This is a genomic window from Calidifontibacter indicus (assembly GCF_003386865.1).
Classification (GTDB): domain Bacteria; phylum Actinomycetota; class Actinomycetes; order Actinomycetales; family Dermatophilaceae; genus Yimella; species Yimella indica.
This window is the reverse complement of sequence record NZ_QTUA01000001.1, coordinates 1703362-1758266: the sequence shown is the minus strand read 5'-3', so window position 1 is coordinate 1758266 and position 54905 is coordinate 1703362. Positions and strand designations below refer to the sequence as shown.

61 protein-coding genes and 1 pseudogene (2 of these 62 only partly in view) are annotated in these 54905 nt (G+C 68.8%); 16 read left to right on the top strand and 46 right to left on the bottom strand.

What is annotated here, in order from left to right:
• On the top strand, positions 1-503 hold the 3' end of the coding sequence (locus DFJ65_RS08380; RefSeq protein ID WP_115922635.1) for an LGFP repeat-containing protein. The gene continues 517 nt to the left of window position 1, outside the view; 503 of the gene's 1020 nt are visible here — the last part of the coding sequence; its start codon lies off the left edge, out of view; it ends in the stop codon at positions 501-503.
• On the opposite strand, the gene DFJ65_RS08375 is transcribed toward DFJ65_RS08380, so the two are convergent.
• From DFJ65_RS08375 to rpsB, 3 genes are all read right to left on the bottom strand, one after another.
• Positions 500-1657 (bottom strand): aminotransferase class V-fold PLP-dependent enzyme, encoded by a 1158-nt coding sequence (locus DFJ65_RS08375; RefSeq protein WP_115924200.1) that lies wholly within the window; start codon positions 1655-1657, stop codon positions 500-502. The two genes, DFJ65_RS08380 and DFJ65_RS08375, sit on opposite strands and share 4 nt — an antisense overlap.
• Positions 1658-1784: 127 nt before the next feature.
• A complete protein-coding gene (gene tsf, locus DFJ65_RS08370; protein WP_115922634.1) occupies positions 1785-2609 on the bottom strand; it encodes a translation elongation factor Ts in 825 nt (274 codons plus the stop codon).
• Positions 2610-2665: 56 nt separating this feature from the next.
• Complete coding sequence (gene rpsB / locus DFJ65_RS08365; RefSeq protein WP_115922633.1) at positions 2666-3568, bottom strand: 30S ribosomal protein S2; 903 nt, start codon at positions 3566-3568, stop codon at positions 2666-2668.
• 272 nt (positions 3569-3840) lie between these two features.
• Here rpsB and DFJ65_RS08360 point away from each other — a divergent pair, with 272 nt between their 5' ends.
• Entirely contained in the window at positions 3841-5001 is a 1161-nt protein-coding gene (locus DFJ65_RS08360; RefSeq protein WP_115922632.1) for a pyridoxal phosphate-dependent aminotransferase, read from the top strand.
• A gap of 76 nt (positions 5002-5077) precedes the next feature.
• Positions 5078-5671: a M23 family metallopeptidase gene (locus tag DFJ65_RS08355; RefSeq protein WP_115924199.1), complete on the top strand. Its 594-nt coding sequence runs from the start codon at positions 5078-5080 to the stop codon at positions 5669-5671.
• 1078 nt (positions 5672-6749) lie between these two features.
• On the opposite strand, the gene DFJ65_RS08350 is transcribed toward DFJ65_RS08355, so the two are convergent.
• A complete protein-coding gene (locus tag DFJ65_RS08350; protein ID WP_115922631.1) occupies positions 6750-7664 on the bottom strand; it encodes a tyrosine recombinase XerC in 915 nt (304 codons plus the stop codon).
• Between the two features lie 70 nt (positions 7665-7734).
• On the opposite strand from DFJ65_RS08350, the gene DFJ65_RS08345 reads away from it, so the two are divergent.
• Together DFJ65_RS08345 and DFJ65_RS08340 are read left to right on the top strand one after the other, a co-directional pair.
• A complete protein-coding gene (locus DFJ65_RS08345; protein WP_115922630.1) occupies positions 7735-8160 on the top strand; it encodes a hypothetical protein in 426 nt (141 codons plus the stop codon).
• The gene (locus tag DFJ65_RS08340; protein ID WP_115922629.1) at positions 8141-8620 is read left to right on the top strand and encodes a helix-turn-helix domain-containing protein; all 480 of its coding nucleotides are present in this window, start codon (positions 8141-8143) and stop codon (positions 8618-8620) included. The genes DFJ65_RS08345 and DFJ65_RS08340 overlap by 20 nt, the downstream gene beginning before the upstream one ends.
• Here the strand turns inward: DFJ65_RS08340 and dprA are convergent.
• From dprA to DFJ65_RS08325, 3 genes are read right to left on the bottom strand one after another with little or no spacing between them, the layout of a single operon-like run.
• Positions 8601-9761, bottom strand: a complete 1161-nt coding sequence (gene dprA / locus DFJ65_RS08335) for a DNA-processing protein DprA (RefSeq protein WP_115922628.1) — start codon at positions 9759-9761, stop codon at positions 8601-8603. The two genes, DFJ65_RS08340 and dprA, sit on opposite strands and share 20 nt — an antisense overlap.
• A complete protein-coding gene (locus tag DFJ65_RS08330; RefSeq protein ID WP_115922627.1) occupies positions 9758-11284 on the bottom strand; it encodes a YifB family Mg chelatase-like AAA ATPase in 1527 nt (508 codons plus the stop codon). The genes dprA and DFJ65_RS08330 overlap by 4 nt, the downstream gene beginning before the upstream one ends.
• Positions 11281-11658: a YraN family protein gene (locus tag DFJ65_RS08325; RefSeq protein WP_115922626.1), complete on the bottom strand. Its 378-nt coding sequence runs from the start codon at positions 11656-11658 to the stop codon at positions 11281-11283. The genes DFJ65_RS08330 and DFJ65_RS08325 overlap by 4 nt, the downstream gene beginning before the upstream one ends.
• A gap of 458 nt (positions 11659-12116) precedes the next feature.
• Between DFJ65_RS08325 and DFJ65_RS08320 the strand changes: the two genes are divergently transcribed.
• Positions 12117-13430 (top strand): DUF2079 domain-containing protein, encoded by a 1314-nt coding sequence (locus DFJ65_RS08320; protein ID WP_115922625.1) that lies wholly within the window; start codon positions 12117-12119, stop codon positions 13428-13430.
• Positions 13431-13572: 142 nt separating this feature from the next.
• On the opposite strand, the gene DFJ65_RS08315 is transcribed toward DFJ65_RS08320, so the two are convergent.
• Genes DFJ65_RS08315 through rplS form a run of 6 tightly spaced genes read right to left on the bottom strand, consistent with a single transcriptional unit; the run spans position 13573 to position 17363 of the window.
• On the bottom strand, positions 13573-13878 hold the full coding sequence (locus DFJ65_RS08315; RefSeq protein ID WP_115922624.1) for a DUF2469 domain-containing protein: 306 nt from the start codon (positions 13876-13878) through the stop codon (positions 13573-13575).
• Positions 13875-14606: a ribonuclease HII gene (locus tag DFJ65_RS08310; protein WP_425452973.1), complete on the bottom strand. Its 732-nt coding sequence runs from the start codon at positions 14604-14606 to the stop codon at positions 13875-13877. Before DFJ65_RS08310 ends, DFJ65_RS08315 begins: the two co-directional genes overlap by 4 nt.
• Entirely contained in the window at positions 14603-15421 is an 819-nt protein-coding gene (gene lepB, locus DFJ65_RS08305) for a signal peptidase I (protein WP_115922623.1), read from the bottom strand. Before lepB (DFJ65_RS08305) ends, DFJ65_RS08310 begins: the two co-directional genes overlap by 4 nt.
• Positions 15418-16341 (bottom strand): signal peptidase I, encoded by a 924-nt coding sequence (gene lepB / locus DFJ65_RS08300; RefSeq protein ID WP_115922622.1) that lies wholly within the window; start codon positions 16339-16341, stop codon positions 15418-15420. The genes lepB (DFJ65_RS08305) and lepB (DFJ65_RS08300) overlap by 4 nt, the downstream gene beginning before the upstream one ends.
• Complete coding sequence (gene lepB / locus DFJ65_RS08295) at positions 16334-16975, bottom strand: signal peptidase I (protein ID WP_281269863.1); 642 nt, start codon at positions 16973-16975, stop codon at positions 16334-16336. The genes lepB (DFJ65_RS08300) and lepB (DFJ65_RS08295) overlap by 8 nt, the downstream gene beginning before the upstream one ends.
• A 25-nt stretch (positions 16976-17000) precedes the next feature.
• Positions 17001-17363 carry a 50S ribosomal protein L19 gene (gene rplS / locus DFJ65_RS08290; RefSeq protein ID WP_115922620.1) on the bottom strand — a complete coding sequence of 121 codons (363 nt, stop codon included), beginning with the start codon at positions 17361-17363 and terminating at the stop codon, positions 17001-17003.
• Between the two features lie 258 nt (positions 17364-17621).
• Here rplS and DFJ65_RS08285 point away from each other — a divergent pair, with 258 nt between their 5' ends.
• Positions 17622-18629 carry a type IV toxin-antitoxin system AbiEi family antitoxin domain-containing protein gene (locus DFJ65_RS08285; protein ID WP_147301357.1) on the top strand — a complete coding sequence of 336 codons (1008 nt, stop codon included), beginning with the start codon at positions 17622-17624 and terminating at the stop codon, positions 18627-18629.
• 104 nt (positions 18630-18733) lie between these two features.
• On the opposite strand, the pseudogene trmD reads toward DFJ65_RS08285, so the two are convergent.
• From trmD to DFJ65_RS08255, 6 genes and pseudogenes are all read right to left on the bottom strand, one after another.
• Positions 18734-19429 (bottom strand): annotated as a pseudogene (gene trmD / locus DFJ65_RS08280) (tRNA (guanosine(37)-N1)-methyltransferase TrmD); the annotation flags it as partial.
• Between the two features lie 2 nt (positions 19430-19431).
• Positions 19432-19944 carry a ribosome maturation factor RimM gene (gene rimM, locus DFJ65_RS08275; RefSeq protein ID WP_115924197.1) on the bottom strand — a complete coding sequence of 171 codons (513 nt, stop codon included), beginning with the start codon at positions 19942-19944 and terminating at the stop codon, positions 19432-19434.
• A gap of 47 nt (positions 19945-19991) precedes the next feature.
• On the bottom strand, positions 19992-21164 hold the full coding sequence (locus DFJ65_RS08270) for an MFS transporter (protein ID WP_147301356.1): 1173 nt from the start codon (positions 21162-21164) through the stop codon (positions 19992-19994).
• A gap of 106 nt (positions 21165-21270) precedes the next feature.
• The gene (locus DFJ65_RS08265; RefSeq protein WP_115922617.1) at positions 21271-21513 is read right to left on the bottom strand and encodes an RNA-binding protein; all 243 of its coding nucleotides are present in this window, start codon (positions 21511-21513) and stop codon (positions 21271-21273) included.
• A gap of 5 nt (positions 21514-21518) precedes the next feature.
• A complete protein-coding gene (gene rpsP, locus DFJ65_RS08260; protein WP_115922616.1) occupies positions 21519-22034 on the bottom strand; it encodes a 30S ribosomal protein S16 in 516 nt (171 codons plus the stop codon).
• 208 nt (positions 22035-22242) lie between these two features.
• A complete protein-coding gene (locus tag DFJ65_RS08255) occupies positions 22243-23748 on the bottom strand; it encodes a helix-turn-helix domain-containing protein (protein ID WP_245950115.1) in 1506 nt (501 codons plus the stop codon).
• 180 nt (positions 23749-23928) lie between these two features.
• On the opposite strand from DFJ65_RS08255, the gene aceA reads away from it, so the two are divergent.
• On the top strand, positions 23929-25212 hold the full coding sequence (gene aceA / locus DFJ65_RS08250; protein WP_115922614.1) for an isocitrate lyase: 1284 nt from the start codon (positions 23929-23931) through the stop codon (positions 25210-25212).
• A 188-nt stretch (positions 25213-25400) separates the two neighbouring features.
• Positions 25401-27089, top strand: coding sequence for a malate synthase A (gene aceB, locus DFJ65_RS08245; RefSeq protein WP_115922613.1), 1689 nt, complete (start codon positions 25401-25403; stop codon positions 27087-27089).
• 109 nt (positions 27090-27198) lie between these two features.
• On the opposite strand, the gene DFJ65_RS08240 is transcribed toward aceB, so the two are convergent.
• On the bottom strand, positions 27199-28104 hold the full coding sequence (locus DFJ65_RS08240; RefSeq protein ID WP_170144038.1) for a GNAT family N-acetyltransferase: 906 nt from the start codon (positions 28102-28104) through the stop codon (positions 27199-27201).
• Between the two features lie 77 nt (positions 28105-28181).
• Between DFJ65_RS08240 and DFJ65_RS08235 the strand changes: the two genes are divergently transcribed.
• Positions 28182-28769, top strand: coding sequence for a T6SS immunity protein Tdi1 domain-containing protein (locus DFJ65_RS08235; RefSeq protein WP_115922611.1), 588 nt, complete (start codon positions 28182-28184; stop codon positions 28767-28769).
• A 35-nt stretch (positions 28770-28804) separates the two neighbouring features.
• On the opposite strand, the gene DFJ65_RS08230 is transcribed toward DFJ65_RS08235, so the two are convergent.
• The 3 genes from DFJ65_RS08230 to DFJ65_RS18050 all read right to left on the bottom strand — a co-directional run bounded on the left by DFJ65_RS08230 (position 28805) and on the right by DFJ65_RS18050 (position 31462).
• The gene (locus tag DFJ65_RS08230; protein WP_115922610.1) at positions 28805-29908 is read right to left on the bottom strand and encodes an amidohydrolase family protein; all 1104 of its coding nucleotides are present in this window, start codon (positions 29906-29908) and stop codon (positions 28805-28807) included.
• Between the two features lie 96 nt (positions 29909-30004).
• Entirely contained in the window at positions 30005-30658 is a 654-nt protein-coding gene (locus DFJ65_RS08225; RefSeq protein ID WP_115922609.1) for a hypothetical protein, read from the bottom strand.
• Positions 30659-30661: 3 nt separating this feature from the next.
• Positions 30662-31462 (bottom strand): alpha/beta fold hydrolase, encoded by an 801-nt coding sequence (locus tag DFJ65_RS18050; protein WP_245950113.1) that lies wholly within the window; start codon positions 31460-31462, stop codon positions 30662-30664.
• A gap of 97 nt (positions 31463-31559) precedes the next feature.
• On the opposite strand from DFJ65_RS18050, the gene DFJ65_RS18045 reads away from it, so the two are divergent.
• From DFJ65_RS18045 to DFJ65_RS08200, 4 genes are all read left to right on the top strand, one after another.
• Complete coding sequence (locus tag DFJ65_RS18045; protein WP_245950112.1) at positions 31560-33200, top strand: RNA polymerase sigma factor; 1641 nt, start codon at positions 31560-31562, stop codon at positions 33198-33200.
• 241 nt (positions 33201-33441) lie between these two features.
• The gene (locus DFJ65_RS08210; protein ID WP_147301355.1) at positions 33442-33651 is read left to right on the top strand and encodes a hypothetical protein; all 210 of its coding nucleotides are present in this window, start codon (positions 33442-33444) and stop codon (positions 33649-33651) included.
• Complete coding sequence (locus DFJ65_RS08205; protein WP_115922606.1) at positions 33648-33851, top strand: hypothetical protein; 204 nt, start codon at positions 33648-33650, stop codon at positions 33849-33851. Before DFJ65_RS08210 ends, DFJ65_RS08205 begins: the two co-directional genes overlap by 4 nt.
• Positions 33852-34135: 284 nt before the next feature.
• A complete protein-coding gene (locus tag DFJ65_RS08200) occupies positions 34136-34423 on the top strand; it encodes a DUF6907 domain-containing protein (protein WP_115922605.1) in 288 nt (95 codons plus the stop codon).
• A gap of 310 nt (positions 34424-34733) precedes the next feature.
• Here DFJ65_RS08200 and DFJ65_RS08195 read toward each other — a convergent pair whose 3' ends face one another.
• From DFJ65_RS08195 to DFJ65_RS08115, 19 genes are all read right to left on the bottom strand, one after another.
• On the bottom strand, positions 34734-35456 hold the full coding sequence (locus DFJ65_RS08195; RefSeq protein WP_115922604.1) for a potassium channel family protein: 723 nt from the start codon (positions 35454-35456) through the stop codon (positions 34734-34736).
• Positions 35457-35524: 68 nt separating this feature from the next.
• Entirely contained in the window at positions 35525-35821 is a 297-nt protein-coding gene (locus DFJ65_RS08190; protein WP_115922603.1) for a hypothetical protein, read from the bottom strand.
• Positions 35822-36113: 292 nt separating this feature from the next.
• Positions 36114-36434 carry a terminase gene (locus tag DFJ65_RS08185; RefSeq protein ID WP_115922602.1) on the bottom strand — a complete coding sequence of 107 codons (321 nt, stop codon included), beginning with the start codon at positions 36432-36434 and terminating at the stop codon, positions 36114-36116.
• A gap of 29 nt (positions 36435-36463) precedes the next feature.
• Positions 36464-36634, bottom strand: coding sequence for a hypothetical protein (locus tag DFJ65_RS17440; protein ID WP_170144037.1), 171 nt, complete (start codon positions 36632-36634; stop codon positions 36464-36466).
• 85 nt (positions 36635-36719) lie between these two features.
• Positions 36720-37508: a hypothetical protein gene (locus DFJ65_RS08180; RefSeq protein WP_115922601.1), complete on the bottom strand. Its 789-nt coding sequence runs from the start codon at positions 37506-37508 to the stop codon at positions 36720-36722.
• Complete coding sequence (locus DFJ65_RS08175; protein ID WP_115922600.1) at positions 37505-37747, bottom strand: hypothetical protein; 243 nt, start codon at positions 37745-37747, stop codon at positions 37505-37507. The genes DFJ65_RS08180 and DFJ65_RS08175 overlap by 4 nt, the downstream gene beginning before the upstream one ends.
• Positions 37747-37932, bottom strand: coding sequence for a hypothetical protein (locus DFJ65_RS08170; protein WP_115922599.1), 186 nt, complete (start codon positions 37930-37932; stop codon positions 37747-37749). Before DFJ65_RS08170 ends, DFJ65_RS08175 begins: the two co-directional genes overlap by 1 nt.
• Entirely contained in the window at positions 37929-38222 is a 294-nt protein-coding gene (locus DFJ65_RS08165; protein ID WP_115922598.1) for a WhiB family transcriptional regulator, read from the bottom strand. The genes DFJ65_RS08170 and DFJ65_RS08165 overlap by 4 nt, the downstream gene beginning before the upstream one ends.
• A complete protein-coding gene (locus DFJ65_RS17435; protein ID WP_170144036.1) occupies positions 38219-38365 on the bottom strand; it encodes a hypothetical protein in 147 nt (48 codons plus the stop codon). The genes DFJ65_RS08165 and DFJ65_RS17435 overlap by 4 nt, the downstream gene beginning before the upstream one ends.
• Positions 38362-38601, bottom strand: coding sequence for a hypothetical protein (locus tag DFJ65_RS08160; RefSeq protein ID WP_115922597.1), 240 nt, complete (start codon positions 38599-38601; stop codon positions 38362-38364). Before DFJ65_RS08160 ends, DFJ65_RS17435 begins: the two co-directional genes overlap by 4 nt.
• Positions 38598-40892 (bottom strand): hypothetical protein, encoded by a 2295-nt coding sequence (locus DFJ65_RS17780; RefSeq protein ID WP_211308396.1) that lies wholly within the window; start codon positions 40890-40892, stop codon positions 38598-38600. Before DFJ65_RS17780 ends, DFJ65_RS08160 begins: the two co-directional genes overlap by 4 nt.
• Positions 40889-41215, bottom strand: coding sequence for a hypothetical protein (locus DFJ65_RS08150; RefSeq protein WP_147301354.1), 327 nt, complete (start codon positions 41213-41215; stop codon positions 40889-40891). The genes DFJ65_RS17780 and DFJ65_RS08150 overlap by 4 nt, the downstream gene beginning before the upstream one ends.
• A complete protein-coding gene (locus DFJ65_RS08145) occupies positions 41212-41496 on the bottom strand; it encodes a hypothetical protein (RefSeq protein ID WP_115922595.1) in 285 nt (94 codons plus the stop codon). The genes DFJ65_RS08150 and DFJ65_RS08145 overlap by 4 nt, the downstream gene beginning before the upstream one ends.
• Before the next feature lie 87 nt (positions 41497-41583).
• A complete protein-coding gene (locus DFJ65_RS08140; protein WP_115922594.1) occupies positions 41584-42012 on the bottom strand; it encodes a hypothetical protein in 429 nt (142 codons plus the stop codon).
• Positions 42009-42956 carry a tyrosine-type recombinase/integrase gene (locus DFJ65_RS08135; RefSeq protein ID WP_245950111.1) on the bottom strand — a complete coding sequence of 316 codons (948 nt, stop codon included), beginning with the start codon at positions 42954-42956 and terminating at the stop codon, positions 42009-42011. Before DFJ65_RS08135 ends, DFJ65_RS08140 begins: the two co-directional genes overlap by 4 nt.
• 95 nt (positions 42957-43051) lie before the next feature.
• Positions 43052-44671: a signal recognition particle protein gene (gene ffh / locus DFJ65_RS08130; protein ID WP_115922593.1), complete on the bottom strand. Its 1620-nt coding sequence runs from the start codon at positions 44669-44671 to the stop codon at positions 43052-43054.
• A 9-nt stretch (positions 44672-44680) separates the two neighbouring features.
• Positions 44681-47044 carry a [protein-PII] uridylyltransferase gene (locus DFJ65_RS08125; protein ID WP_115922592.1) on the bottom strand — a complete coding sequence of 788 codons (2364 nt, stop codon included), beginning with the start codon at positions 47042-47044 and terminating at the stop codon, positions 44681-44683.
• Between the two features lie 149 nt (positions 47045-47193).
• Positions 47194-47532, bottom strand: a complete 339-nt coding sequence (locus tag DFJ65_RS08120; protein ID WP_115922591.1) for a P-II family nitrogen regulator — start codon at positions 47530-47532, stop codon at positions 47194-47196.
• The gene (locus DFJ65_RS08115) at positions 47529-48932 is read right to left on the bottom strand and encodes an ammonium transporter (protein ID WP_245950109.1); all 1404 of its coding nucleotides are present in this window, start codon (positions 48930-48932) and stop codon (positions 47529-47531) included. Before DFJ65_RS08115 ends, DFJ65_RS08120 begins: the two co-directional genes overlap by 4 nt.
• 115 nt (positions 48933-49047) lie before the next feature.
• On the opposite strand from DFJ65_RS08115, the gene DFJ65_RS08110 reads away from it, so the two are divergent.
• Entirely contained in the window at positions 49048-49968 is a 921-nt protein-coding gene (locus DFJ65_RS08110; protein ID WP_170144035.1) for an oxygenase MpaB family protein, read from the top strand.
• Positions 49969-50070: 102 nt separating this feature from the next.
• Here the strand turns inward: DFJ65_RS08110 and DFJ65_RS08105 are convergent, their stop codons facing one another.
• From DFJ65_RS08105 to DFJ65_RS08095, 3 genes are read right to left on the bottom strand one after another with little or no spacing between them, the layout of a single operon-like run.
• Complete coding sequence (locus DFJ65_RS08105) at positions 50071-51759, bottom strand: HNH endonuclease signature motif containing protein (protein WP_115922589.1); 1689 nt, start codon at positions 51757-51759, stop codon at positions 50071-50073.
• 39 nt (positions 51760-51798) lie between these two features.
• Positions 51799-52848 carry an NUDIX domain-containing protein gene (locus tag DFJ65_RS17430; RefSeq protein ID WP_170144034.1) on the bottom strand — a complete coding sequence of 350 codons (1050 nt, stop codon included), beginning with the start codon at positions 52846-52848 and terminating at the stop codon, positions 51799-51801.
• A gap of 5 nt (positions 52849-52853) precedes the next feature.
• Complete coding sequence (locus DFJ65_RS08095; RefSeq protein WP_115922588.1) at positions 52854-53948, bottom strand: threonine aldolase family protein; 1095 nt, start codon at positions 53946-53948, stop codon at positions 52854-52856.
• A 49-nt stretch (positions 53949-53997) separates the two neighbouring features.
• On the opposite strand from DFJ65_RS08095, the gene DFJ65_RS08090 reads away from it, so the two are divergent.
• Positions 53998-54684 carry an MOSC domain-containing protein gene (locus tag DFJ65_RS08090; RefSeq protein WP_115922587.1) on the top strand — a complete coding sequence of 229 codons (687 nt, stop codon included), beginning with the start codon at positions 53998-54000 and terminating at the stop codon, positions 54682-54684.
• 169 nt (positions 54685-54853) lie between these two features.
• Here the strand turns inward: DFJ65_RS08090 and ftsY are convergent, their stop codons facing one another.
• On the bottom strand, positions 54854-54905 hold the 3' end of the coding sequence (ftsY, locus tag DFJ65_RS08085; RefSeq protein WP_115922586.1) for a signal recognition particle-docking protein FtsY. Its footprint extends 1259 nt past the window's final position; the window shows 52 of its 1311 coding nt (coding positions 1260-1311); the start codon falls outside the window, past its right edge; it ends in the stop codon at positions 54854-54856.

Sequence of the window (54905 nt, the reverse complement as noted above, 5' to 3'; positions counted from 1 at the left end):
AGGCGTTCCAGCCCTACGGCACGATCCTGACGATCTGGACGAAGCTGGGCGGGGTGAATGGGTCACTGGGCGGACCGCTCGCCGCCGAGACCGACTTCCAGGCCGGGGTGCGGCACGTGCCCTTCTCCCGGGGCATCGCCGCCCGCGACTCCCGCGGCACCTGGGCCATCTGGGGCGACAACTACCGCTACTGGTCCTCTACCGGCTCGAGCGCCAAGTACGGATTCCCGACGATGCTGCCCAAGGCGGCCCAGAAGTCGCCGACCGGCACGACCGGCCTGACCCAGGGTTTCCAGCGCGGGTGGATCTACTGGTCGTCGCGCACCGGCTCGCGTGCCGTGATGCCGGCGATGCAGAAGGCGTTCGTGCAGTACGGCGCCGAGGGACGAGTCGGCTTCCCCATCAGCGACACCGTCACCTCCGCGACCGGCACCACCCAGACCTTCGAGAAGGCCGTGATCACGGTGAACTCCGCGGGTGTCGCCAGCATGCAGGCGCGCTAGGCGAAGAGCCCACGCAGCGTCGCGACCAACGTCTCGGCGAGCCGGTCGTAGTCGAGTTCGTCGACGTGCAGCCCGGAGCCCAGCCGCAGGTAGGACCGCCCGCCCCAGAACGCCGGCGGACACTCGATCCCCCGGTCGGACAACCGCTCGTACACCTCGGCGGCATCGTCGGCCGACTCGATCAGCCCGTCGGGCAGCGGCACCAACCGCATGCCGGGCGCCGCGCGCCCGGGCCACGACGGATCGAACCCGGGCAGGTCACCCGGGAACGCCATCGCGAGGCGACGGTGCACCAATTCGCTTCCCACACTGAGTAGTTCGCGATTGCGACGCGCGATCTCGAGCCCGCCGTGGGCGGCCCAGAAGTCGAGGCCGTCGGGAATGGCGAGCATGGCCGAGAAGTCGACCGTGCCCGGGAAGTCGTGCGCGCCCGGGTAGCCCTTGTACGAGGTCCAGGAGGTGACCGCCGGCAGGGCCCGATCACGCCACGGTGCGGCGGTCCACAACGCGCCGGTGCCGCGGGGCGTGTAGCACCACTTGTGCAGATTGGTCGCCCAGAAGGCCGCCCCGAGCGGCTCGATGTCGAGTTCGGTGGTGCCGGCCGAATGGGCCGCGTCGACGAAGACCGGCACCGGTGCGACCGCCTCCACGACGGCGCGCACGGGTAGCTCCAGACCGGCCGGTGAGGTGACGGCGTCGACCACGACCAGTCTGGTGTGCTCCCCCACCTGCGCGGCGAACGCCGCGGCGATCTCGGCATCGGACGCGTCGATGCCGAACGGGGCAGTGCGCACCGCGGCTCCCCTGGTGCCCGCGGCGAGCGCGACCGTCGGGTAGCCGTGATCGGACACCACGATGTCGTCCCCGGCCCGTAGGTCGATCGCGTCGAGGATCACCCCGACGGCCTCCGACACGTTGCGGATCAGGGCAACGGAGTCGGTCTGCACCCCGAGGAAGTCGGTGACGCGGTGCCGCACCTGCTGCAGTTCGTCGTGGCATTCGAGGCGGAAGAAGCGCACCGGGTTGGCTTCGATCCGGTCGCTCCAGCGTTGCTGCGCCGCACGCACCGTCCGCGGCACCATGCCGAAGGCACCGGTATTCAGATGCAGCACAGTCGGATCGGCGTCGAACAGCTCGAGGATGTCGTGGCGCATGCCGGTCATCCTCGCAGCCCGGGTCAGGACTGCGCACAGCGCGAGGGCCGGACACCCGTAGGTGTCCGGCCCTCGTTGCTTCGTGCGTGGCTTACGCCAGGCTCAATCCAGTCTCGACGGGAGACGTTCAGACGCCGACCTTGAACCGGGAGAACCCGGCGATCTGCGAACCCGACTCCTCGGCGACCTTGCCGACGGTCTTCTTCGCGTCCTTGGCGAACGCCTGCTCCAGCAGGACGTTCTCCTTGAAGAAGCCGTTGACGCGGCCCTCGATGATCTTCGGCAGCGCGGCCTCGGGCTTGCCCTCTTCCTTGGCGGTGGCCTCGGCGACACGGCGCTCGTTGGCGACGGTGTCGGCGTCGACCTCCTCACGGATGAGGACGGTGGGGCTGAACGCGGCGATGTGCATCGCGACGTCGCGCAGGGTCTGCTCGTCACCCGAACCGGCCACGATCACGCCGATCTGCGCCGGCAGGTCGGGGCTGGTCTTGTGCAGGTAGGAGACGACCTTGTCACCCTCGAGGGTGGCAACGCGCTTGATCTCGATCTTCTCGCCGATGGTGGCGTTGGCCTCGTCGAGGATCGACTGCACGGTCGAGCCGTCGAGCTCGCTGTCGAGCAGCGCCTGGGCGTCGGCAGCCTTGATCGCGACGGCCTGGGCCAGCACGCGGTCGGCCAGCTCGCCGAACTTTTCGCCCTTGGCGACGAAGTCGGTCTCGCAGAGGATCTCGACGAGGGTGCCGGAGCCGCCCTCGGCCTGAGCGCGCACCAGACCGTTGCTGGTGGTGCGACCCTCACGCTTGGTGACACCCTTCAGGCCCTTGACCCGCAGGATCTCGGTGGCCTTCGCCTTGTCGCCGTCGGCCTCGTCGAGGGCCTTCTTGACGTCGAGCATGCCGGCGCCGGTCGACTCACGCAGCGCCTTGATGTCAGCTGCGGTGTAGTTCGCCATGTGGTAATTCGCTCCTTCGCGAAATCAGTTGAACGACAGGGGTACTGAGGAAGTGCTCAGGCCTGGGCGTCGGTGGAGGCCGGAGCCTCGACCTCGACCGCACCGGCGGCGTCGGCCGGAGCGGCAGCAGCCTCGGCGGCCTCGGCAGCCGGAGCGTCGCTCGACGCACCGTCAGCAGCCGGAGCCTCGCCCTCGGAACCGAGCAGCTCGCGCTCCCACTCGGCCATCGGCTCGGCCTCGGTGCCCTCGCCGGCGTTCGAGCTCTGACCCGAGCGGGCGATCAGACCCTCGGCGACGGCGTCGGCGACCACACGGGTCAGCAGGGTGACCGCGCGGATGGCGTCGTCGTTGCCCGGGATCTTGTAGTCGACCTCGTCCGGGTCGCAGTTGGTGTCGAGGATCGCGATGACCGGGATGTTGAGCTTGCGCGCCTCGGTGACCGCGAGGTGCTCCTTCTTGGTGTCGACGACCCAGACGGCCGAGGGCACCTTGTTCATGTCGCGGATACCGCCGAGGGTGCGCTCCAGCTTGTCCTTCTCACGCTTGAGGACGAGGAGTTCCTTCTTGGTGCGACCCGAACCGGCCACATCGTCGTAGTTGATCTCCTCGAGCTCCTTGAGGCGAGCAAGGCGCTTGTGAACCGTGTTGAAGTTGGTGAGCATGCCGCCCAGCCAGCGGTAGTTGACGTAGGGCATGCCCACGCGGGTCGCCTGCTCGGCGATGGACTCCTGCGCCTGCTTCTTGGTGCCGACGAACAGGATCGTGCCGCCGTGGGCAACGGTCTGCTTGATGAAGTCGAACGCGTCGTTGAGGTAGGTCAGCGACTGCTGCAGGTCGATGATGTAGATGCCGTTGCGCTCGGTCATGATGAAGCGCTTCATCTTGGGGTTCCAGCGACGGGTCTGGTGTCCGAAGTGGACGCCGCTCTCGAGGAGCTGGCGCATGGTGACGACGGCCATGCCGAAGTCCTTTCGTGTGAAGGTTTCCAGTTGTACGCCGCGCCGACGGGTGCCGACACGGACTCCTGGTGCCCCAGCCGACCCCACCCGACCGAGGTCGGGACCGGGGGCCGCGCTCCGCACGAGGACGGGACGGGGCACGCGAATTCGACCCAGTTCTCCCGGGTCGTGTCACAAGTCTACGACCTCCCCCGCCATTCCGCCGAATCCGCCGGTCCCGCGGGCTCGACGGCCGCCTGCGTCGTTCGGGCGGCGCCTTCTAGGCTGGGCGGATGGACGAAGCACTGGTGGAACGGATGCGGGAGTTCGGCGAGACGATCTTCGCCGAGATGACCCAACGAGCCCTCGCCGCCGACGCGGTCAACCTGGGTCAGGGGTTCCCCGACACCGACGGACCCGCTGCCGTGCTGGACGCCGCGGTCGAGGCGATCCGCAGCGGCCGCAACCAGTACCCGCCGGCGATCGGGGTTCCCGAACTTCGGGCCGCGATCGCCGAGCACCAACTGCGGTTCCGGGGCACCACGGTCGACGCCGACACCGAGGTGCTCGTCACCGCCGGCGCCACCGAGGCCATCGCGGCGAGCATCCTGGCGCTGTGCGAGCCCGGTGACGAGGTGGTCGTCTTCGAGCCCTACTACGACTCCTATGCGGCCTCGATCGCCCTGGCCGGTGCGGTGCGACGCACCAGCGTGCTGCGCTTCCCCGACTTCGCGGTCGACGAGACGTCGCTGCGAGCGGCGTTCTCCCCGCGCACCAAGCTCGTGCTGCTCAACACGCCGCACAACCCGACCGGCCGGGTGTTCACCCGCGCCGAATTGGAACTCATCGCGTCCCTGGCCATCGAGCACGACGCGTACGTCGTCGCCGACGAGGTCTACGAGCATCTCGTCTACGACGGCGAGCACCTGCCGATCGCGAGCTTGCCGGGCATGGCCGAACGCACCCTGTCGATCTCGTCGGGCGGCAAGACCTTCGCGACGACCGGATGGAAGGTCGGCTGGGTCACCGGCCCGGCCGCGCTGGTGTCGGCGGTGCGCACGGTGAAGCAGTTCCTCACCTTCGTCTCCAGCGGCCCGTTCCAACCGGCGATCGCCACCGGACTGCGACTGCCCGACAGCTTCTTCGCCGGGCTGCGTGACGACATGCGGGCGCGGCGCGACCTGCTCGCCGACGGCCTGGCCGACCTCGGCCTGCCGGTGTCGGTGCCGCAGGGCGGCTACTTCGTGGTGGCCGACGCCGCGGCGTGGGGCCCCGACGGTCTCGCCGTCTGTCGGGCACTGCCCGAACAGGCAGGCGTCGCGGCCGTGCCGGTGTCGGCTTTCCTCGATGACAAGACATTCGGAGCGACCCTGGTGCGCTTCGCCTTCTGCAAGCGTCCGGAGGTCATCAAGGAGGGTGTGGCGCGCCTGCACAAGGCGTTCTCCACAGCCTGAGGCTCCGCCGCGATCCGTCCACCGAAACTGCCGGACGGTGTCGTCTGATCTGCCCGTGGCACGCACCGTGTCGTGGATGAAGACCTTTCTCGCACTCGTCTGGCTCTCGGCAACCCTCGGGGCGACCGCGCCGGCGCAGGCGCCGACCTCACCCGCGTCATCCGTGCCGGTGCTCGCCGCGTCCGCCGGCGGGGTGGCGGTGGCCCGATCGGGGTCCGGCACGGTTGGCACAACCCCGACCGGAGTGGCCCCGACCGGTGACTACCGGTGGCCGTTGGCGCCCACTCCCCCGGTGATCAGACCCTTCGAGCAGCCGCCGCAGCCGTGGGCCGCCGGACATCGCGGGGTCGACCTGCTCGGCAGCACCGGTGCGGCAGTGCTGGCGGCCGGTGCGGGCACGGTGACCCACTCCGGGGTGATCGCCGGCCGCGGCACGGTGACGGTCACCCACCGCGACGGACGCCGCACCACCTACGAACCGCTCGACGACCGCAGCGCGGTGGGCACCTCGGTGGCCGGCGGCGATCGCGTCGGCACGCTCGCTGCCGGTGGGTCGCACTGCGCTCCGCGCAGTTGCCTGCATTGGGGGCTGCTGGTCGGGCCGCGCGACTACCGCGACCCGCTCACCTTGCTCGGATCAACCCGGGTGCGACTGTTGCCGGTGCCCTGAGCGGCGTGGTCACTGGTACGCGGTGATGAAGCAGATCCAGCGCACCGTGCGCGCTCTGCGAGGTGCGCAGGCCGCCCGCCAGGAGCTCGTCGACCTTGGTCGCGGCAAAACCATCACCCAGCAGCAGCTCGTGCCTGTCCTGGTCGGCGCGGGGATGACGTCGAGGCCGGCCGCGTCCCCTCGTCGATGCGCACCACTCCCGCGCCGGAGCTGCCGGCAGAGGCGATCGAGGCCCAACAGGCCGCAGCTCACGGCAGCTCCGGGCGACCTCGGTTCCCGGCCGCCGGCACCGGTCCGGCGCGCGGCTGGTCCAATGAATGGCTGGCACCCCCACGCCGTACCGGGGCGGCACCTGATCGAGGGCTCGGTCAGTAAATGTTCCACACACATCAGGATCAGGGGGCCACAACCAGCGTTTTGGCCCCCTTCTGTCACCCAGAGATAGCCTACCCAGCCCCGCCAGCTAGTCGGCGAGTCGGGAGGGCCTTGCGTGAGAGATAGCGCCCCAAGGCCTGGGATCGCATGTCCCGACGTGGTCAATCACCGTTCGCCGCGATCCTTAGTATCGTCGCCATCTTCGATGCTGTTGAATAACACGCGAAAGTAGCGGACAACCCCCCATAGTGTGACGATCGCGAGCGGGAGCGACAATATTTGGAGGAGCGACCCCAAGCCCTCATTCGATTGTTTGAGTTGCGATCCTCCAAAGGTAAGGGCTCCTGTTGCAATCGCTGCTAGGTACAACCATGCCGGGAACGTACTCTTTCTAGCTTGATCACGTTTCACGTGGCTATGACTCACCACCATTCGACCTCATTGTGTAAAGGGCTGATGGAAGTCCTGGATCGGATTGAAGCCGAGCGTTGCATTTGCGATTACTCCTGCTCCGCAACCATACGTGAAGCCGGCGACGCCACCGATGACGGTTCCTTCCGGCCCGAACAACGATCCGACGCCAGCGAAGTATCCTGATGCTACAGCCGCCACTTACGTGCCGCCAGGGAACTCTTGGTGGGGTGCTCGCTGCTGGGGTCGGCTGCCAGGGCGGCTGTTCGGTTGGTGCTGGGGCCGCCGCAGCTCAGGCACGAGGGTGCGCCTGACTGAACGAGCGCCGCAGCCGCTCGACCGAGACGTGGGTGTAGACCTGCGTCGTCGCGAGGCTGGAGTGACCGAGCATCTCCTGCACCATCCGCAGGTCGGCGCCGCCCTCGAGCATGTGGGTGGCGGCACTGTGCCGCAAGCCGTGCGGGCTGAGTTCGGGGGCGTCGGGCACATGTCGTAGGAGGTTCTCCAGCGAGCGCCGCACGGTGCGCGGATCGACGCGGGCGCCGCGTCGGCCGAGGAACACCGCCGGCCCCGACGTCGCGGTCGCCAGTTGCGGGCGGCCGGTGTCGAGCCAGGCGTCGAGCGCGCGAGCGACAGGCCGGCCGAACGGAACGGTGCGTTCCTTGTTTCCCTTACCGAGCACCCGCACGACCATCCGTTCCCGGTCGACATCGTCGATGTCGAGGCCGACGAGTTCGCCGATGCGCAAACCGCTTGAGTAGAGCAGTTCGAGGGCCGCTCGGTCACGCAGGTGCACCGGGTCGGCGTCGTCGGCGGCGACCGCCGCGACGTCCATGAGTTCGCCGGCCGTCGACTGACGCAGTACCCCGGGGAGCGTCTTGGATTTCTTGGGAGACTGCAGCCGCAACGCCGGATCTTGCGCGAGCGCGCCCCGTCGCACCGCCCACCGGAAGAACGCGCGCACGCTCGTCGCACGCCGCGCGATGGTCGACTTCGCCGCGCCGGCTTCGTCCATCGACGCCAGCCACGAACGCAGGTCGGCCAGAGCGACGTCGTCCCATCGGTCGACGCCCCGCTCGGCCAGGAACCCCGACAGCGCCTCCAGGTCGCCGCCGTAGGCCCGCACGGTGTGGTCGGACCGGTTGCGCTCGACCCGCAGATGGGTGAGGAAGTCCGCGACGAGGTGCTCGTCGGGCGCGCTGCTCATGATCGCAACTTAGTGCCGGCGCACCGTTCCGGCCGGTAACGCCGCACGGTTCAGCTGCCCACCAAGTTCGGTGCTGGGACTTGACCTGGAGCGCGCTCCAGGGTCTTGGCTCGTCGTCATATGGATTCTCCTGCTGACCCCCTTCGCGCTCATCGCCCTGTCTCAACTGCTCGCCCTTGCCGCCCTCGCCCGCGAGGCATCGGGCACCGGTCTCGACGCCGTCGCCCTCGGCGCGCCCGCGGTGGCCTACCTTTCCGCGGCCGTGCTGAGCCTCGCGGCGGTTGTGCTCGCCGGGCTCCCCGACCGATCGGCGGGCGGTGGGCCGCGCGAGGCGTTGATCGCACTCGCCGTCATCGCAGCCGCCCTGGTCTGCGCCGCACCGCTGCTGTGGGGTCGCACCATCGGCGAGTTCCACCTGAGCCACCACGTGGTGCGGGCGACGCTCGTCGCGGCCGCCCTCGTGTTGTACTCCTGGTATGTCGCTGCCCATCGGTGAGGTGTCGCGCCGCAGCGGGCTCAGCGCCGATGCGCTGCGCTACTACGAGCGCGAAGGTCTCATCCCCGCACCGGACCGGACCCTCGGTGGCGCTCGCCGCTACGAGGAGTCGACGCTCGACCAGTTGCAGGTCATCACCGCCCTGCGCGAGGTCGGCTTCAGCTTGGAGCAGGTGCGCGGGATGCTGGCGGCCAAGACCGAGACCCGCACGGTGCGCGAGCGGATCGACGCCGCGCGGGCCGCCATCGACCGACTGGAGGCGGCGCTGGAGGAGAAGGAGCGGATGCTCCTCGAGGCCCGGGCCCGGTTGACGTCGTGGCGGGCCGAACTCGACTCCGGCGAACCGTGGCCCGACACGCCGCTCGACTGCGGTCCGGACGCAGCGACCGACGCAAAGGCCGGCGCAAAGACCGACATCGAGTCAGTCGTGGACAGCGCGCTCACTGACCGGCCCGGGTGAGGCACCACCCTTCGTCACGTTGTTCGACCATGCCGAGCGCCCGCAACTCCCCCAACCCGGCGAGCACCTCGCCCACCTCCAGGCCGGCCCGGGCGACCAGGACGTCGACGCTGACGGAACGACCGGTCGGGAAGGCGTCGCGGGTGCGACCGGCGACCTCCGACAACAGGTCGAGCATCGTGTCCTGCTCCCGTTTCGGGTCGAGGGCGGGCACGCTCAGCGGGCCGAGCAACTCCAGCACGTCCGAGGCGTCCGACACCAACACCGCGCCTTGGCGGATCAACTCGTGGCATCCGATGCTCGTTGCCGATGTGACCGGACCGGGCACCGCCGCGACCGGGCGGGCCAGATCGACGGCATGGCCGGCGGTGTTCAACGACCCCGACCGCAGCCCGGCTTCGACCACGACCGTCGCCGCGGTCATCGCGGCGATCAACCGGTTGCGCGCGAGGAAGCGGTACTTCATCGGGGTCTGCCCCGGCGGATACTCCGACACCAACACCCCGTCGTCGCGGATGCGGTCGAGTTGGTCGCGGTGCGCCGCCGGATAGGCACGATCCAGACCGCACGCCAGCGCGGCCACCGTCGGTCGTCCGGCACCGAGCGCACCTTGATGCGCCGCGATGTCGATGCCGGTGGCCGCGCCCGACACCACCACGAAGCCGGCGTCGCCGAGGTCCGCCGCCATCGAGCGTGCGACTCCCGATCCGTACGCGGTGGCCGCCCGCGATCCGACGATCGCGACCGACCGCCGGGTGAGTTCCTCCAGCCGCCCCTCGCCGCGTACCCACAGGCACCACGGCGGCACCGGAAGATCGTCGAGCCCGGACGGCCACTCGTCATCGCCAGGGATCACCACCCGCATCCGGGTGGCCCGTGCCACCGACCACAGCCGCATCAGGTCGACCTGCTCCACCCGTGACCGACACCTGGCGAACGGACCCCGCAGGCCCTGGGCGACCGCGTTCCACGCCGACACGCCGTCGAGCCCGACCAGTTGCGGCGCGACCACCCGGTCGCACGGTTCCACCGCCACGCTGAGCCGCACCCGCGCGGCGCGCTCGGGTGACAGACCCGCCCAATGCGGCAACTGCGATGACGCCGACGAGGTCTCAGACGCTTCAGACTGGTGGTTGTTCATGCCGCCTCCTGCCCCGAACGCAGCCCGAGGGCCTGCAACAGGTGCGCTGCCTGCGGACGCGGTGCGCCGGCCAGGTCGCTGAGCGTCCACGCAACGCGCAAACAGCGGTCGTAGCCGCGCAGCGTCAGCAAGCCGCGGTCGAGCTGCGCATCCAACGGACGCGTGACCTCCGCCGGCAACCGCCACGCACTCGAGCGCAGCACCGGCCCCGGCACCGACCCGTTGGTCGTCCGGCCGACCGCCCGCCACCGCTCCCGCTGCGCCGCGCGGGCACGCAGCACCCGCTCCCCGATCGCTTCCGAGGTCTCCTGCGGCGGCGCGTTCGTCACCCGCTTGACCGCGTGAACACGCAACTGCACATCGACCCGGTCGAGCAAGGGCCCCGACAACCGACTGCGGTAGGTGCGCAGCACCGGCGCCGAACAGGTGCAGTTGCGGGTGAGGCCCTGACCGCACGGACACGGGTTCGCGGCCAGCACCAGCTGGAACCGCGCCGGATACGTGAACACACCCACCGAGCGCGCCACCTGCACCGTGCCCGATTCCAGCGGTTGGCGCAGCGCATCGAGCACCTCCCGGTGAAACTCCGGGGCCTCATCCAGGAACAACACGCCGCCGTGCGCCCGGGAGATCGCGCCCGGTCGCACGCGTCCGGCACCACCACCGATGATCGCGGTCATGCTGGCGCCGTGGTGCGGCGCGACGAAGGGCGGACGCCGCACCAACTCACCGTCCTTCAGCACCCCGAGCACCGAGTGCACCGCGGTCGCCTGCAACGCGGTCTCGTCGTCGAGCGGCGGCAGGATGCCGGCGAGCCGCTCCGCCAGCATGGTCTTGCCGGCTCCGGGCGGGCCGACCATCGACAGGTTGTGCATGCCGGCGGCGGCGACTTCGAGCGCGAACCGCGCCTCGGGCTGACCGATCACGTCGGCCATGTCGGGCACCGAACGAGTGTTCGCGCGACTCATCGTCGGCAACTCCGGCGGCTCGGGCAGCCGCCACCGCCGACGCATCGCCTTGTATCGGGCCACGAGGGTGTCGAGGGACGCCGCGGGCACCACCTCGATGCCCTCGACCAACCCTGCCTCCCGGGCGTTGGCGACCGGCACGACCACGGTCTTCACCCCGGCCGCACGGGCCGCGAGCACCGCGGGCAGCACCGCATTGACCGGCCGAAGGGTGCCGTCGAGACCGAGTTCGCCGAGATGCACCACACCACGAATCAACGCCGCATCGACGTCGTCGCGGGTCGCAAGGGTCGCCATCGCGATGGCCAGGTCGTAGCCACTGCCCTGCTTGGTGAGGTTGGCCGGCGAGAGGTTCACCGTGATCTTCTCGCGCGGCATCTTCAGCTTGCAGTTCGTGGCGGCGGCACGGATGCGGTCGGGTGCCTGCCGACAGGCGGTGTCGGGCAACCCGATGATCGTGAACGCGGGTTTGCCGTCGCCGGTCATCGCCTCGACCTCGACGACGGTGCCCTCGATGCCGTTGACCGCGACGCAGAGGGTGCGACCGATCGTCATGCGATGTCCCGCAGGTGCTCCAGGTCGACCACCGCGTCGTCGACCAGCACGATGCCGATGAGGTCGACCCGCACCTCCCGGGCGAACAGACCCTGCTCGTACAGCCACCGCCGCACCAACCGGTGCACCCGGTCGATCTTGTCCTGCCCCACGTGTTCGACCGGCCGGCCGAAGTGGGCCGTATTGCGGGTCTTCACCTCGACCGCGACCACCGCACCTGTCTCGCAGTCATACGCGATCATGTCGAGTTCACCCTCGTTGCAGCGCCAATTCCGTTCCAGCAGAGACCAATCCAACGACCGCAGATAATCGGCCGCGATCTCCTCGCCCTGTGCTCCCAGCGACCGCCGGTGCCGGGTCATCTCCTCGTCCATCGAGCTCACCTCCGCGGGTGAGCCTGCGCGACGAAGAGCCGTGCGTGAGGTGCCGGTCGCCGTTCTGTGGACGGACACCGCGCAACCGGGTGGCTGTGGGGACCACCGCCGTGCACCCAACCGATCCCACACGACAAGCCGTCGTGAGTTGCGTTCGCGGCTGTGTGGCCCTGCGGGAGCTGTGTGGCCCTGCGGGATAGGTCACGCGGCAGGCCGCTCCTGCGTTACCGACTGGCGCGGGCGGAACGTTGTCGAATGCCGTCCAGGAGGTGTTCACGGGCGGACCAAGAGTGCACGCACGACCAATTTGGCTGACTGGCACACTGGTCGGTGACAAGGGGGAATCTTTGACAGCCGCAGTAGCTCACACCAGTCCCAACGCGCAGCGACCCCGTCGCGGCTGGTGCCAGTTTGCCGTCGCTTTCTCGCTATCCACAGTATGGTTCGCGCTGTTGGCGATGAACCGATGGTCCAACGGGCTTGCGACCGGGTACGACTTGGGCATTTTTGCGCAATCGGCCCAATCGTGGTCGCACGGCCGGTTACCGCATTCCGATATTCGCCAGATCGACCTGCTCGGTGACCACTTCAGTCCGATCATGGCGGTCGTGGCAATGGGCTGGCGATTCTGGCCCGACCCTCGAGTCCTATTGGTCGCCCAAGCGTTCTCGCTCGGACTGACCGTCGCACTCATTGCCGCCTACGCGTACCGGAGTCTTGGGTCTCGATACGCACTCATCGTAGCGACCATGCTCCTGTGCCTCGGCCCGGGCGTCCTCGGTGCGGCCCTGTTCGATGTCCATGAGGTTGCGTTCGGAGCCCCCGTTCTGGCGTTGCTGGCGATCTCCATTCTGGAGCGACGCTTCCGTGTCTCGATGATCAGTGCCGTCATGCTTGCCCTTGTCAAGGAGGATCTAGGGCTGACGATATTCGGTGCAAGGTGTGCCTGGTGGATTCTTTACCGCGAGCGCGGGGTCGACGATCGGCGCCGCGCAGCGATGCTCGGTCTAACTGGTATTGCCGCCGTGGCAGTTGCGTACGTGGTCATCAAGTCAGTGAACGGGCATAGCGAGTACTCGAAGTACTTCGGCGGGCACCACACGCCTGCCCCGTTGTGGAGCCGGGTCGCGCCCATCGCACTCTTCGTCGTCGCGTCTGCGTTCGTTGGGCTCCGGTCGCCGATCGTCTTGTTGGCACTCCCGACGCTCGCGTGGCGGGTGCTCTCCAGTAATCCGTCCTACTGGCGGATCGACTTCCACTACGACTTGCTGCCGACCGTCGTTGCCGTGATTGCAGCCGTCGATGGCATCCGTCGCACGGCGGCGGCCTCAAGCACCACGACTTGGCGGCCTCGCGTGATTGCCTGTGTTGCGGTTGCCGCCGTAGTCTCCACCTCGCTCGGGACTCTGCACATTGTCGAGCGAACGGGTCACGTCGGCACGACACTGTCAGCTGGTGCAGACCTGCGTCGCCTCGAAGAACTGTCCCGACAGATCCCAATGGGCAGGTCGGTCGCCGCGTCGAACGATGCTGCTGCCTACTTGGTCAGCACCCATCCGACCTACAAGCTTGCCGCGAACACGGGTGTGAATACCGACTACGTGTTGTTCACGACTGATGGCCCCTGGATCGACCAGTTTCCCAAATGCGCTCAGTCGCAACTGCGTGGGATCGCGATTTCACGGGGATGGCCGGTCACCGTCGCCGGCAAGTACGTCCTCGTCGCCACTCCGGAACCCGGCGTTGTCGCCGGCCTCGACTGCCTCGGTTGAGGACAGCGAGGCGTCCGCGTAGAACCGATCGGCGAGGTCTTTTGCCCGGGTCGCTGGGAGTTCCGGATGCGATATCGCGGGTCGTTTCTTGGGTCCCCGGTGGCCGTGGAATTCTTACTGAACCCGGCGGCAACTGCACGGACTACTCCGGCATCTGCAGGTCGCGCGGCGGGAGTTCCTCGACGTTGACGTCCTTGAACGTCAGCACGCGCACGTTCTTCACGAACCGCGCCTGCCGGTAGACGTCCCACACCCACGCGTCGTTCATCCGCACGTCGAAGAACACCTCGGCGCCCTCGCCGCGCACCAGCACGTCGACCTCGTTGCACAGGTAGAACCGACGCTCGGTCTCGACGACATGGGTGAACAGGCCGACGACATCCCGGTATTCGCGGTAGAGCTGCAGTTCCTGCTCGGTTTCGTACTTCTCGAGATCCTCCGCGCTCACGCGCCCTCCTTCACGACGTCCGGCTCCACTCTAGGCGCCGCGAACACATCGGCCCGATCCTGCTCCACCGCAAACCGGCGCCACGACCGCCGGTGCAGTTCGCACGGTCCGTGCTCGTCGAGCGCGGCGAGGTGGTCGGGTGCGGAGTAGCCCTTGTTTCCGGCCCAGTTGTACTGCGGGTAATCCTCGTGCAATTGGGTGAGCATGCCGTCGCGCTCGACCTTCGCGAGCACGCTGGCCGCCGCCACCGACGAGCACTTCATGTCGGCCTTGATCATCGTGCGCACCGGCGGCGTGGCCGGGCCGTCACCGACGAACGCGAACAGCCCCTGCTGGTGCGGGTCGGACAACCAGTCGTGGTTGCCGTCGAGGATCACCAGGTCGGGCACCACGCTCAGCTGTGCGAGTGCGCGGCGTCCGGCCAGCCGCAGACCGGCGATGATGCCGATCTCGTCTATCTCCGCCGCGCTGGTGTGTCCGACGGCGTGGTCGAGCGCCCACCGCTGCACCTTCGGCACCATTGCCACCCGGGCCGCCGGCGTGAGCAATTTGCTGTCCTTCACACCCATCGGCGCGGTGCGGGTGGCCTCGTCGATCACGACCACGCCCACCGACACCGGGCCGGCGAGCGCGCCGCGGCCGACCTCGTCCATGCCGGCGAGCACCCGGAAACCCTCGCGCTGCAGTGACCGCTCGACGCGCAGGCTCGGTTTGCGGGACACCGTCACTTGTTCGGCACCTTCGCGAAGGTGGCCGGGTGGGCGTCGACGCTGGAGAACCGGCTGATCGGCCACGCAACCGCGACGACCTGTCCGGTGATGTCCGACTCCGGAACCGAACCGGTCTGGCCGGTGCCGTCGTCGTGGCCGCGCGAGTCGTACGACTCGTCCCGGTTGTCACCCATCACCCACACCTTGCCGGCGGGCACGGTGATCGAGAAGTCGGTCTGGCACGGCTTGGCGCCGGGCTTGATGTACGGCTCGGCGAGCGTCACCCCGTTGACCTGCAACTTCTGCCCCGAGCACGCCACCTGGTCGCCGGGCATCCCGATCAGACGCTTCACGAGGTGCTGCGACCCACCGGGCAGGATGCCGACGAAGGTCAGCGCGTCCTTGGCCCACCGCTTGACGGCGTTGCTGCTCTCCGGGGGCGGCGGCCCCCACGACGCCGGCTGGGAGAAGACGATCACGTCACCGCGGTGCAGCGGCGAATGCTGCGGGGTGAACTTCGAGACCACGATGCGGTCGCCGACGTCGAGGGTGTTCTCCATCGACTGGCTCGGAATGTAGAACGGCTGCGCCACGAAGGTCTTCACCAGGAACGACAGCGCGAGCGCGATGACGGCGACGACGACTGCCTCGCGCAGGGCACCGCCCTTGCGGCGCTTCTTCGGCGGGTCCTGCTCGGTCGGCACGGCACCCGGCGCGCACGCCTCGTCGCCGCGGCCGGTGTCACCCTCGGGTGCGGCGTCCGCGGAGGAGTCGACCCTGCCGGGGTCGACGGGTTCGTTCGTCGACGCAGGGTCGACGCGATCGTTCGTCATGGATTGGGCACCTTGTCGAAGGTCGATGAGTAACTGCCGAGCCCGTCCATTCTGGTCAGCGGCCACACGATTGCAACTGCCCGCCCCGTGATGGAGTCGATCCGGATCGAGCCCTGCTTGCCGCCGGAGCCGGCGTCGTGGGTCCGGCTGTCGGCGGAGTCGCCCCGGTGGTCTCCCATCACCCACACGCGCCCCTCGGGCACCACGATGTCCCAGTTCTCCTCGCCGCCGGCGTCGGTGCAGGGACTGTCGCCCGGGTAGACGTACGGCTCATCGAGCGCGACGCCGTTGACGGTGAGCTTGCCGCCGGCCTTGCACGACACGCGGTCGCCGGGCAGGCCGATCAACCGCTTGATCAGGTGATCGTCGCCTTCGGGGTAGAGCCCGACGAACTGCAGCGGCCTGACGATGATGTTGGCCACCGAACTGCGCTCGACGTTCGGCTGGTCGAGCCAGTGCTCGTCGTCGGCGAACACCACCACGTCGCCGCGTTTCAGATCGAACGGCCCCGGGGTCAGCTTGCTGACGATCACCCGGTCGCCCTGCACCAAGGTGTTCTCCATCGATCCCGACGGGATCCAGAACGGCTGGACCAGGAAGGTCTTCACCAGCATCGACAGCACGAGTGCGACGCCGACCACGACGCCGAGTTCGCGCAGGAAGGACGGACGGCGACGGGGTTCGGGGTTGGGCCGGGCGGGCAACTTGCCCACCTGCTCCGGTTGGCCCTTGCGCCGCACCTGCTCGATCTGCTCGGTGGAGATTGACACGGTTGAGGCGCTGCTCGGGTCTTGCGGCTCCTGCGGACGCTGGGTGTCGGCGACCAGTCGCCGGTACTCCGAGCGGGACAACCCGACGGTGCGAGCCTCCCGCGGGTCGTCGGAATTCTTGCGGGGCAGGCGGAACTGCCGGTCACTCATGGTCCACGCTCCCCCATCCGTCCTTGGGCCAGTATCTCCACACGACGTCTCCGATGACGTCGGAGGCTCTGACGCTCCCTCCACCCGGATCGCCGAGGTGATTGCGCGAGTCGTCGGAGGCGCCCCGATTGTCACCCATCACGAAGTAGCGACCGGGAGGCACGCGGGTCGTGAACGGTGTCGTGCTGGCACGCACCCCGTCCGGGAGGTACGCCTCGTGCTGAACGCGTCCGTCGATGCGCAGGGTTCCCGCCGCGTCCACACTCACACGTTCACCTGGGAGCCCGATGATCCGTTTGACGAAGACGTGTTCGCTCGGACGCACCCCGAAGAAGTCACCGAGCCGTTGCAGCACGCCCCGGTCGGGGTCGCGTCCGTAGAACGCCTCGTCGGCGACGAAGACCACGAGATCGCCGCGGTGGATCGAGCCGTGCTTGTCGACCACGATCCGGTCGCCCGGCGACAACGCCGGCTCCATCGAGATCGACGGCACGGTGTAGGTCTCGACGAACACCGGACGGAGCACCATCAGGGCGGCGAGCACGGCCAGGACGGCGATCCACCGCCGCGTGGCTCTCGAACCGAACCTCGGGGATGCAGAAGATGCAGAAGGCGGCGACGCGTCCGAAGACACGTCGCCGCCCGGGTGCGTCAACGACTCAGGCCTTGGCGGCCGGGGTCTCGCGACGCTCCTTGATCTTGGCTGCCTTGCCGCGCAGGTCGCGCAGGTAGTACAGCTTGGCGCGACGCACGTCACCGCGGGTGACGACCTCGACCTTGTCGATCACCGGGGTGTGCAGCGGGAAGGTGCGCTCCACGCCGACGCCGAAGCTGATCTTGCGGACGGTGAAGGTCTCGCCCACACCGGCGCCGTGGCGGCGGATGACGACGCCCTGGAACACCTGGACACGGGAGCGGTTGCCCTCGATGACCTTGACGTGCACCTTGACGGTGTCACCGGCGCGGAAGGCCGGGATGTCGCTCTTGAGGCTCTTGGCGTCGAGCTCGTCGAACTTCTGCATGACTGCTGCTTCCTTGTGGCGCCACAGGTCGCCACGATCGTTAGTACAAGTAGGCGTCCGGTGTCGACCGCATGACCGCTGGTTTCCCGGGGTCACTCCCCCTGTGGCGGGGGTCAGGACGCAAGGACCAAGTTTGCCAGAACTGCGCCGTTCGACGAAATCGTCCCCGCCCGGCTCCGCATCTTGCCAACTGGTCTGCATCTGGGTGCAGGCCCGTGGCAGGAAGCGCACCAGTTGGCAAGATGCGGTTTCGGCAGAGTGAACAGCCCTGCTGCGGCGCGCGCGCTGTCCACACCCGACCCGCGCGGCGCGCTCGCGGGCGCGACGATCTGGTGCCCTGACGGCATGGAACTTCCGATGACCATTGCGGCCCGGATCGCAGACCTGAACGGCATCATCACCGCCGATGACCTTGCCGCCCTCGGAGCGCAGTCCGAGCAGGTCGTCGTCTGGTTGCGGCAGGGGCATCTTGTCCGGGCACGCCGGGGCGCCTACGTCGACGGGCCACTGTGGCGCTCTCTCGACGCCCGCAACCAGGAGCGGACGGCGGCCCGCGCCGCCGTCCGGCGCCTCACCCGCGTCGGTGGGTTGGTGGCTGCGGCACGCACGGCGGCGATCATCCACGCCCTCCCGACGATCGGCCAGGCGACTACGACGATTCTCGCCCGCACCGGCGGCGGGCCGAGCGAGCATGCGGCGGACGTGCGCATCCAGGCCTGCTGGGGTCCCGGGTCGGCGCACGAGGTGGACGGTGTGCCGGTGCTTGCGGTCGCTGCATCCGTCATCTCGGTGGCAGCGACGAGCGGGGTCCAGGCAGGCGTTGTGGCCGCCGACGCCGCGCTCCACCAGAAGCGGTGCAGCGTCGATGACCTCCACGATTGGATGACGCCGAACATCGGCCGACGCGGCATCCGGTCGGCACGGGAGACCATCAGGCTCGCCGATCCGCAGTGCGAGTCCCCCGGCGAGTCGCTCACCCGGCTGGGACTGGTCGGGCTCGAACTCCCATGGCGATCGCAGGTCGAGATCGCCACGGACGCCGGGACGTACCGGGTCGACTTCCTCGTGGGTGATCGGATCGTCGTCGAGTTCGACGGTGCCGTGAAGTACGGCGGCGCACAGGGCCGGGACGAACTGTTCAAGGAGAAGCGCCGCGAGGACGCGCTACGGCGGGCCGGCTTCCTGGTCGTCCGTGTCACCTGGGCGGACCTGCGCGACCCACGACGACTGCAGGCACTCCTCACACCGGCTCTGAAGGCGTCCTGACACCCGCTTCTTGCCAATTGGTGTGCATCTGGGTGCAGGCCCGTGGCAAGAAGCGCACCAGTTGGCAAGATGCGGGGCTGCTGGTCTCAGGCTTCCGGGTGCTCGGCGCGGTAAGCCTCGTACATGTCCGGGCGACGCGCGGCGGTACGTTCGAGGCGCTGCTGGTGGCGCCAGGTGGCGATGCGACCGTGGTCACCCGACAGCAGGACGTCGGGCACCTGGCGCCCGTTCCAGTCGGCCGGCTTGGTGTAGACGGGGTACTCGAGCAGGCCGTCCTCGTGCGACTCCTCCACCAGCGACTCGGCGTTGCCGATCACGCCCGGCAGCAGCCGGGCGATGGCCTCGACCATCGCGAGCACCGCCACTTCGCCGCCGTTGAGCACGTAGTCACCGAGGGAGAGCACGCGCACGTCGTAGTCGCGGGCCGCGTAGTCGTAGACCCGCTCGTCGATGCCCTCGTAGCGCCCGCAGGCGAACACCAGGTGCGGACGCTGCGCCAACTCGCGCGCGATCGCCTGGGTGAACCGCTCGCCACCGGGCCCCGGCACGATCAGCACCGGTCGCGAATCGGCCTGCGCGGCAACCGCATCGAGCGCCTCGCTCCACGGCTGCGGCTTCATCACCATGCCGGCTCCCCCGCCGTACGGGGTGTCGTCGACGGTGCGGTGCCGGTCGTGGGTGAACTCGCGCAGGTCGTGCACCCGCAGGTCGAGCAGCCCGTCGCGGCGGGCCTTGCCGATGAGTGACAGGTCGAGCGGGGCGAGGTACTCCGGGAAGATCGAGAGGACGTCGAGACGCACGCTCACTCCCCCAGTTCCAGCAGTCCGGGCGGCGGGTCGGCGACGACCCGGCCGGCGTCGATGTCGACCTCGGGCACGATCTCCTCGACGAACGGCAGGTAGGCGGTGCGGCCGTCGGTCAACTCGATCTCCAGGAGGTCCTGAGCCGGACGCGGGTGCAGCGCGACGACCTTGCCGAGCGACCCACCCGAAGTGTCGACGACGTCGAGGCCGATGAGGTCGTCCTCGTAGTAGGCGTCGTCCTCCTCGTCGTCGGCTCCGGCGAACAGGCGGGTGCCACGCAGTCCTTCGGCCGCCGTGCGATCGGTGGCTTCCTCGAAGGCCAGCAGTTGAATCCCGTTGTGCACGCGCGCGGCTCGCACGGTGAGCTCGCCCCGGTCGGGTTCGGTGCCGAACACCGCACCGGTCACGAACCGCTCCTGCGGTACGTCGGTGTGCACCTGCACGGTGACCTCTCCACGCAACCCGTGCGGCTTGCCGATGCGGGCGATCAGAACCTCGTTCGTGGCGTTCATGGCGGTCATCCTTGCAAAACCTCCTCGCGCTCGGCAGACGCCGCGCTCTACTCGGTCGGCATCACCACCGACAGCGCACACACCGCCGCCGCGCCGGCCAGCGGCAGCAGCATCGCCCGCTGCACTCCGGCGGAGTGCACGAGCATGCCCATGAGGCCGGGGCCGACCAGCGAGGTTGCGTAACCGAAGGTGACCACCCGCGACATCGTGCGTCCGCCGCCGAGCAGACCGGCGAGACCGTAGATCTGCGGCGCGACCAGCGCCATTCCGGCACCGACGAGCGCCCAGCCGAACAGCAGCACGACCAGCCCCGAACCGAGCACCGCGATCAGATAGCCGCAGGCGGCGACCGCGGCACCGACGCGCACGACGAGGCGCCGACCGAGGGCGTGCACCAGGAAGTCACCGCACATGCGCACGGCGACCATGCACACCGAGAAGGCGGCGAGCCCCAGCGCGGCCTGGGTGTCGCTGACGTCGGCGAGATCGCGCACGTGCACCGACGACCAGTCGAAGGCGGTGCCCTCGGCCAGTCCGAACCCGACGGCCATCGCCGCGAGGATCCACGCGACCCGCGGCACCTTGGTGCGGCCACCCGACTCGTCGAGGTGGTGGACGGGTGCGGTGTCGGCGGCGTAGCGGTGCACGATCTGCAGGTCGGCGGCGATCAGCCCGGCGGCCACCAGGAACGCCGCGATCGCGACCGCACCGGCCGTGCCGAAGACCGATCCGCAGACGAGCACGATGAGCGCGCCGGTGAGCGACCCGATCGACCAGCAGGCGTGGAACCTGCTCATCAGCGGTCGCGGACGGGCCTTCTCGACCTCGACCGCCATCACGTTCATGGTGGTGTCGACCAGGCCGTTGCCGAGCCCGTAGGCGGCGCCGACGAGCAACCCCACCAGCAGGTTCGGCGCCGCCGCGAGCAGCACGATGCCCAGCGACATCACGACCAGGCCCAACCGCACCGGGCGCAGCGCACCGCCGCGGTCGGCCATCCGTCCGCCGAGGTTGATGCCGACGATCGCGGCGAGCCCGAACAGCATGAGCAGCCCACCGAGGCCGCGGGCGTCGGTGTTCCACCGATCGGCCAGCGTCGGCATGAGCGCACCCACGGTGCCGACGCCCACCCCGTTGACGACGAAGGTCGCGACGGTGGCGATCACCGACTCGCGGCTGCCCAGCACCGGACGGCGCCCGCCCGCACCGGCCCCACTCACGACGTGTTCTTCACTCCTCAAACCAGTTGTCCTGCAATCTCTTTGTTCGAGCGAACAGAAACGACGAGACTCCCCGGATGTTTCCGGGGAGTCTCGTGCGGTGCGATCAGCGGCTGCGGTCCGTGTCGACGATGTCGACGCGGATGTTGCGGCCCGACGCGAGCGCCTGCACCACCGTCCGCAGCGCCGACGCCGTGCGACCGGATCGACCGATCACGCGACCGAGGTCATCGGGGTGCACGCGCACCTCGAGGAGTTCACCGCGGCGAATCTCCTTGTGGCGCACCACTACCTCGTCGTCGTGCTCGACGATACCCTTGACCAGGTGTTCGAGCGCTTCCTCGAGCACCGGGATCAGGCCTCGGCGGTCTCGGAGTCGGCCGGAGCCTCAGCCGGAGCCTCGGACTCAGCAGCGGCCTCGGCCGGAGCCTCGGTTGCCGCAGCCTCGGCCGGAGCCTCGTCGTCGGCCTTCTTCTCGGCCTTCTTCTTGGCGGTGGTGGCCGAGCCCTTGGCGGAGGTCTCGCCGTCCTGGGCCGCCTTGAGGGCAGCCTCGTAGAGGGCCTTCTTGTCCGGCTTCGGGGCAGCGGTCTTCAGGGTGCCTTCGGCACCCGGCTCGCCCTTGTACTTCTGCCAGTCACCGGTGATCTTCAGCAGCGCGGCGACCTGCTCGGTCGGCTGCGCACCGACGCCGAGCCAGTACTGCGCACGCTCGGAGTCGATCTGGATCAGGCTCGGCTCTTCCTTCGGGTGGTAGAGGCCGATCTCCTCGATCGCGCGACCGTCACGCTTGGTGCGCGAGTCCATGACGACGACGCGGTACTGGGCGTTGCGGATGGCGCCGAGGCGCTTGAGACGAATCTTGACTGCCACTGTTGTGGTGTCTCCTGTTCATAGTGATGAGCGGCGGCGAGACCGGTGCGGATTCACCGGGGAGCCGTCGCTCGGGGGCGTAGACCGTCCGGTAGCAGGCACGACAGTGACCGGCAAGCAGACGGGTACGCCCGCCATCGTCTCACAGCTGCGCCGAACCCCCGAATCGTCGTAGCCGAACCACCCGACCCAAAGGCGGACCGAGCCGTCAGTCGGTCGGGGCGTGCTTGTCGAGGAAGGCGTAGATCTCGGTGTCGTCGACACCCGGGAAGACACCGGGCGGCATCGCGGCCAGCAGGTGCGAGTGCACCCGCGCGGACGGCCAGGCCTGGCCGTCCCAGCGTCCGGCGAGCGGCTGGGGTGGGGCGGTGCAACACGCCGGGTCGGGGCAGCGGGAGACGCTGCGCTCCTGGGTGTCACGGCCGCGCATCCACTTCACGTGCTGATAGGGCACGCCGACGTTCACCGAGAACGACCCGGCCGACGTGCGATCGACCACCGCGGTGCACCAGTAGGTGCCCGACCGGGTGTCGGTGTAGGCCTGGTAGGCCTGGGTGAGGTCGGGTTGCTCGAACACGCGACGCGCCGTCCACTGCCGACACACCCGCTGCCCCTCGATCGCACCCGTGGCGTCGGAGGGGAAGACGATGCCGTCGTTCTCGTAGGCCTTGTAGATCACGCCCTCCTGCGAGATGCGCATGAAGTGCACGGGAATGCCGAGGTGCCGGGTGGCGAGGTTGGTGAACCGGTGGGCCGCGGTCTCGTAGGAGACCGCGTAGGCGTCGCGCAGGTCTTCGATCGCAATGTCCTTGTCCTGCTTGGCAGTTCGCAGCAGCGCGACGGTGTCCTTCTCCGGCATGAGCAGCGCGGCGGCGAAGTAGTTGATCTCGACCCGCTGCGACAGGAACTCCGAGTAGTCGGCCGGCGGACGGTGACCCAACACGTGGTGGCCCACGGCCTGCATGGCCAACGAGCGCGAGTCGTGCTGCCCGGCCTCGGGCTGCGGCAGGTAGATGCGCTTGTTGCGCAGATCGCTCACCGACCGGGTCGAGCCGGGCAGGTCGGAGGTGTGGATCAGCTTGTAGCCGAGGTGTCCGGCGAGGCGGTCGACCGCGGCCCGGCTGATCGGTCCGCCCGGGTGGTTGATCGCCTTCAGCAAGGTGGCGGCCTCGGCCTCGATGTCGCCGAAGTAGTTGTCGGCCGCGCGCATCCGTTCGCGCAACTCGCCGTTGGCGCGGCGGGCGTGCTCGGGGGTGGCGGCGCTGTCGGCCTGCGCCGACGCCATCGCCTCGTGCATACCGACGAGCGCCTCGAGCGCCTCGTCGGGCAGGCGCGGCCCGACCTTCACCTTCGGCAGACCGAGTGCCTCGTACGACTCCTGCCGCTGCGCCTTTTCCAGCCGGATCTCCAGTGCGGCCCGGCGGCTCGGCGGCGCCGACGACAGGAAGTCCTGGACCGAGGCGTCGAGCACCTTGGCGAGCGCCGCGAGCACCGACAGGCGCGGCTCACGCTTGCCGGTCTCGATGAGCGACAGCGCGGACGGCGAGATGCCGATGGCGTCGGCGACGTCACCGAGAGTGCGGCCGGCCTCCTGGCGCACGTGGCGCACGCGTCGTCCGATGGTCAACGGATCGGGCGCCGAGCCGGCGAGGTCGAGCTCGGCATCGGGCGCCTCGGGCTCGGTGAGGCGGCCGATCTGCGTCGCGGAGTTCATACGGTCCAGCTTCGGGGCGGACCGAGACCTCGTGCGACGTGCATCACTCGAAACAGAAGTCATGGATGCATGTTACCGAAAGAATCGTGAATCTTTACGCCAGAATCCTGGTTACTTTCCCGTCGGGCCAGTCAAGAATCGTCGTACAGCAAGAACTCCACCGAATCTGAATGAGGAGCCATGACCGACAACAAGCAGCCGTCCGCACAGGAGCTGACCAACGAGTGGGAGACCAACGAGCGCTGGAAGGGCATCAGCCGCGACTACACCGCTGATGACGTCGTCAAGCTGCGCGGTTCCTTCCCGATCGAGTACACCCTCGCCCGTCGTGGCGCCGAGCAGCTGTGGGACAAGCTTCACACCGAGGACTTCGTCAACGCGCTCGGTGCGCTGACCGGAAACCAGGCCGTGCAGCAGGTCAAGGCCGGCCTGAAGGCCATCTACCTGTCGGGTTGGCAGGTCGCCGGTGACGCGAACCTCTCCGGCCACACCTACCCCGACCAGTCGCTCTACCCGGCCAACTCGGTGCCGTCGGTCGTGCAGCGCATCAACAACGCGCTGCTGCGCGCCGACCAGATCGAGCACTCCGAGGGCATCAAGACCGTCGACGAGTGGGTCGTGCCGATCGTGGCCGACGCCGAGGCCGGCTTCGGTGGCCCGCTGAACGCGTACGAGCTGATGAAGGCCATGATCGCCGCCGGTGCGTCCGGTGTGCACTGGGAGGACCAGCTGGCCTCGGAGAAGAAGTGCGGTCACCTCGGTGGCAAGGTGCTCATCCCGACCCAGCAGCACGTCCGCACCCTCAACGCCGCGCGTCTGGCTGCCGACGTCGCCGGTGTGCCGAGCCTCATCATCGCCCGCACCGACGCCGAGGCCGCGACCCTCATCACCACCGACGTCGACGACCGCGACAAGGAATTCATCACCGGTGAGCGCACCGGCGAGGGCTTCTACAAGGTGCGCAACGGCATCGAGCCGTGCATCGCCCGCGCCAAGGCGTACGCGCCCTACTCCGACCTGATCTGGATGGAGACCGGCACCCCCGACCTCGAGCTGGCCCGCAACTTCGCGGAGTCCGTCAAGGCCGACTTCCCCGACCAGATGCTCGCGTACAACTGCTCGCCGAGCTTCAACTGGAAGAAGCACCTCGACGACGCCACGATCGCGAAGTTCCAGCGTGAGCTGGGCGCCATGGGCTTCAAGTTCCAGTTCATCACCCTGGCCGGCTTCCACGCCCTCAACTACTCGATGTTCGATCTGGCCCACGGCTACGCCCGCAACCAGATGTCGGCCTACGTCGAGCTGCAGGAGCGCGAGTTCGCCTCGGAGGAGCGCGGTTACACCGCCACGCGTCACCAGCGCGAGGTCGGCACCGGTTACTTCGACCTGATCTCGACCGCGCTGAACCCGGAGAGCTCCACCACCGCTCTCAAGGACTCCACCGAGACCGCTCAGTTCCACTGACAGTTCGGGGGGCGAGCACGCTCGTACCCCCTGACCACCACGGCGCTCTCGGAGCGCCACCAGGTACCACTCGGGCTCCTGCGATCAACTGGCTCCGGTCGCAGGAGCCCGAGTTCCACTCTCACACCACATCATTCGCGAGTCAGCACACTCCGGCCGAGCGCCGGGCCCTTTGAAGGAGGCACGTCATGAACCGACCCAACGGCATTCCGACGGTGCGTGGCACCATGCACCCCCGCTTCGACGAGATCGTCACCCCCGAGGCCCTCGCGTTCGTAGCCAAGCTCGACTCCGAGTTCGCCGGACGCCGCGCCGAACTGCTGCAGGCGCGCCGTCAGAACTCGCGCCAGATCACCCAGGGCGCCAACCTCGACTTCCGCGCCGACACCGCCGCGATCCGCGAGGACGACACCTGGCAGGTCGCTCCCCCAGCGCCCGGCCTCACCGACCGCCGCTGCGAACTGATCTCCCCGGCCAACCGCAAGATGGCCGTGCATGCGCTCAACTCCGGCGCCGACGTGTGGCTGGCCGACCTCGAGGACGCCACCGCCCCGACCTGGAAGAACCTCATCGAGGGCCAGCTCAACCTGTTCGACGCCGTCCGCGGTCAGTTGACCTACGACGAGTCGAACGGCGACCGCCTGTCGGTCGGCGAGCACCGCCCGACCCTGGTGATGCGCCCCCGCGGGTGGCACCTGTGCGAGAAGCACATCACCATCGACTCGCGCCCGATGTCGGCGTCGCTGGTCGACTTCGGCCTGTACTTCTTCCACAACGCCCAGAAGCTGATCGACCTCGGCGCCGGTCCGTACTTCTACCTGCCGAAGATCGAGAACAACCTCGAGGCCCGGCTGTGGAACGACGTGTTCGTGTTCGCCCAGAACGAGCTCGGCATCCCGCAGGGCACCATCCGTGCGACCGTGCTCATCGAGACGATCACCGCGGCCTTCGAGATGGACGAGATCCTCTACGAACTGCGCGAGCACTCCTCGGGGCTCAACGCCGGACGCTGGGACTACATCTTCAGCTACGTGCGCACCTTCGCCCACCGCGGCGAGGAGTTCGTGCTCCCCGACCGCGACCAGATCACCATGACGACCCCGTTCATGCGCGCTTACACCCGGTTGCTGGTGGCCACCTGCCACAAGCGTGGTGCGCACGCGATCGGTGGCCCAGCGGCGGTCAACCCGACTCTGCAGGACGAGGAGCGTCGCCTGCGCGCGCTCAACGCGGTGCGTGCGGAGAAGGAGCGCGAGGCGTCCGAGGGCTTCGACGGTTCGTGGGTGGCCCACCCGGCGCTCGTCGAGACCTGCCTGCAGGCGTACGCCGGTGTGCTCGGCGACAAGCACGACCAGCGTGACGTGATCCGTCCGGTGAACGTCACCGCCGCCGACCTCGTGTCGCTCGACGGTGTGCAGCAGACGATCAGCCTGCAGGGTGTGCGCACCAACGTCTCGGTGGCGCTGCGCTACCTCGCGGCCTGGATCGGTGGCCGCGGCGCCGTGCTCATCGACTACCTGATGGAAGACGCCGCGACGGTCGAGATCAGCCGCGCCCAGCTGTGGCAGTGGCTCTACCACGAGTCGCAGCTGGCCGAGGGCCCGTTCGTCACCCGCGACCTGCTCGACCGCGTGGTCGACGAGGAGATGGCCAAGCTCACCCGTGGCCTCGACGACAAGCACACCGAGCGCTACCAGCAGGCTCGCGGCATCCTGGAGGAGACGGCGTTCGGCGACTACCTGCCGGGCTTCTTTACCACGTACGCCTACGTGCGCTACCTGATCGACAGCCCGCTGCGGCTCAGCGGTCCGCTCGACAAGGAGGACGTGCGTCAGTCGGAGAAGGTGCCGGCCATGGCTGGCTCCCCGGCGGCCTGATCACGTCACCCCACGGAGGAGGGGAACGGTCATCGCGACCGTTCCCCTCCTTCGTCTTTGCAATCGACTTCGTCTTTGCAATCGACTTCGTCTTTTGTAACCGGCGTGGTCACCCCAGTCCGATCGCTCTGGCCTGCAGCGCAACTCGGGTGATTCCGGACGGGTCGGACGGCAGCTCGCCGACCAGCAGGGCACGCTCGACCGGCACATCCGCCCGGTGCAGCCCATCGAGCACTGCGTCACGCCCGACAGCGTCCGGATCCAGTTCGACGACCGCTCCGGGGGGCGAGGTGGCCAGCACCTGCCAGATGAGGTCGACCGAAATGATTCGGCTCGACAGCAGCGGCACCCCGAGTTCGTCGGCGAGCGCACCCGCCGGCCCGGGCCGTCGTGCCCCGGTGCCGGCCACCACGACGACCCGCGGGTGTTCGTTCGGCCGGTGCGGTGTCGGCGGCTCACCGGCGGTGATCGCGTAGGAGTCGTGATCGCGCCAACTCGCCTGTCTGCCACCGCCTTCGAGGAAAAGCATGTGGCGCACGTGGCGTTCGCGACGGAACCCGATCGAACGCAACAAGCCGGCCGAGCGCACGTTCGCCGGCTGCACGTTGGCCTCGATCCGGTGCAGACCCAGGCCGTCCGGCTCCGCCGTGAACGCGAGCGCGAGCACCAACCGCAGGCCCTCGGCGAACAGCCCCGTGCCGGTGTAAGGGTCGAAGGAGTTGTAGCCGATCGTGCCCGACTGGAACGCCCCGCGCACGATGTTGAACACGTTGACGACGCCGACGATCGCGTGGTCGCCGACCGGACGCCGCGCATGGACCACCAGCGTGCGGTGCACCTCGCTCTGCCTGGACAGTTGGCCGATCAGGTCGCTCGGGTGAACCCGGTTCCACTCCCGGATGCGCGGCGCCGACAGCTCGACCGCCCGGCCGTAGGGGGCGACGTCGGCCTCGTGCACGCTCGCCACCCACACCCGGTCACCATCTTGGCGGAGCGGGCGCATCTCGTCGGTCATCGAAACCACCTTCCGCCCCGTCGCGTCCATAGTCTTCGGAACAAACTTGCAACAAATCCCGAGCCAAAGGACCGATCATGCCCTTCTTCGATACTTTCCAGACCGTCGCCCCCATGCCGCAGGCCGTCTTCGACCGGTACGGCGACCAGGTCGGCCCCGAGATCAGCGCGATGTGGCGCGAACACGGCGTTGGCTTCGTCGACGACGGATTCCTGAAGGTGATCGACCCGATCTGGTTCGAGGACGAGGGTTTCGTCTTCCTACGCAGCGGGGTGCCGATCTTCCTCACCGCCTTGTGCGACACGATCATGTACATCCCCGAGACGGGCACGTTCACCGCGATGAAGCTGCGGTTCGGCGCGATGGACATCGTCACCGAGCCTGGTGAGCCGCTCACCGAGGTGCTGCGCCGGTTCGGCGATCGCGGCTACCGCGAGCAGGTGCTCGAGAGCCGTCACTTCACCCAGGCTGCGGCCGTGCACGGTGTGCCCGACCTCGACGAGGGCTTCAACTATGTGCCGATGCTGGCCCTCGGCGGGCCGCACCGCGCCGCGAACCTCGACCGAGGCCACGCGGCGGTGTCGCAGTCGCTGCTGTTGCAGGTCGACACACCGGAACTGCGTGCGTACTCGCCGTCGATGGTCGAGCCCCGGCCCGACAACTGAGCTGAGCTCGCCCGGGTTCGCCCGGGTTACCCGACTCAGCCGGCCGGGGACACGACCTTGCCGCGCAGCACCACCTGCTGCGGCGCCTTGAGCACGGCGACGTCGTCGCGCGGGTCGCAGCCGTAGACGACGAAGTCTGCAGCCTGACCTTCCTCGATCCCCGGACGGCCGAGCCACGCGCGGGCGCCCCAGGTGGCGGCGCTCAGCGCCTCGATGTTCGTCATGCCGGCCTTCACGAACTCGGCCACCTCGTCGCCGACCAGCCCGTGCGGCAGCTGGCCGCCCGCGTCGGTGCCGACGTAGACCTTCACCCCGGCCTCGTGGGCGGCGGCGACGGTCTCGAACCGGCGGGTGTACAGGTCGCGCATGTGCGCGGCGTACTTGGGAAACTTCTCCTCGCCGGCGTCGGCGAACTTCGGGAAGTTCTCGATGTTGACCAAGGTCGGCACGATCGAAATTCCTTGTGCCGCAAACTGATCGATGCTTTCGGTCGTCAGCCCGGTCGCGTGTTCGATGCAGTCGGTGCCGGCTGCGGCGAAGTCGTGCAACGACTCCTCGCCGAAGCAGTGGGCGGTGACCCGGGCGCCTTCCTCGTGCGCGGCGTCGATCGCGGCCTTCAGCGCCTCCCTCGGCCAGCACGGTGCGAGGTCGCCGCGCTCGCGGTCGATCCAGTCGCCGACGAGCTTCACCCAACCGTCGCCGCGGCGCGCCTCCTGCCGCACGTAGGCGACCAGGTCTTCGGGTTCGATCTCGTGGGCGAAGTTGCGGATGTAGCGCTTGGTGCGGGCGATGTGGCGTCCGGCGCGGATGATCCGCGGGAGATCCTCCCTGTCGTCGATCCAGTGGGTGTCGACCGGCGATCCCGCGTCGCGCAGCAACAGCGCGCCTGCGTCGCGGTCGGCGACGGCGTGCTCCTCGGCGCGCTGCGCGGTCACGCCGCCGGTGGCTTCGAGCCCGACGTGGCAGTGCGCGTCGACCAGCCCGGGCAACACATACCCGGTCACCGTCGACACGTCGTCCGAGGCCTCCGCCGACAGCGGGGCGGTGAAGGTGACCCGCCCGTCGATCACCCAGAGTTCGTCGCGGACCTCGGTCTCGGACACGAGGATCGGGCCCTTCACGTGCAGCACATCGCTCATGTCCCCTGACCCTAGTGCGGTGTCACCGGGCGCGGTGCGGTTGTCGGACGGCGCAACGCGCGTTCAGTGGTCCCGCAGGTCGGTCGCGAACGGACGTCAGTAGTCGCGCACGTCGCGCGCCGGTTCGGCTGCGCGGATCGCCGCGTCGCACTCCGCGAGCGCCTCGCGGGCCAACTGCTGCTGGCGCCGGGTGCCCATCCGGTCGGCCCACTGCTCGGCCTGTTCGAAGTACTGCCGCGCCATCGCGAAATCGCCGGCGTCGAAGAAGTCCCACCCGCGGTTGTTCGACAGGGCGATCATCCACACCTGGGTCTGCTCGTCGGCCCGCTGGGCGATCTCGATGCCCTGGTCGGTCCACAGGCCCGAGTAGGCCGGGTCGGCGATGGCCAGCATGTGCAGCGCGTCGACCAGCAGGTAGGTGAGGCCGTGTTCGCGGGCGAGCCGGGCCGCCTCGAGCAGGCGGCGCACCGCCCCGGCACGATCCGAACTGCTGTTGGCGATCCGTCCGCGCTCGAGCAGCACACGCACCTGCACGACCGGCACGTCGGAGCTGATCGCGGCGAGTTCTGCTTCGGCAGAGGCGTATTCGCCTTGCAGCCCGAGCGCCCGAGCCACCTGGGTGGTCAGTTCGTCGCGTTCGACCGGTTCTTCGGCGGCGGCTGCCGCGTCGCGTGCCGCACGCAGCCGGCCTTCCGACACGCGCGGGTCGGCGTAGTCCCACATCCGGGACAGAGATCTGTTGTCGAGCACCGGTCAGCTCCGATCTGCGTCGAGGAAGGTGCGAACCGTGGTGAGGAAGACGTCGGGCTTCTCCGAGTGCACCCAGTGGCCCGCACCCTTGACGGCCACCAAGCGCACCCGGGGAAAGAGCGTACGCATGGCAGCGACGTGCGCCGGCTTCACGTAACCAGACAGGGTGCCCGACACCAACAGGGTCGGTCCGTCGTACGTCGCGCCGGGCGGCAGCCGGTCGGCCGGCCAGCTGCCGAGCGTGCGCAGCGAGCGCTCGAGCAGGTCGAGGTTGACCTGCCAGCGCCACCCGTCGTCGTCGCGCCGCAGGTTCTGCAGCAGGAACGCGCGCACTCCCGGGTCGGAAACCCATTGCGCGGCAAGCCCATCGGCGTCGGCCCGGGAGTGCACCTCGGCGAGCGGCATGCCCTTCATCCCGGCGATGTAGCCCTCGAACTCACCGTGCGCGCCGTAGTCGACCGGTGACACGTCGACCACCACCAGTTGCTCCACCAGGTCGGGACGGGTCAGCGCGACGAGCATCGCCACCTTGCCGCCCATCGAGTGTCCGAGCACCCGCCACCGCTGCCCCGGTGCCGCCCGCTCCAGTTCCTCGATGACCGCACCGGCCATCTGCAGGTAGTCGAAGTCGGCGGTCCACGGCGACCGCCCGTGGTTCGGCAGGTCGAACAGGGTCGGTCGGTAGTCGGCAGCCAGCGCCTTGGCGATCTGGGTCCAGTTCTTGCCCTGACCGAACAATCCGTGCAGGAAGGCGATGCGGGGTCCGGTGGTGCCCAGCGAGGTGGTGTGCAGACGATCCGACACGACGCTCCTGATCCGGGATGGGCAGACCCGGCCACCATACTGCGCCGACCTTCGTCGTTCCCGGGCCGCCGCCACCGCAAAGGTCGATAATGGCGCGGTGACGACCCTTTCGAACCCGCGGGCCGGTGCACACGGCTTCGATGAGTTCGCCGCGGTGATCGAGGGCGACCTCCTGCGGGCCGCGTGGCTGCTCACCGCCGACCGGGTACGGGCCACCGAGGTCACCGAGGCCGCTCTCGGACGGGTGCTGGCGGGATGGTCACGGCACCGGGACGACCGTCCGGTGCAACAGGCGTACGCGGCGCTGCTCGAGGCCGCCGGCCGCAAGCCCGCACCCGAGGCCGCCGTCGTGCCGGTCACCGCAGGTGCCACCGGCGAACCGGGTGACCAGGTGAGGCGCCGGCAACTCACGACCGAGAAGGCCTTCCGGAGCCTGCCAGCTGCTGACCGCAATGCGGTTGTGCTGCACAGGTATTGCAACCTGTCGAGCCGCCGGGTCGCCGACCTGCTGCACCTCACCCCGACGCAGGTCGAGCAGCGCAGCGAGACAGCACTCAGCGTGCTGCGCGACCGTAGCACCGACCTTGCGGAGCTGCCGTTCGACAGCGTGCCCACCCCGTGCGCGGGCGCCGACCCGGCGCGTGTCGCCGAGCACGCGAAGGCCGACAACCGGGTCAGCCGCCGCCGCATGCTCGGTTGGACGGCAGCCACCGGGGCGCTCGGCGCGCTCGGGTTCGGCACGTGGTGGTTACGCCGACCGTTCATCGGTGACGCGACCTTGGGCGACTCACTCCTGCCCGCACGGGCACGGGCCACCGGCCAACTGTTCCTGTGGTTGCAGGGCCGCCCCGACGCACCGTTCGGTGTCGGCACGACCTCGAACGGCGTCTTCGCCGGCGACCAGCCGCCGTCGCGGGTGGTGCTGAGCCGCCCGTCCGGCAGCGCCGTGCCGCAGGTGCGCATCGACAACGACCCGGTGCACCTGCAGCGCAGTGCCTGGGGCGACTACACCGCCGCGCTGCCTCCGGTGCAGTACGAAGACGGCCAGCCGCTGCCGGTCACCCTGGTCGTCGCACAGGTGCCGTCCGACACCGACGTGTGCTGGCCGGCCAGCTCCGAGTTCGCCCTCGACCAGGCCGACACCAGCGGCATCGAGTTGCGCGACCACTCGACGTACGCGGTGAGCACGGTCGTAGGGGTCTCCGACCTGTTGGGAATGGTGTGGCGCACCGCGAGCCAGCAGGTCGGGGTGAACACAGGCGAGCGAGCCGCGCTCGCCGTCCATCAGCAGTTCCTGCTGTTCGTACTTCCCGGCGTCGGGCTGTGGGGGGCCATCAACGCCGAGCAGTGGCTGACCGCACGCAACGTGAAGACGACGTACGTCGACACCCAGTTGGACCCGCAAGGGTGGTCGTTCCTCGCGCTTCTACCGGACGGCGCCCGCGCCGTGCGGGCCACCCCGACGGCGCACTACCCCGATGCGACGGTGGTCGTCGTGCCGATCGACGGCACGAAGCGTTCGATCGTGGTCGCCCGTTCGCTGCGTGATCTCGAGCCCGGGAACGGTGGAATTCCGGGTGTGGTCGACCACCTCACCTGGGTCGGAGCCGACGGGAGGCCGGGTGCGTGGACGCGTCCGCCGGACGAGACCAGCTACTCGACCGATCCTGCGGTCGACCCGGCGGTGATGGCACTACCCAACGCGCGGCGCACCCGCCGCAACGCCGGACCCATCTGATCGGGGTTTCACCCGGTCGCACCGACGACGTCGGAGCAGTGGCGACGTCAGTCCTTCGGAGCGCCCGGTCCGAGGAATTTCTCGAATCGGGACGGGTGAGCGCTGTGCGACACGCCGACAAGTGAGCGATACAGCCGCGACTCTCCGAGCGCTGTAGGCCGCAATTTCCTCGGTTAGAGGGGTGACCCCGCGACGGCGGTAACCGTCCGGGGTCGTGACGAACAGACTTCGGAGGTCTGCCGTGGGATCGATCGTATCTACTTGGGTGCAGCTCTGCACCTACCTGCAGCCGCTGGCAATCGTGGTGGCCGTGCTGTGCATCGCGTTCGCGCCGGCGTACGCATACCGCCTCGCAACGTTCGAGCGTGTCGCCGACGATGACCAGGGCGTCACCCTGTCATCGAACAACGGCCAGCCGTTGCCCTCCGACGTCGAGGGGCGTGCAGCGTGATCGCCTGCAGCGAGTGCTCCGCCAGCGTGCCGACGATCGCCGACGCGCGCGCTGCGAAGTGGGAGCCGGTGCGCGGTTGGGCGCGGCCCATCGGCCAGGAGGTCACCGAGTTCGAGGAATTCATGTGCCCCGGCTGCATCGTTCGGATGCTCGATGGGCTGCTCGAACTGCTCGTGCCGAAGGGCGGTGCGTCGTCGTGACCGCCGGGTGGGACCCCGGTCTACGAACGCGCCACCGACGCCCGCGCGTACCTCCAACTGTCGCCCGCCGGACCGTCTCGCGTGATCTTGCAAATGCAAGTTCAGACGGCCAGCCGCCGACCATCACCAACTCGCGCGGCCAGCAGCGGCCAGCGACCGGCATCGAGCCTTGCGAGCACTTCCGTCGGAAGCTCGCGAACGACGCCGCAGAACGTTTTGTGCAGAACTGCACATTTGCGCTCGAACTCCTCCGACGCACTCAACCGAACAGGAAGTAGGAAGCCATGCCGAAGCAATCGCCGTGCCCGCAGTGGTGCGACACCAGCCACGACGACCAGCCCGACGACGCGCACACACTCCACGAAACGACCGTGGCGAACGCGCGAGGTCTGTTCCGGGTCGACCTCGCCCAACTCGACCAGGGGCCGGTCATGGTCGCGCCGGTCCTCGCCGACAACGTGCAAGACCTCGACCCACAGGCCGCGCTCGACCTGGCGTCGGGCATCGCCGTGGCCGCTGCTCTCGCGGCGGACTTCAACGGGCAACCGCTGCCCACCCTCGCCCGCCAGTAGGGCGCCCCCAACGTCGAGCACGGGCCTCCCTCCCCCTCCCCTTGTCCGTGCTCGGCCTTGGCGGCGTCGTACGCCTCCCACCGCGTCTCTCTCACCTCTAGCGGTTCTCAGTAGGTGCCCGGTGCTTCCCTGCAGCCGGGGCAGGGCGTCCGTGATCGTCGGTGCACAGTCGGCCACGGGTCCGCGGCACAGCCTGCTCTCGAATCGAGGGCGGGATAGGTGTCGTGGCCGGTTCCGAGTCCGGGAAATGGATCGGGGGTAACCCTGGTGGGGGATGCCAGAACTCTGCCCACCGCCAGGTGGTCCGCGCCTACGAACTGTCTGCTCGACCGGCTCGCAGCTCGGCGATCTCTCGCCGCAGCGCACGCAGCTCCACCAGCACGTCGTCAGACGCGGCTTCTTCTTCACGCACGCGGTCAGCCAGCCATGACGCCAACGTGGCGGTGACAGTTCCGAGCAACGCGATGCCACCCACCATCAGCGCCGACGCGATGAACCGCCCGGTGGTGGTCACCGGGAACGTGTCGCCGTAGCCGACCGTGGTCATCGTGGTCAACGCCCACCACCACGCATCACCGAACGACGTGATTGAAGCGTCCGCGTTCAACCGCTCGGCGTCGAGCACGGCCAGCGCCGCGACGAATGACAGCAGCACCGAGCCGCCGGTCAGGTACGCAGCCACGCGGCCACGGAGACCAACCGACGCGCGACGGTTCAGGACGTTCAGCAAGGTCACCAATCGCAACAGCCGCAGCGGACGCAGCAGCGGGAGTGCGATGACGGCCAGGTCGAGCAGGTGCCGCAGCACCCAGCGACCACGGTGCTGGGCGAGCAACAGGCGCACAACGTAGTCGAGAACGAACAGCGCCCACGCCAGCCACTGCACCACTTCGCAGACCGCGCGAACGGTGGTGCCCACATCGGGCCACAGGATCGGCACGGCGTACGCCACCAGGAACGCGACGGCAGTCGCCATCAGGGGCCACTCAGTGGCGCGCTCCCAACGCTCAGCATGCCCGGTTCGTTCACTCATGAGCCGCAGCCTAGGTGCCGTCGCCACGGCATCGAGCCGGGCACTGGCAGGGGTGCGGGCAGTGTGCGTCAGTCGCCGGCGATCGGCGTGTAATAGTCCGGATCGATCCGCTGTGGCAGGTCTTCTTCTGTGTCACTCACGGCTCGAAGGAAAACGTGCGCGCCCCAATTAAACGGGCTCTGTTGGGCGAAGCTGTGCCACACGTCGACGACCCGCCAGCGCGCCTCGTGCGAATGCCCCGGAGCACTGAGAATGATGCCCGAGCCGATCTCGGGCACGCGGCCTGTTTCCTCATCACCGTAGAGGCACTCCCCAGCCTCGGTGTAGTAGCTGATCGGCAGTTGCAGGCGTGCGGAATCACTCATAGGACGCAGACTACGCACTCGGCTGCTGGTCGCTGATACACCCACGGCAGGGGGACCCTCACCGGCCAAGAAGTAGCCCGCAGGGGTTAGGCCCAATCTCTCTGCGCCGTTTTTCCACCGGGCGAAAGAATCGGGCCTACGGGGTCCGTGGGCGGCTCTGCAGTCACAGGGTTGGCCAGGTGCTCAAGGTGCCACCGATACTGAGCGCGCTCGACCGGACCCCCACGCTCGGCCAACGCAGCAAGGAACCGATCGAGGCCCGTCACCTCGGCGTCAGCGGGGCGCCGGCGCCTCACCGCGCCACCTTCAGCCGGCCGCGGGCGGCGGTGTCGACGTCGGCGGGGATCGCGAGGGCGGCAAACAGCTTCGCCAACGTGAGCCGCTGCTGCCGCGCCTCGACCAGCGCCGGGTGAGCACGGACACCTTGCGGGCTGGTGTTCGTCACACCGTCCGTGCGCACCAGGTCGTCGAGCTGCTGCAGCACATCGACGGTGCGGCACGCCTCGAGCAACACAGCCAGCTCGTGCTGCGCCAGCTCGTACTCGGACGTGATCGCGGCCCACAGCGCCGCGCCGGGCGCTGAGAGGCCGCTAGGGGGCTTTTGGGTGGTCATAGTGGAGTCTCCTAGGTCGGATTGTCGGATTAGACGGGGGTATCGGCGGCTAACACCAGCGGGCTGCATTTCGCGGGGCGGCGGCACCCCTGCGTGGGTGGGTCGAGGCGCTGCTGCGCGGGCCGCTCGCGGGTGATCGTCGGGCCGTGGCCGTCGTGCTGGTCGAGGTGCTGCTGCGCGCTCGGGAGCGTCGTGAGCACTGGTCGGCCTGTAACGAATCCCGGCAACCGGTGACCCGCTCGGCGGTGTGCGAGCGGGTCACCGGCTTGGGCGCCGTCGTGATGGTCAGACGAGGCCGTAGGACGCTGCCGCGTAGCGGTTGCTCTCGCGGGCTTCGCGCTTGCGCTGGTCGATCTGGTCGCGCTCGGCGTCGAGTCGTGCCGCCCGGTTGCGGTAGTCGTCGACGGTGGCCAGCTCGAACCGGTGCCCCGCTTCGGCGAGGCCGGCAACGGTCACGTTCGGCAGCGCGTCGAGTGCAGCGGTGGTGATGTCCGGACACAGGATCATGGCCGGCGCGGTGTACGGCTGCACGCTCGCGACTCGTGCCGCGGTCGCGAGGAACTGCCAGGTCGTGACGATCTGGTCAAGGTGCTGCACAGCCTCGAACGCTTTGCCGAAGATCGTGAGGTGGTCCGCGTCGATTCCGCTCATCGCGGCCCGGTTGAGCTTGAGGCCGGGGATGGTGTCGCGGGCGGTGCTGATCGCGGCGTCGGCTTCGGAGACGAACGGGGCGAACGCTGCGAGAATCGCCGGGACGTGCTGCCGGATGGTGTCGGCGCGGCGCTGGTCGAGCAGGGCCATCACCGCGCCGATGGTGCCTGGCTGGGTGATGGTTGCCAGGTGCGCGGCTGCCGTCACGCTCTTGTCCTTGGCCGGGTCGCGGCCTTCGATCCAGCAGTCGAGCAGCAGCTCGGGGAGCGCGTTGGCGTCGGTGCGGGCTTGGGCGCTGCGCTGGGTGACGGCATCGAGGGCGGCGAGGTCGTCGACGAGTGCTGTCGGCAGCTCGATCCCGAGGTCACGGGCGGTCTGCCGGGTTGCGCTGAGTGCGGCGGTGAGGTCACCGATAGTGGTCATGAGTTGTTCTCCTTCGTGGTGGTGGTGCTGGTCGGGATCGTGGGGGTCGGGATCGGCGCGGCGAAGCAGCGCCCGTAGGTGACGATCAGCGCGGCTGAGAGGTCACGTCTGAGTTGGTCGAGGGTTGTGCCCTGGCTGAGTCGCTGGATGAGTGCAACAACGCGCGCTTCATCGCCGGCGACGCTGCACAGGGCGTGGATGGTGTTCACGGCGCGCTCGTCGACGTCGGGCGGAAGCATCACAGGCTCCACCCCGGCGAGTCGTGCTCAGTCGACACCAGCAACCGCAGGAAGGTGCGTTGCGCGTCGCGTTCGGGGTTGGTCGATCGTTCGCCGGGGGCCGGCGGTTCGGGTTGGTCGTCGCCGGGTCGGGTGCGCCCGGTGAGGTTCTGGAGGAACTCGGCCTCCGGTGTCTGATCGGTCATGCTGCGGTCTCCTTCTTGGTGGTCTTCTTGGGTCGTTGTTGGCTTCGTCCTGCCCTGTTGCTCGAGCGGTCCACGCCGGCCCACACTCCCCACGTGGCATCCAGCTCGGCGGCGGCGTCTGCGCACTCGGTGAGCACCGGGCACCCGCGACACCACCGGACAGCGGTCGCACGGTCCTCGGGGTCGTCGGACGTCCACAGTTCATGGCCGCCCGGTTCGGCACACCTGGGCCGCTTGCCGTCCTCCGCGAGTCCCAACAGCGCCCGGTCCAGGCGCTCGGCGGCGGTCATCGGTCAACCTGCTGCCGGTCGTCGAGCCGGTCGGCGTAGTCGACGATCACGACGCCAGCCACGATGCCAACGAACACCACCGGCGCGGCCACCTGCAGCCCGAGCGTCAGCGCGGTGAGGGTCGCCACCGTCGGCCCGGTCATCGGGTGCCCTCCGTGATCGCACGGGCGAGTTGGTCGAGGCCGTCTCGGATCGCTTCGGCGATTTCGTATCCGGCCTTCTCGATCGCACCGGCGAGGGTCGGCGACGATTCGCCTCGGTAGCCGACAGCCATTGCCAGTGCTTCGCGGCCGCCGGGGTCGTTGGCATCGCCGTGTGCAATCGCTCGGACAGCAGCGGTCAGGTTCGCGAGGTCGTAGTTCGTGGTGTCGGTGCTCATCGGATCGTCTCCTTCTTTGTGTTGTGGCAGTCGAGGCAATCGAGGTCGAGCAGGGCACGTTCACCGCTGATCGGTCCTGCGCACCTGGGACAGCGGTCGCCGGTGGTTTCGCTGGTTTCGCCGGTTTCGTTCGCCGGCGGGATGAGGGTGTCGGCAGCCGACTGATTCCCGATTCCCGACTGAGTCCGGACTGATTCCCCAAATCGGGGGAAGCGGTCGCCGTCTGCCGGCGAGGTCTCCGGCGCGGGTGAATCAGTACCGAAAATGTCAGTAGAGGTGCCTTGTGAATCGGCTCCCCTTCCCCCCTTACTTGGGGGATAGGGGTATGAAGTGACATTTGCGGTACTGATTTGGAGGGCGTCAGGATCGATGCCGTCGGCGATCGTGTAGTGCCAGCGGGTCGCCTCCTTGCCTGCCCACGTCGTCTCCTCCTCGTCGACGTCGACGACACCGAGCATTTGCAGCGCCTGGAGCTGCCGGTCGACGGTCGCGCGCGGCTTACCCAACCGCTTGCGAACCTGCGCCGTGGTCGAGCCAGGATGGGCGGCGAGGTCGTCGATGATCGCCAACCGCAGCGGCGGCATCGAGTCCCGCGCGCATCGGATCGCCAACCGCAGCGCATGGTCACGGTCGGCACCGATCGCGGCGGCACCGAGCAGCACCTGCGCCAACTGCTTCGCGAACCGGGTCGGCATCTCCGGCGCGTGGGCGTCGATCACGTTGCCGATCCGGTCGAACTCCACCGCGGTACGGGCCAGCGTCACCAGGTCGGCGGCGGCCAGCAGCACCCGCGATTCGTCCTCGGTCACCGGGGCCGGGTCCAGCGTTGCGCCGGCGACAACCGCCCCAACCGCCTTCGACAGCTCGGCCCGCATCTCAACCTCGTGCCCGGTGTTCGCGATCGCCTGCCGGCCAGCGGCCTGCCGACCAGTCGTCGAGTCCATCCGACACAGCACGAATCGGTCACCACACTTGGCGATGACGGCGTGCGCACTGTCCCATGCCGTCGTGACCGCGCCGACGACAGCGATCCGACCGGACCAGTTCAGCCGCCGGCCACCGTCGGCGCCGACGGAACGCGTCCATTGCCCGTCGTACACCTCGCGCAGCGCCCCGAGCACCTGATCACGCATGTCGCGGTTCGCTGAGAGGATCGATGTCACGTCCTTGATCACCAGCACCCCGCGGTCACCGAGTTCGCGCAGCAGTCCGCCGGTAGCGTCCTTCGCCCGGTCCTTCTGGCTGGTCGCCGACAGCAGCGCGGCCTCGGAACTGATCGTGCTCACCGGCATCGCACCGGCGCCGGCGAGGGCTACGACGGTTTCCGACTTCGCGTTTCCCGAACCGGACACCAGCAGCAACCACAGCGGGTCACCGCCCATCCGTTCGACCACCGCGGCGGCCATCACGGCATCGAGTGCGTCGGTGTCGTAGTCCTGCCCCAACCACCTGCGGAACACCTCGTGCACCTCGGTTAGCGTCATCGGCGCGTGCGAACCGCCGGATGCACCGGAAACGTCGGAACCGTCGATCAGGTCGATCAGGTCGACCAGCTCGGCAACGGTGTGGCCGGCTGCGAGGTGGTCGGCGGCATCCTTGCCTTCGGCGGCGTGCACGATCCGCACCGACGCAGCAACCGGGGCGAGTTCGCCCGCGATCGTCGCGGCGGTGTGTCGTCCTGGGTCGTCGAGGTCGGCGACGATCACGACGTTCGCACCGTCAAGTTGCCGGGTGTACTCCGGCCGCCACTTCGCCGACTCACCCGCTCTCCAGGCTCCCTCGGTCCAGCAGGTCGAGGTCACACCAGCAGCAGCGAGGGCGTCGGCGTCCTTCTCCCCCTCGGTCACATAGACGGTCCTGCCGTCCTTCACGGCGTCGAGCACGTCAGGCAGCCGGTACAGCACCCGACGCACCCCGTTGAGGTTCCACGCGCCCGACGCGGCCCGCTGCCGGAAGGACTTCGGCGAGTAGCGCAACTTCTCAAACAGGAGCTCGCCGTGCTCGTCGACGTAGCCGTAGGTCGCCACCAACCGCGCCGGCTCCGCCTTCGCCTTCTTCGTCTGTTCGTCGAACAGGTCAGCCGGTTTCAGTCCGAGCACGTCGAGCACGTCGCCGACGGTGCACCCGGCGTGACACTTGATCACCACGCCGTTGCCGTCCTTGCGGGTGCCGATAGACAGGCTGGGCGCGTTGTCCGGGTGGGCGGGGCAGACCGCGGCGCGGCCACCGTTCGCCACCTTGCAGCCGGCGGCCTCGAGCGCGGCCACCAGCCGACCGTGAGCGGCGCTCACTCCGACCACCCCAGCGCCTCGGCGGGGTCCACGGTCGACGCAACCGGCGTCAGTCGAACCAGCGTCAGCGAGGCCAACAGGCCGCGCTCACGGGTGCGGCTGACCTTCTTCTCAGCGGCGGCGAGCGTGGTGAACACCTGGGCAACAAGAACACCGTCACGACGCTGGGCAACGACCAGCACGGCGTAATCGACGCGTCGCGCGAGGATCAACGTATCGGCGGCGAGGGCGGTAGACTGGGGCGTAGATTTGTCGCCTTGAATCTTCGTGATTGCCGCCCGGTTGCCCGTCGGGCGGCTTTCTCGTTCAATGGTATTCGTCACGCTGCACCCCCGTTGAGGTCGCGCAGCTCGGCGTCGGCGGCGTCGGCTTCGGCGGCCAGCTCTTTGGAGCGGCGACGGGCCTTCGCCGACTTCAACGCCAGGCGCTGAAAGTGTGCTTTGCGCAGGTGCTCGGCGCGCACGGGGTCACCATCGGCGGCGTCGAGGAACTTCTGGTCGAGCGCACGACGTGCGGGTGCTGTGCGTGCGGCGCGGTCGGGGGTCGCGGCCCAACTCTCGTTGGCTGCGATCTGTGCGATGAGACGACGCTCTGTTCGCGTCATGGCGGCGGAACCTTCCGGTTTCCGGGGTCGCTAAGTACCCCTTCGCCATTCCATGACGGGCCGCGTTACCGGCCGGACGTTGTGCGATCAGCCTACGGCATACCGTGACCCATCCGCACGAACGCGGATTTCGACGCGTCCGGCAGACCAATCGTCACGGAATTCCGTTGCGGCAAGCAGGTATTCGAGCACGTGGTCACACGACACCCCGAGCTGGGGCGACGGTAGATCGTCGGGGTAGGCAAGCGCCGATTCGCCGATGTAGTACGTCCGTTCGCGCCAGTGGTTCACGCCGTCGAACGTGTTCTTCGCCCGGCCCGAGGCGCTGCTGCGCTTCTCGTTCTCGGCGGGGCTGTACTTGTAGCGGGTCTGGTGCAGCACGGTTCCGAGCGGGGTTTCCACGGCGTCGAGCAACAGGCAGCGGTCCTTGGTCGCGCATCGGTAGGTCATTCTGCGCAGCGTCGGCAGTCGATCGCTCCCCAGCAGGGCACGGTACAGCTCGGCGGCGTCGGTCATAGCTCCCCCAGTCCTAGACGTTTGGCTTCCTCGGCGGCACGCTGGGCAGCTTGCGCCCGCGTGTAGCGCATCAGCATTTGCGGTGAGCGCCACCCGGCAACGGACATGAGACCACCCTCCGACCCGCCGGCGGCGAGCCAGCGGTGCGCGGCGGTGTGGCGCATCTTGTGCGGGTGGAAGTTCGGCACGTCGGCCTCGTCGGCCCGCTTCGCCAGGGCGTCATAGAGGCCGCTGTACTGCAGCACTCCACCGCGGGCGGCCAACCAGAACGCCGATGATCGGTCGGCATCGCGCAGCCGGCGCCGAGCTCGCACGTAGCGCCCGATCCGGTCGGCGGCCTGGGGCGACAACGGAACGGTGCGCCCGCGCCGGGTCTTCGATCTGCGCACGATCAGATACGCGGGGTTGTCCTTCCAGTGCACGTCGTCGAGGTCGAGGGCGAGCACTTCGCCCGCGCGCATCCCGGTCTCGGCGAGCACGTGGATCAGCGCGGCGTCACGAACGTCGACGTAGGTTCGCTCGGCGGTGGCACCCTTCGGTGTTGCGCACGTCGCCAGCAGCGCGCGGATTTGGTCAAGGGTCAGCGGCTCAACCAACTTCTCGTCGACGGCAGGCTGTGTCATGTCGACGAACGGGTTTGCGTCGATCTCCCCCTCGTCGAGCAACCACTTCGCGAACTGCCGAACCGCGGTGAGTCGGGAGCGGGCGGTGTAGCCCTGCATCTGTTGCGCGTCGCGCAGGTGAGCCAGCCACGCCGACAGCACGCGCCGGCGTATCGGGTCGTCGTGGCCGTGCTCGCGGCAGAACGCGAGGTACTGGTTCACCCCGCGCCGATAGGCAACGAGGGTGCCCTCGGCCTTGCCCATCCCGCGCAGGTGCACCAGCCACGCGTCGACCAGCTCGGCGGCGTCGTCGAGCGTCAGGGTCGGTTCATCGGTGGGCACGCGCCAATCGTAGCAATTTCTTCACTACTAGCGCTGTGCTCTGCTATGGTTTGTTTCGTAAGGGCTGAGAACCTTGGAATGACGCGGAATTTTCGCTAGTCCTTGTCGGCGCCCGGCCCGAGGAACTTCTCGAAGCCCTTGGGAAGCTTGAGGTTGCTCATGTCCGGCTCTTCCTGCTGCCCGAAAGCGTTGCCGAACGCCTTGTCGCGCGCCTCCGACTCCTTCGCCGCCGCCGCCGCCTCCTGCTGGGCGCGCTTGGCCGGGTTGCCCGACTTGCCCTTCTTCTTCGGCGCCTGCTTACCGCGCTTGCCCGCGCCCGGACCCATCCCCGGCATACCGGGCATACCCGGCATTCCGGGAACACCGCCGCCGCGGCGCATCTGACGCATCATCTTCTGCGCCTGGCCGAAGCGTTCGAGCAACTGGTTGACCTCGGACACCGTGACACCCGAACCGCGGGCGATGCGGGCGCGGCGCGAACCGTTGATCTGCTTGGGGTGGGTGCGCTCGAACGGGGTCATCGAGCGCACCATGGCCTCGACCCGGTCGAACTCGCGCTCGTCGAGGGAGTTGAGCTGGTCGCGCATCTGCGCCATGCCGGGCATCATGCCGAGGATCGACTTGAGGTTGCCCATCTTCTTCACCGCAGCCAACTGCTGCAGGAAGTCGTCGAAGGTGAAGTCCTCCTCGTCCATGAACTTCTTGGCCATGGCGGCCGCCTGCTGGCGGTCGAACGCGCGCTCGGCCTGCTCGATGAGGGTGAGCACGTCACCCATGTCGAGGATGCGGGAGGCCATCCGGTCGGGGTGGAAGACCTCGATGTCCTTGACGCCCTCACCGATGGAAGAGAAAAGGATCGGCTTGCCGGTGACCGTGGCGACCGACAGGGCGGCACCACCTCGGGCGTCACCGTCGAGCTTCGACAGCACGACACCGGTGAAGTCGACGCCTTTGCTGAACGCCATCGCGGTCTCGATCGCCGCCTGACCGATCATCGCGTCGATGACGAACAGCACCTCGTCGGGCTCGATCGCGTCACGGATGTCGCGGGCCTGCTGCATGAGGTTCTCGTCGACGGCGAGGCGGCCGGCGGTGTCGACGATGACCACGTCGTACTGCCGCACCTTCGCCTGGCCGATGCCCGCGCGGGCGACCCACACCGGGTCGCCGAAGCTGCGGGTGCCCTCACCGGAGTCGGTGACGGCGTCGTGGCCGCCCTCGTTGCCGCGCTCGGGCGCGAAGCAGGGCACACCGGCCCGCTCAGCGACGACCTCGAGCTGGCGGACGGCGTTCGGGCGCTGCAGGTCGGCGGCGACCAGCAGCGGGAAGTGACCCTTGTCGCGCAGCAGCCGGGCCAGCTTGCCGGCGAAGGTGGTCTTACCCGAACCCTGCAGACCGGCGAGCATGATCACCGTCGGGCCGGTCTTGGCCATGTTGAGGTTGCGGGTCTCGCCACCGAGGATCTGGATGAGTTCCTCGTTGACGATCTTGACGACCTGCTGGCCGGGGTTGAGCGCACCGCTGACCTCCGCACCGAGCGCGCGTTCGCGCACGCGTCCGGTGAACTCACGCACCACCGGGGTCGCGACGTCGGCGTCGATCAACGCCAACCGGATGTCCCGGATGGTGGAGTTGATGTCGGATTCGGTCAGGCGCCCCTTGCCACGAAGGTTCTTGAAAGTGGCTGTGAGACGGTTACTCAGGCTGTTGAACACCGGACAAGACTAAACGGTGCCGGACGGGTCCAATGCATCGATCACGGTGCCGATCAGCCCCGCTGCTGCCGGCGGGTCGAGGACCCGACCGTCGGCCGCGGTGATGTAGAAGGTGTCGAGCGTCTGCCCCGCGTAGGTGGCAACGTGCGCCGAGCGCACCGCCATCCCTGCCTTCGTGAACGCCATCCCGATCTCCCGCAGCAGTCCGGGGCGGTCGGGGCAGCGCACCTCGATCACGGTGGCGGTCTGCGACCCACCGGGCACGAGGGTGGCGCGTGGCGGCGGCGAACCGAGCGGCGGCGGGGTAGGCCGACGCCGCTCCAACGCCCGCAACGGGCCGTGGTCGCCGCGCCCGAGCTGGGCCAGGCCGCGCACGAGGTCTTCCTCGGCGGGTAGTTCGCTGAACGGCGACTCGATCTGCCAGGTGTTGACCGCGACGTCGTCGATGGTGCGCACCCGGGCGGCTCGCACCAGCACCCCGGTGGCGGCCAACAGCCCGGCCGAGTCGGCGAAGAGGCCGAGCCGGTCGCGGTCGGCGATGAGCACCTCGGCGCCACCGGCGGTGCGGGTCACCCGCACGAACGGCTCCCCCATCCGCAGCGCGGGGAGCGCATCGGCGAGCACCTCGCTGGCGGGGTCGTCGTCGAAACTCGGCGCCGGGCGCGCGGTGAGCGACGCCCGCACCTGCGCGGTGAGTTCGTCGACGAGTCCGGACCGCCAGCCGGTCCATGCCTTCGGCCCGGCGGCCAGCGCGTCGGCCTCGGTGAGCGCCCGCAGTTGCTCGAAGAGGTCGAGCCGGTGGTCGACGGCCTCGGCGAGCGCGGCAACGGTCGCGGCGTCCTGCGGGTCGCGGCGCGTGGCGTACTCGATCAGGGTCAGGTGGCGACGCACGAGCAGTTCGACATCGGCGGCCTCGCGCTCGCCCAGCCCCATCCGGCGGGCAATGCTGGCGGCGACGGGCGCGCCCTCCTCGGCGTGGTCGTGCACCCCGGAGATCTTGCCGATGTCGTGCAGCAACGCGGTGACCAGCAGGACGTCGGGGCGCGACACGTCGGCGCGCCGCTCGTAGGCCTGCACCACGGTCTCGACGAGGTGCCGGTCGACGGTGTAGCGGTGCACCGAGTTGCGCTGCGGACGGCTGCGCACGGCCTTCCACTCCGGGATCCAGAGTTCGACGATGCCGGCCAGGTCGAGCGCCTCCCACACCGGCACCAACCCGGGGCCGGTGGCGAGCAGGTCGAGGAAGGCATCGCGGACGTCTTCGGGCCACGGGCCGGGCAGCGGTTCGAGGCCGCGGGAGAGGTTGGCGATCGTGGTGGGCGACAACGGGATTCGCGAGCGGGCGGCCGCGCGGGCGGCACGCACCAGCAGCAGGTGGTCGGGGTGGCCGTCGGCGTGGTTGGGGCCGAGCACGACCTCACCGTCGTGCTCGTAGAGCCCGTAGCCCAGCGGGGTGAGGATCGGCCGCCGCGGCCCGACCCGCAGCACACGGGCCCGCTGGCTCTGCCCCGCCCGACGCAGGGTGGCCTCGAGTGCGTGGCTGATGCGCCGTCCGGCGTCGACGACCCCGGTGAGCAGGTAGTCGCTGTCGGGGTGGCCTAGCAGCGCAGCGACGGCGTCCTGGTCATCCAGGTGCAGCGTCTCCCGGCCGCGTCCGGTGGCGACGTGCAGCGCATCGCGCACATCGAGCAGGCGGGCGTACGCGTCGTCGACGTCACCGTGCGGGCGGTCGGCGAGCCATGCACCGGCGAGGGCACGCAGCACGGTCATGTCACGCAGACCGCCCCGGCCTTCCTTGATGTCGGGTTCGAGCGAACTGGTGAGGTCGCCGTGGCGTTCGTGGCGGGCCCGCATCGACTCCACGAGTTCGGGCAGGCGCTTGCGGGCGTTGGCCCGCCAGTCGTGGGCGATGCCCTGGCGTACACCCGCGACGAGCACGGGGTCGCCGGCCACCCAGTCGATGTCGAGCATGCCGAGTGCGGCGCTGAGGTCGCCGGACGCGACGGTGCGGCACTCCCCCAACGTCCGCACGCTGTGGTCGAGTCGGATCCCGTTGTCCCACAACGGATACCAGATGGAGTTCGCGATCTCGGCGACGTCGCCGGCCCCGACCGTGCGTCCGTCGTGCACGAGGATCAGGTCGTAGTCGCTCAGTGGGCCGGCGTCGCCACGGCCGAGGCTGCCGACCGCGGCGAGCGCGATGCCCTCCCGGGCGCGGTTGCCGTGTGGCGCGACGGCTTCGTCCCACAGGTCGGCGAGGGCGGTGTGCGCGTGCGAGGCGAGGCGCAGTCGCCGGGCCTGGCCGGCGCCTTCCTGCGCGAACGACCGGGTGTCGGCCAGATCGAGACGCCGCGTGCCGTGGTCGGTCTTCACTTCGGGCTGCCTTTCGCTCGGGTTCTGGGCTCGAGTCCGGGATGTCGGTTCTGGATGTCGGTTCTGGGTGGTCGGTTCGGGAAGCTGTCGCTTCAGGACAGGTGTCACCGGGTGGCCCGCGCTGGGGGACGCGGGCCACCCGGTGTCTGTCAGAGCGCGGCTTCGCCGTGCTCGCCGGTGCGGACGCGGACCACGTCCTCGACCGGCATGATCCACACCTTGCCGTCGCCGATGCGCCCGGTCTGTGCCGACTTCACGATGACGTCGGCGACGCTGCGGGCGTCCATGTCGTCGACGAGCACCTCGACCCGCAGCTTGGAGACGAAGTCGACGGCGTACTCGGCGCCCCGGTAGACCTCGCTGTGTCCGCGCTGGCGGCCGTAGCCGCTGGACTCGCTGATCGTCATGCCGGCGACTCCGTAGGCCTCGAGGGCTTCCTTCACCTCGTCCAGCTTGAACGGTTTGATGATGGCGGTGACGAGCTTCATGCGTTCGCTCCTTCGGTCTTGACCTCTTGGTGGTGCCGGGCGTCGTGCTCGGAGCGGCTCTGACCGAGTCGGCTCGCGCCACCGAATCCGACCAGATCGTAAGCAGACTCGGCGTGCTCGGCGGTGTCGATACCGGAAATCTCGTCGTCCTCACTGATCCGCCAACCCATGGTCTTGGCGAGGGCGAAGCCGATGATGGCGGTGATGATCGCGGTGTAGACGAGGGCGACGACCGCGATGACCAGCTGCACGATCAGCTGCTTCCACTCGCCGTACGCCAGGCCGGTGCCGCGGGCGAAGATGCCGAGCGAGAGGGTGCCCCAGAAGCCGGCGACCAGGTGCACACCGACGACGTCGAGCGAGTCGTCGAAACCGAACTTGTACTTCAGTCCGACGGCCAGCGCCGCCAGTCCACCGGCGATCACGCCGACGCCGATCGCGCCGAGCGGGGTGACGTTGCCACAGGCCGGGGTGATCGCGACCAGACCGGCGACGACACCGGAGGCGGCACCGACGGAGGTCATGCGACCTTCACGCAGCTTCTCGACGACCAGCCAGCCGATCATCGCGGCGCAGGTGGCGACGGTGGTGTTGACCCAGGCCAGCGCGGCCGATTCGTTGGCGCCCAGTGCGGAGCCGGCGTTGAAACCGAACCAGCCGAACCACAGGATTCCGGCACCGAGCATGACCAACGGAACGTTGTGCGGACGCATCGGCTGGCGTCCGAACCCGATGCGCTTGCCGACCAGGAGGGCGAGCACCAGGCCGGCCATACCGGCGTTGATGTGGACGACCGTGCCGCCGGCGAAGTCGATCGGGGCGACCGTGGCCACACCGTCGGTGGTGCCGAACAGCTTGGCCGCAATGCCGCTCTCCGAACCAGACAGCAATCCCCCACCCCACACCATGTGGGCGAGCGGGAAGTAGGCAAGCGTGACCCAGAGGGCGCTGAACACCATCCAGGTGCTGAACTTCACGCGGTCGGCGATCGCGCCACTGATCAGGGCGACGGTGATGGCGGCGAAGGTGAACTGGAAGCCGACGAAGACGAGGGCCGGGATGCCGGCGCTGGTGATCGTCTCGGCGCCCGGCTCGCCGGGGATCAAGCCTTTGAGGCCGAAGAACTCGAAGGGCCCGGCGAACAGGCCGCCGATGTCCTTGGTGCCGAACGACATCGAGTAGCCGTACAGCACGTACAGGATGCCGATGAGCCCGAAGGAACCGAACGACATCATCATCATGTTGAGGACGCCCTTGGCGCGGCCGAGGCCGCCGTAGAAGAGCGCCAGTCCGGGAATGGTCATGAACAGGACGAGGGAGGCCGACACCAACATCCAGGCTGTGTTGCCCGTGTCCAGCGTCGGCACCTCGGCCTGTACGAAGGCGGTGTGAATGCTCATGCCGAGTACCTTCCGCCCGTGGCGTTTCCTCACCCGGCGCGTCGTGTTTCAGGCATGTGACATTCTTCCGAGCGCGGTAAACATGAGGTTTCGGACGGCGGCCCATAATGGCTGCGTGTCCTTCCCCAACCCTGTGTCCTCGGTGCACGACCGGCTGCGGCACCGCGCAGCGTCCGAGTTGCGTTCACGAACGGCGGGCGACGACGCGGCGCGCCGCGCCCGTTCGATCTGGGGCACTCCCGGCGAGCGCTGGTTCACCGCCGACGACCCGATCTGGCGGGTGCACGCCAATGCGTCGATGTTTCTGGGCGGCGTGCGAGCACTGTTGTTGCAGGCGCTGCACTCGGTGGCGATGGCCGGGGTGGCGCAGAACTCCACTTATCGAGACGACCCGTGGGGGCGCTTGCAGCAGATCAGCGGGTTCATCTCGATGACCACCTACGGGTCGGTGGCCGACGCCGAGCGGCTGATGGCCCGGGTGTCGAAGGTGCACACGCGGATCAGCGGAGTGGCACCGAACGGGCGCGCCTACCGGGCCGACGATCCCGACCTGTTGTTGTGGGTGCACTGCGCCGAGATCGACAGCTTCCTCGATGCGTATCGCCGATTCGGTGCCGCGACGTTGTCGGACGCGGACGCCGACCTCTACGTCGCACAGACCGCCCGCGCGGCCGGCGGGATCGGGGTGCCTACGCCTCCCGGTTCGGTCGCAGAACTGCGAGCCGTGCTGGCCTCGTACCGGCCGGTGCTCGATGCCGGACCCGACGCGCTCGATGTGCTGGAGTACCTCAAGCACCCGCACGGCCTCGACGGGCCGGGCCGACTCGGGTACGCCGCGCTGTATCGCGGCGCCGTCGCGTCGCTGCCCGACTACGCGCTCGAACTGTTCGGTCTGCGGTTCTCATCGGCCCGTCGGGCCGTCGATCTGCGGGCCGGGGACGCCGGTGTGCGCGGCATTCGCTGGATGCTGAACGACCCACTCGTGGCCGGCGACCGGCTAACGCACGACCAGTTGACGTCGGTGGGCCCGGCGTGACGTCCGGCTGCTGCAGCTGACCTCGGACAAGTCGCGCTCGTCCGGCAACCACCGCTGCTCGCCCGGTGAACAACTCGGACGATCAACACAGCATCCGATTCCTCACCCGGTGGCTTGATCGTCCCAGGCGGAATCGGGGTAGGTGACGTAGGTGCGGCCGGTCGGCGAGGTCCAGGTGCACACGCCGTCACGACTCAACTCGTAGTCCCAGTGTCGGGCGGTCTTCGCGTCGTGATGGTGCTTGCACAAGCTGGCGAGGTTGCCACCCTCGGTCGCACCGATCGGCCACTCGACCACATGGTCTTGCTCGCACCGGGCCGCGGGACGGCTGCACCCCGGCAATCGGCAGGTGCCGTCGCGCTGCTGCACGAACCGGCGCAATCGCTCCCCCGGCACATACCCGAGGTTGCGGGTCTCGACCGTCGCTCCGGTGCGGACGTCAACCAACGCCCGCGCCAACTCGACGCCGACCGCGTCGTTCAACGCGGCAACCACCGCCGGATCGATCAATCCGACCCCTGGCACCCGTGCCCAGCCCGCCCGGTACCTGGGCTCCGTCGGCCGCTGATCATCGCGCCGGTCTTCGTCATCCGGATGTCTGCTCGGGTCGGGTGGCTGTGCTGACGAGCAACCCGACGAGCAACCCGCCGGCGGCGAGCACCCCGAGGGCGGCGAGCCATCGTCGGCCTGCGCGGTGAAGGCAGCACCCCTCGGAGGCGGCCGGTCAGCGGCGCCTCCTGCGTCGTCGTCGGGCACGATCGGGAACTGAACCGTCACCTGGAACGACACGTCCGTGCCCGCACAGACCAGATCGTGCAGCGCCTTCAACCGCAGCTGTCCCAATGACGGCTTGACCGGCCGCGATGGCTCCCCCGCCGCGTCCACCGGATGATCGTCGGGGTGCTGCGGCTGCTTCAACCACTGCTGCGCCAACGCCTCGACCGCACCCATGATCTTCGCGATCTGATCGGTCGGGCCGACCGCCCGCAACTCGGCCAGGCCGGCCTCGTCACACGGGCCAGCCCATACCCCGGTCAACTCCCGGGCCTTCTTCTTCCGCGTCTCACGAGCCGCGTCGGCCTCCCACTGCGACACCAGTGCCCGAGCGGTATTCCGCAGCTTGACAAGCCCCCACGCATCGAACCCGCGCGCGTCGAGCAGGTGCTGCTCCACCCGGGCTGCCGTCGCGGGCGAGGCCGCGGCGACCTCGGCCGCCACCGCCGACACCTTCCAGAACGGCACCTGCCCCTCGACTGCCAACGCCAGCAGCCGCGGTGTGCGCGTGCAGGCACTCAGCGCGCCCGACAACCGGTTTGATGCTGTGCGCGGCGACCACCCACAGGCCACCCCGAGATCGACATCTGCGAACTCAGCCTCATGCCCGAGTGAGTGCTCGACGGGGGCCGCGAAGCCGGTGTCGTCGTCGACCTTCTCCTGGTCGACCGCGGCGTAGCGCGCCATCGCGATCGCCTGCGCGGCCTGCGACACCGACCCAACTTCGGCCGCTGCCGTGACGGCCTGCTCCAACGCCCGCAGCTGCTCCACCGTCACCGGACGGGAACCGGTCACACCACCGTCCGGACCCGCGCGAAGAGCATCGCCGTCGAGATTCGCGAAGGCTCTGCGACACCACTCAACGGCGTGCTGCAGGCAATCGGCCGCCGTCGCCCGCACCTCGAACGCGAGGTGCAGATCAGGGTGCAGCGGGCGCGGGTTCGTCTTCGAAATCAGTTGGCGCACAAGGAAGTCGACTCCGTCGGAGCCGCTCACCTCAGACCAACTGATCCTCATAACACGAGACTAGGCGGCGCCACCGACAACCTCCGATCGCTACCTCGTGGCGACCACGAACAGCCAGGTTTCGTCCAACTTGCTGCCGGGCCGCGTCTCGATGGACTCCACCTTCCAGCCGGCGGCCGACAGCACCTCACGCAGGTGCGGCTCGCGCCAAAAGGTGAAGTGACGAGCCCCCACGACATTCCCGTGTCGTGACCAACCGTCGCCGTCGCCTTCCTTGACCGAGCAGTAGAGACGTCCGCCCGGTCGCACAGCGGATCGCAGTCGGTGCAGCACGACTGCCATCTCGGGTCGATTCAGGTGCAGCAGAACGGCATTCGCCCACACTCCGTCGTAACCGTGGCCGAGGTCGTCGGTCAATGGGTCGACCACCCGGGCGTCGTGGCCGGCCGCACGTAGCGCATCGACGAATCCCGGGGTGATGTCGGTGCGGTCGACTCGCCCACCGAGCGATTCGAGGAATGCCGCGTCGCGCCCGGATGCCGAACCGATCTCGAGCACCCGCGCGTCCGGTCCGAGATCCCGCGCGAACAGCTCGGCCACCCGCCGCACATGCTCGGGCAACTGCCGGGTGCCGCCGCTGTAACCCGCGACGTCGCTGTCATATGCGGCGACGGTGCTCTGCTTCTGCTCTCCTCGGTCGACGCCGGGCCGGGGCAACCGGTGCACCAGCGACACAACGTCCGGGAACAGCGGCAATTGCTCGCTCACGTCGTCGAACGATCGCCACACCACCGGATAGACGGCACCGTCGGCCTCGGTCAGCTGTGCACCGTCCGCCGGCGGTTGGGGGTCGAGGCGACCGCTGTACACGAACACGATCTCGTGTCCGGTCTCGCCGTTGATCTCGAAGATGTTCTCGACCGTGCCGAGCAGCACCGCATCGATCAGGTCGGCGCCGAGTTCCTCGCGCACCTCGCGCTCGACGGCCTCGCGGTGGGTCTCGCCGAACTCGACGCTGCCACCGATCAGCCGGTGATAACCGCCCGGGTTCTCCGCGGTCGGCGGGAGCAGCGACACGGCGTGCGCGGTGAAGGCGTCGTTCGGCGCGATCACCATCGCCTTGACCTTGATCACAGACACGGTCGTCAACCCTCGAGCGCGGCGAGCCGCTGGGCGAGCACCGTTGGATCTTCGTCCAGGATCTGCGGCGAGACGGTGACCTCACAGAACGACCATCCGGGCACATTGGCGGACTGCCAGCCGAAAGGCAGCGCGAAGCCGTCGGTCTCGAGCGCGGTCACCACCCGTTCTCGGACGGTGTCCCGATCGGCCTCTAGGAACACCCGGAACGCGTTCGTCTGCGGTTCCTGCGGAATCACCCGGACGCCGGCCGAGGCGAGCTCGCCAGCCAAGCGCTGGGCGAAGTCGTGCAACTCCCCCATCCGCGGGAGCACCTCGTCCAAACCCTGCAACGCGGAGATCGCGTGCGGCGCCGACGTCCAGACCGTGCCGCCCATCCGGCGCCGCCACAGCTTGGCTTCACGCACGAACTCGTCGTCACCGGCGAGCGCAGCGCCCGACAGGCCGCCGAGTCCCTTGTAAAAACTGACGTAGACCGAATCTGCGAGTGCGGACACCTCGGGAAGCGACCGGCCGAACCACGGCGTCGATTCCCACAAGCGGGCACCGTCGAAGTGCAGCGGTGTCCCGCGTTCCCGGCACGCTTCGGCCAGCGCGGTCAGGTCGTCCCAGCTCGGCAACAGGTAGCCGCCGTCGCGCAGCGGCAACTCGACGAGCACGGCACCGAGCTCGCCGGGCGCGCGCTCGACATCTGCGGCCGAAGCGGTCACCGCGCCGGTGGTCAGGTGGACGTACTCGAGGTCGTGCAGCAGCCGAGGACCGTCCTCCTCGTGCACGATCAGGTGCGACAGATCGGGCAACGCGACGCGGCGGTTGCCCATCCGGTCGCACCAGATGCGCAACGCGATCTGCTGCGCCATCACCCCGCTCGGGAAGTAGGCGGCGGCGTCGGTGCCGAGCAGTTCGGCGACCCGCGACTCGAGAGCGGCCACCGCACCGTGCTCGCCGTAGCCGTCCCACGCAGCTGCGTCGGCAGGCAACCCATCGGCGTAGTCGGCGAGCGCGCGCAACCGGTCGGCGAGGGGCACGCGTGGGCGCCAGAAACCTTGTACGGCGCGCGACTGCGCGGCACGGAACCGGGAGTCGAGCACTGAATCCATGGCGACGATCCTGTCACTCGGGTCACGCTGTCGCGGTTAGTCTCACGACATGGCGTTCGAGCTGAAGCAGATTCGCCGGCACCCCGTGAAATCGATGGGTCGGGAAGACCTGACGTCCGTCGCACTCGACAGCCGAGGCATCGTCGGAGATCGTCTGTTCGCTGTGCGCGACGCCGAGGGCCATTTCGCTTCGGGAAAGAACACTCGCAGGTTTCGACGCCACGATGAGGTCTTCGATTATCGGGCCCGGACTGTCGGCGACCACGTCGAGGTAGCGCGGAAGGCGGCCCGTTGGTTTGTCGGAGATCCGCAACTCGATGAGGACCTCTCGCAGCGGATGGGCCTGCCCGTGACCGTTGCCGTCGAGGCCGATGTTCCGCACCAGGACATGGGATCGATCTCGGTGGTGGGCACCGCCACCCTGAAATGGTGCGCCGACAGATGGGGTGTCGGCGCCGACCCGCGCCGGCTGCGTGTCAACCTCTTGATCGACACGGACGAACCGTTCATCGAGGAGTCGTGGGTCGGACGCGACCTGACCCTCGGCGCGGTGCGCCTCGCATGCGTGCAGCCGGTTCCACGCTGCCGAATGATCGACATCGATCAGGACGGTGTCGTCGCCCGCGGCAACTGGCTGAAACCGCTCGCAGGCGAACGGGAGATGAACATCGCGGTGTACGCCGATGTGTTGCAGCCCGCCACCTTGCAGCTCGGCGATGCGCTAACGACATCGTGAGGTGCGAGCGGACGTCGGCGGCCCCGACCGGCTGCCCAGTGGTCACCTGAGTTGGCCGGCTGGCGACGTGCTCGTGCGGATTTCGGACTCCAAAACACTCGTGCCGCCGACGGACGATCTCCGGGCGGCGGCACCAGCGTGAGCGACGTCGTCGACGACGCGCCCCTGCTCAGTCGAGTACAGCGTCGACGAAGGCCTTCGGGTCGAACGGAGCCAGGTCG

What these genes read in the sequence shown, in the direction of transcription:
- DFJ65_RS08240 (WP_170144038.1), bottom strand. Translation starts at nt 28,104, where the DNA reads ATGACCGACGAGATGCGCCCGCTCCGCCAAGATGGTGACCGGGTGTGG.
- DFJ65_RS08090 (WP_115922587.1), top strand. Translation starts at nt 53,998, where the DNA reads ATGGCGTTCGAGCTGAAGCAGATTCGCCGGCACCCCGTGAAATCGATG.
- DFJ65_RS17435 (WP_170144036.1), bottom strand. Translation starts at nt 38,365, where the DNA reads ATGACCGGGCCGACGGTGGCGACCCTCACCGCGCTGACGCTCGGGCTG.
- DFJ65_RS08340 (WP_115922629.1), top strand. Translation starts at nt 8,141, where the DNA reads ATGTCGCTGCCCATCGGTGAGGTGTCGCGCCGCAGCGGGCTCAGCGCC.
- dprA (WP_115922628.1), bottom strand. Translation starts at nt 9,761, where the DNA reads ATGAACAACCACCAGTCTGAAGCGTCTGAGACCTCGTCGGCGTCATCG.
- rplS (WP_115922620.1), bottom strand. Translation starts at nt 17,363, where the DNA reads ATGCAGAAGTTCGACGAGCTCGACGCCAAGAGCCTCAAGAGCGACATC.
- tsf (WP_115922634.1), bottom strand. Translation starts at nt 2,609, where the DNA reads ATGGCGAACTACACCGCAGCTGACATCAAGGCGCTGCGTGAGTCGACC.
- DFJ65_RS08360 (WP_115922632.1), top strand. Translation starts at nt 3,841, where the DNA reads ATGGACGAAGCACTGGTGGAACGGATGCGGGAGTTCGGCGAGACGATC.
- DFJ65_RS08190 (WP_115922603.1), bottom strand. Translation starts at nt 35,821, where the DNA reads ATGAGTGATTCCGCACGCCTGCAACTGCCGATCAGCTACTACACCGAG.
- DFJ65_RS08200 (WP_115922605.1), top strand. Translation starts at nt 34,136, where the DNA reads ATGCCGAAGCAATCGCCGTGCCCGCAGTGGTGCGACACCAGCCACGAC.
- DFJ65_RS08185 (WP_115922602.1), bottom strand. Translation starts at nt 36,434, where the DNA reads ATGACCACCCAAAAGCCCCCTAGCGGCCTCTCAGCGCCCGGCGCGGCG.
- DFJ65_RS08355 (WP_115924199.1), top strand. Translation starts at nt 5,078, where the DNA reads ATGAAGACCTTTCTCGCACTCGTCTGGCTCTCGGCAACCCTCGGGGCG.
- DFJ65_RS08180 (WP_115922601.1), bottom strand. Translation starts at nt 37,508, where the DNA reads ATGACCACTATCGGTGACCTCACCGCCGCACTCAGCGCAACCCGGCAG.
- DFJ65_RS08255 (WP_245950115.1), bottom strand. Translation starts at nt 23,748, where the DNA reads ATGAACTCCGCGACGCAGATCGGCCGCCTCACCGAGCCCGAGGCGCCC.
- DFJ65_RS08095 (WP_115922588.1), bottom strand. Translation starts at nt 53,948, where the DNA reads ATGGATTCAGTGCTCGACTCCCGGTTCCGTGCCGCGCAGTCGCGCGCC.
- DFJ65_RS08145 (WP_115922595.1), bottom strand. Translation starts at nt 41,496, where the DNA reads ATGACGCGAACAGAGCGTCGTCTCATCGCACAGATCGCAGCCAACGAG.
- DFJ65_RS08170 (WP_115922599.1), bottom strand. Translation starts at nt 37,932, where the DNA reads ATGACCGATCAGACACCGGAGGCCGAGTTCCTCCAGAACCTCACCGGG.
- DFJ65_RS08140 (WP_115922594.1), bottom strand. Translation starts at nt 42,012, where the DNA reads ATGACCGACGCCGCCGAGCTGTACCGTGCCCTGCTGGGGAGCGATCGA.
- DFJ65_RS08320 (WP_115922625.1), top strand. Translation starts at nt 12,117, where the DNA reads ATGAACCGATGGTCCAACGGGCTTGCGACCGGGTACGACTTGGGCATT.
- DFJ65_RS08350 (WP_115922631.1), bottom strand. Translation starts at nt 7,664, where the DNA reads ATGAGCAGCGCGCCCGACGAGCACCTCGTCGCGGACTTCCTCACCCAT.
- DFJ65_RS08105 (WP_115922589.1), bottom strand. Translation starts at nt 51,759, where the DNA reads ATGAGGATCAGTTGGTCTGAGGTGAGCGGCTCCGACGGAGTCGACTTC.
- rimM (WP_115924197.1), bottom strand. Translation starts at nt 19,944, where the DNA reads ATGAACGCCACGAACGAGGTTCTGATCGCCCGCATCGGCAAGCCGCAC.
- DFJ65_RS08325 (WP_115922626.1), bottom strand. Translation starts at nt 11,658, where the DNA reads ATGGACGAGGAGATGACCCGGCACCGGCGGTCGCTGGGAGCACAGGGC.
- DFJ65_RS08195 (WP_115922604.1), bottom strand. Translation starts at nt 35,456, where the DNA reads ATGAGTGAACGAACCGGGCATGCTGAGCGTTGGGAGCGCGCCACTGAG.
- aceB (WP_115922613.1), top strand. Translation starts at nt 25,401, where the DNA reads ATGAACCGACCCAACGGCATTCCGACGGTGCGTGGCACCATGCACCCC.
- DFJ65_RS08165 (WP_115922598.1), bottom strand. Translation starts at nt 38,222, where the DNA reads ATGACCGCCGCCGAGCGCCTGGACCGGGCGCTGTTGGGACTCGCGGAG.
- DFJ65_RS08175 (WP_115922600.1), bottom strand. Translation starts at nt 37,747, where the DNA reads ATGCTTCCGCCCGACGTCGACGAGCGCGCCGTGAACACCATCCACGCC.
- DFJ65_RS08115 (WP_245950109.1), bottom strand. Translation starts at nt 48,932, where the DNA reads ATGAGCATTCACACCGCCTTCGTACAGGCCGAGGTGCCGACGCTGGAC.
- DFJ65_RS08330 (WP_115922627.1), bottom strand. Translation starts at nt 11,284, where the DNA reads ATGACGATCGGTCGCACCCTCTGCGTCGCGGTCAACGGCATCGAGGGC.
- lepB (WP_115922623.1), bottom strand. Translation starts at nt 15,421, where the DNA reads ATGACGAACGATCGCGTCGACCCTGCGTCGACGAACGAACCCGTCGAC.
- rpsB (WP_115922633.1), bottom strand. Translation starts at nt 3,568, where the DNA reads ATGGCCGTCGTCACCATGCGCCAGCTCCTCGAGAGCGGCGTCCACTTC.
- DFJ65_RS08160 (WP_115922597.1), bottom strand. Translation starts at nt 38,601, where the DNA reads ATGAGCACCGACACCACGAACTACGACCTCGCGAACCTGACCGCTGCT.
- DFJ65_RS08230 (WP_115922610.1), bottom strand. Translation starts at nt 29,908, where the DNA reads ATGAGCGATGTGCTGCACGTGAAGGGCCCGATCCTCGTGTCCGAGACC.
- DFJ65_RS08235 (WP_115922611.1), top strand. Translation starts at nt 28,182, where the DNA reads ATGCCCTTCTTCGATACTTTCCAGACCGTCGCCCCCATGCCGCAGGCC.
- lepB (WP_115922622.1), bottom strand. Translation starts at nt 16,341, where the DNA reads ATGAGTGACCGGCAGTTCCGCCTGCCCCGCAAGAATTCCGACGACCCG.
- DFJ65_RS08120 (WP_115922591.1), bottom strand. Translation starts at nt 47,532, where the DNA reads ATGAAGCTCGTCACCGCCATCATCAAACCGTTCAAGCTGGACGAGGTG.
- DFJ65_RS08375 (WP_115924200.1), bottom strand. Translation starts at nt 1,657, where the DNA reads ATGCGCCACGACATCCTCGAGCTGTTCGACGCCGATCCGACTGTGCTG.
- aceA (WP_115922614.1), top strand. Translation starts at nt 23,929, where the DNA reads ATGACCGACAACAAGCAGCCGTCCGCACAGGAGCTGACCAACGAGTGG.